The sequence below is a fragment of the Rhizobium sp. AQ_MP genome, assembly GCF_014237835.1.
GTDB lineage: Bacteria > Pseudomonadota > Alphaproteobacteria > Rhizobiales > Rhizobiaceae > Allorhizobium.
This window is the reverse complement of record NZ_JACJVI010000007.1, coordinates 1-56,292: the sequence shown is the minus strand read 5'-3', so window position 1 is coordinate 56,292 and position 56,292 is coordinate 1. Positions and strand designations below refer to the sequence as shown.

The following is a 56,292-nucleotide window of genomic DNA, read 5'->3' as shown; positions in this document are numbered from 1 at the left end:
CCCTTCTTTTTGAAGAAAGTCAGAGCATCTGTGTTCATTGCATGGGTCTGGAGGCGTGCGAGCGCAATGCCCTGGGCTTTCAGCTCGTCCTCTAGGGCCGCGAGCAACGCCGTGCCGAAACCCTGGCCCTCGAAATCGGGATCGATCCAGAAATCGGTAATCGTCTCATCCATGTCCTCGCGGGCGGCCCATCCGACAGGAACACCTGATTTCTCCACGACTGTGATGGTGATCCAGCCTTCCTCTGCAAAACGGGCGAACGCCTCTCTCGCATTTGCTGCCATATCCGCCGCTTCGCCCACGGAAGCCATGGCCTTTCGCCAGGCACGCATGCCGATCTCCGTCAGGATTTCCGCGTCGTCCTGGCGCGCCTTGCGGATCGTGACCATCCCCACCTCTTCGTTGAGGCAAGTAAAGCACCGGCGATGATTCTTGACCAGTGTGTGTGTTTCCGGTGCAATGGACGCAGCGCCCCGGACGGTGATATCACCTTGGGGTCAACAGGAGTTTTGATGTTCGGTTTGTCCGAGTCCCGATAAAGGCCCTGCCCGCGATCCCAGCGTGATCGACCGGCCAGGGCCAGAAAACGAAGCCCCGACGCCTTCAGGCGCCGGACCCGTTTTCATGCGCAGCAAGCTGCGCTTCTCCGGACATCAGACAATGGACATTTCACGCTCAGACCAGCGTATTCTTCACCTCATGGCCCAGGGCGGCTGGATCGAGATCCACCGCGACGACCGGCGCAAGATCGAGAAGGCCTTGTGTTTCTCCCGCGACGGCTGGCTCTATCCCGGCTTCGACATCGACCTCTTCCGGCGGCTGAAACGCCTGAAGGCGATCAGTTCAAGAGCGGGCAAACCCTACCGGATCACCGAACGGGGATTGCGGCTCGTTCGCGCGGAGCCGGACAACAGGTGAGCTTGAGGGCCGGCGCTTGCATGACACTACACGCGTAGTTACAATGCATCATGGGCTACGAGTGGGACGCCGCGAAGAATGCTGCCAACCAGATCAAGCACGGGATCTCTTTCGACGAAGCCCGTCTGATCTTCGAGGGCGACGTTCTGACCGGCGTCGACACCCGCCGCGATTATGGCGAGACCCGACAAGTCAGCATTGGCGCTATCCAGACGCTGATCGTCATCGTTGTGGTGCATACAGATCGGAACGGCGTCACGAGGATCATATCCGCTCGTCTGGCAAACCGAAGAGAAAGGCAGAAGTATCGTGACCATCTCCGCCGCCCGTCTTAAGGAACTGCAGAAGCGGCAGGACGCAGACATTGACTACTCCGATATTCCGGAACTCGATGATGCATTCTTCGAAACTGCTGAACTCGTCACCCCCTCAGCAAAGACGCAGATTACCGTCCGATTGGACAGTGACGTGCTGGATTGGTTCCGCGAGCAGGGAAAAGGATACCAGACTCGGATGAATGCGGTGCTCAAGGCCTATATGGAGAGCCAAAGGCGTCGCTCTCGCTAGAAAAGCTGCTGCATCTTTACCTTGTCGACCATCATTCCCATCGATGGGGAATGCTGCATGCCGCGCCAGACGATGGAAAAGCCAAGGTCCTTGTAGAGGCGGATCGCGCTTTCGTTTGCGGCATGCGTGTCGATTCTTGCGCGCTTGAGGCCTTCCGAGCGCATCTCGCGCAGCAGCCTTGAGATCAAAGCCGAGCCGATGCCAAGACCCTGATGGGCGGGACTGACCCACAGATCGGAGATGTAGTCGCGGGCGCCTTCGCGGGCGGTCCAGCCAACGATATCGCCGCCAAGTTCGCCGACCGTGATCAGACTGAACTTTTCCTGGGCAAAGCGGCGGAAGCTAAGGCGGATCTTGACCATCATGTCGACGCCAAAGGCATTGAGCACCGGATTGGCGGCCCAGGCATCGAAACCGACACGGCCGACGCTTTCTGCATCGGCCGCCGTCATGTCACGGATGATGAAGTCCCTTACCACCACTTGGCCGGCGTGAACTTGCCGGCAGCCTGTTCGATGACATGGGCGGTCTTGAAGAGGGTTTCTTCCTCGAAAGGCTTTCCGATGACCTGCAGGCCGAGCGGCAGCCCCTTGCTGTCGAGGCCGGCGGGAACGGAGATGCCCGGGAGGCCTGCCATGTTGAGCGTGATGGTGAAGACGTCCTGCAGGTACATCTTGACCGGATCGGCCGCCAGTTCCTTGTCGCCGATGGCGAAGGCAGAGGACGGCGTGATCGGGGCCAGGATCGCATCGACGCCAGCTTCGAAAGCCAGTTCGAAGTCGCGCTTGATCAGCGTGCGGACCTTCTGAGCCTTAAGGTAATAGGCGTCGTAGTAGCCGGCCGAGAGTACGTAGGTGCCAATCATGATGCGGCGCTGGACTTCCTTGCCGAAGCCGGCTGCACGGGTCTTCTCGTACATGTCGACTATGTCCTTGCCGTCGACGCGCAGGCCGTAACGGACGCCGTCATAGCGGGCAAGGTTGGACGAGGCTTCCGCCGGGGCGACGATGTAGTAGGCCGGAAGGGCGTATTTGGTGTGCGGCAGGGAGATATCGACGATCTCGGCACCGGCTTCTTTCAGCCAGGCGATGCCCTTCTGCCAGAGCGCGTCGATTTCCTCCGACATGCCCTCGACGCGGTATTCCTTGGGAATGCCGATCTTCATGCCCTTCACCGAGCCGCCGATCGCCTTTTCGTAATCCGGAACCGGGAGATCAACCGAGGTCGTGTCCTTCGGATCGACGCTTGCCATGGACTTCAAGAGGATTGCGGCATCGCGCACGTCGCGGGCGATGGGACCTGCCTGGTCAAGCGACGAGGCGAAGGCGACGATGCCCCAACGCGAGCAGCGGCCATAGGTCGGCTTGATGCCGACGGTGCCGGTGAAGGCAGCCGGCTGGCGGATCGAGCCGCCGGTGTCGGTGGCGGTGGCGCCAGCGCAGAGATGGGCGGCGACGGCGACGGCGGAACCACCCGACGAGCCGCCGGGCACGCGCTTCTCGTCGGAGCCGTTCGCCTTCCACGGGTTGACCGCCGGGCCGTAATAGGAACTCTCGTTCGACGAACCCATGGCGAATTCGTCCATGTTGAGCTTGCCGAGCATGACGGCGCCGGCATCCCAGAGGTTCTGGGTGACAGTCGACTCGTACTTGGGCTTGAAGCCGTCGAGGATGTGGCTGCAGGCCTGGGTGTGGACGTCGCGGGTGGCGAAGAGGTCCTTGACGCCGAGCGGAATGCCCTCGAGCACGCCAGCCTTGCCTTCCTGGATGCGGGTGTCGGAGGCTTTGGCCATGTCGCGGGCCACGTCCGGCGTCACGGCGACATAGGCGTTCAGCGCGCCATTCGCGCCCTCGATCGCGGAGAGATAGGCATCCGTCAGTTCGACGGCCTTGATCTCCTTGGCGGCGAGTTTCGCGCGGGCTTCGGCGATGGTGAGGCTGGTCAATTCGCTCATGGCAGGTTCACTTCAAACTGTCGGCGGGCCGGCTGGCCCTCAAGAAACGGGAGGCGTTCTCAGGTTGCAGAAGACGTCTTATTCGACAACCTTCGGCACCTGGAAGAAATTGCGATCGGTGGCGGGCGCATTGGCGACGATGTCGTCTGACTTGTTGCCGTCGGTGACAGCATCCTCGCGCTTCTTCATGGCCATCGGCGTAACCGATGTCATCGGCTCGACGCCCGTGACATCCACTTCATTCAGCTGCTCGACGAAACCGAGAATGCCATTCAATTCCCCGGTCATGCGTGCGGCATCCTCCTCGCTGACAGCGATGCGGGCAAGGCGGGCGACGCGCTTGACGGTGGCGAGGTCAACAGACATGGCATTCTCCGGATAAGCTGTTTTCTTCGCTATAATGGCCGTCAAGCGCCGAAGCAACGGGGTTTGTCAGACCTCGACGGCCGATCCGGCCTGGGCCGCAACGACACGGGTGCGCGTGCCATCCATGCCGGCGACGAACTTCTCCGGCGTCTGATCGATGATCGGGAACGAGCCGTAGTGGCAGGGGATTGCCGTCTTGAAGTCGAAGAAGCGCTGGCAAGCGAGTGCCGCGACCGCACCGCCCATGGTGAATCGGTCGCCGATCGGCACCAGACCGACATCCGGCTGGTGCAGTTCATTGATCAGCTTCATGTCCGAGAAGATGTCGGTGTCACCCATGTGAAGCACGGATGCCTCGTCATCGAAATGCAGCATCAGGCCGTTGGCGTTGCCGAGCGCGTGGGAGACGCCATCTTCCGTGACCTGTGCAGAAGAATGCAGCGCGTTGGTGAAGGTGACGGTGAAGCCTTCGAAATGGATGGTGCCGCCGGTATTGCCCATCTCAATCTTGTCGACGCCCTTTGTGCCGAGCCATGCCGCGAGATCGGCATTGGCCAGCACGGTCGCGCCGGTTTCCTTGGCAAGCTGAACCGTGTCGCCGACATGATCGCCATGACCGTGGGTGAGCAGGACATGCGTGATACCCTTGGTCATGTCCTTGCGATCGAGACCGGCAAAACCCGGATTGTGGGTCAAAAAGGGATCGATGAGGATCGATGCCTTCGCGGAGTCGAGACGGAATGCGGCATGTCCGAGCCAGGTGATTTTCATGGGGCTTGAGTCTCCGGGTTTTGAATATCATCGCAATATATGGCGTGCCCCTCCTGCGGCAACCGGCGAGCCGAGTTGCTTATGGGGCGGCACTGGTCTAAGCCGCCAGAATGACAGCCGTTGTGCTGAGGGCAAGAAGGGATCCGACCATGGCCGATGACGACTACGTGTATGACGAGGCGACCGGCGAATGGCGGCCCGCATCGGAGATGGCCGCGGCGGCCGCGGCAAAGCCTGTGGCGCGTGACGCGTCGGGAACAGAGCTTGCCGATGGCGACTCGGTTGTGCTGATCAAGGACCTCAAGGTCAAAGGGGCCGGCCAGACGCTCAAGCAAGGCACCGTGATCCGCTCCATCCGGCTGACCGATGATCCGGAGCACATCGATTGCAAGCATGATGCCATTAAGGGCCTCGTGCTCCGAACCGAATTCGTGCGCAAGCGCTGACCACCGGACCAGACGGATCATGGCGACATTGACGATCGAGGAACTGGCAGCACGGTTGAAGCCCGGCGAGGCAATTGCCGGGCTTGATCTCGGCACGAAGACGATCGGTCTATCGGCTTCGGATCTCGGCCGACGCTTCGCCACCCCTCGCCCGGTCATCAAACGGGTGAAGTTCACCCAGGATGCCGAAGTGCTGCTCGCCTTCGCGGCGAAGGAGAAAATCGTCGCCTTCGTGATCGGGCTACCGGTCAACATGGATGGATCGTCCGGACCGCGAGTCCAGGCGACGCGGGCTTTCGTGCGCTCGATGTCGGAGAAGACCGATATCCCCTTCGTCTATTGGGACGAGCGTCTTTCGACCGTCGCTGCCGAGCGGGCGCTGCTGGAAATGGACGTGTCACGCGCCAAACGCAGCGAGCGGATCGATTCCGCCGCTGCGAGCTTCATTCTTCAGGGCGCGCTGGACAGGCTCTCGGCGCTGGCCCGCGCTTCGGACAATTCCGCCGACTTTTCCTGACGCGCCACCCACCATGCCCTGATCTGCTTGCGACGGCGGAAGCCGATGATCGCAAACAGGATCAGGCTGTCGACGATGATGGCACGCAGCACCAGAGGCGGTATCGTCTCCGGCGGGATGCCAAGGATGTCTCCATAGACCTGGAAGACCAGATCATGGGCATCGCGCGTCAGCATGAAGATGCCGAAGCTCATGTCGTAATAGGACAGACCGTACCAGGCGCCCAGGATGGTGATGGGCAGCGCCCACAAGAGCAGAAGTGTCTTCATGCCGTTTCCGCCTTTTGATCGAACGGCAAGTCATTTGCCGATGGCCAGTTTTCCACCAGCCATTTGAGGGAAGCCATGACGGTCAGCACGGCCGCAGGGACGGCGATGTCGAGCGCCAGCCCCGAGAAAAATACCATCATCATGATGGTTGCCACCGGTCGTGCACCAAGCGCGTCCGTCACCACTTTGCCCTTCAACGTCTGTCCCGCAATAAAGTTGGACGGTTAAACGCCGCGGCGCAACGTAAACCCTTTGTTAAGGTTAACGACGCCTGTGGATGAGCCTTTTCAGGATCTTGCCGGAAAATGTCTCGGGGACGCGATTTCCCATTGAAAGCAGGGGGTCGGGGGTCTACCCCTCCCCTGCCCGTCATTCTGGACATGTCATGCTGATCATCTTCGAAAGCATCCTGCCGATTTTCCTGCTCGTGATTCTCGGCGTGGTGCTGAAAAGAACTCCGCTGATCCGGTCCGATTTCTGGGGCGGGCTCGAGCAATTCGGTTACTATGTGCTCTTCCCGGCGCTGCTGTTTCAGACGCTGTCGACGACGGATTTTCAAGCGATGGAGAGCGGCCGCATCGGTCTGGTGTCGCTCCTTGGCGTCTCGGTCATCACGGCGCTGATGATAGCGCTCTGGCCGCTTCTTGCCCGGCGAGGAATGAGTGGCGCAAGCTATACTTCCGTGTTCCAGACCTCGACACGCTGGAACGGCTTCATGGCTTTGGCCATCGCGGAGAAGCTGACGGGGCAAACGGGCCTTTCGGTCATTGCCATCATCATGGCGTCGATCATCGTCCCGCTGAACCTCATCAATGTCGGCATCATGGTCTGGTTCTCCGGTGAAAGCCGGGGGCTGAACACCTTCGTCTTCAAGATCATCACCAACCCGATCATCATCGGCGCCCTGCTCGGTGTTGCGGTCAATGTTGCCGGCGTTGCCGTCTACCAGCCCGTCATGACCGCCGTCGACCTGATCGCAAGCGCGTCGCTCGGTCTCGGTCTCGTCACAGTCGGAGCCGGGCTCAGGGTCGCGGACGCGCTGAAGCCACAGCCGAGCGTGCTTTTGACGGTCGCCATGAAGCTTCTTGTCTTTCCGCTGGTCGCCGTCGTGCTGGCGTCGGTCTTCGGCCTATCCGGCGAGATCGTCGTGATGATCGCACTGGGTGCTGCGGTGCCCACCGCGATGAATGGCTATGTGCTTGCCAAGCAAATGGGTGGTGATGCCGATCTCTATGCGGCCGCCGCCACTGTGCAGACGGTCGCCGCCTTCTTTACGATCCCAGTCGTGCTCTACCTCGCCGGTCAGGTGGCCGGCGGGTAAAGCAGATCGAGGACGTAGCGGGAATCGAAGCGCGCATCGAGCACGCCATAGGTATGGCGCCAGCCACCAGCCAAGCGTGATTCGAGGAAGGCATCGGCGATCTTGCCGGCGCCCAGCCGATAGAGTTCGGCCGCACCGGCGGCGAGCGCCAGTTGCTCGATCAGCAGACGTCCCGCGGCTTCATCCCGTTCGGCAAGCGCGGTTGCGGCGCGCAGGACTTCCACCGTCTTCTTGCCGGAGGGGCCAAGATCGCGCTCGAGGCCGGCAAACAGCGTTTCGAAGAGATCCTTGCCGCGGCTCAAGACACGCAGGACGTCGAGCGCCATGACATTGCCCGAGCCTTCCCAGATCGCGTTGACGGGGGCTTCGCGGTAGTGGCGGGCGATCGGGCGCTCCTCGACGTAGCCGTTGCCGCCAATGCATTCCATCGCTTCATAGATCAGCGACGGGGCGATCTTGCAGATCCAGTATTTGGCGACCGGGGTCATGACACGGGCATAGGCTGCGTCAACAGGGCTCTCGCGTGCCTTGTCGAAGCTGTCGGCGAGACGGAAGGCGAACGCGGTGGCGGCGGCAACGTCGAGCGCCATGTCGGCGAGCACGCGGGTCATCATCGGCTGGTCGATGAGGTTCTTGCCGAAGACCATGCGGCCACGCACGTGATGCACGGCCTCGGCCATGGAGGCACGCATCATGCCGGCGGATGAGAGCGCACAGTCGAGGCGCGTCAGCGTCACCATGTCGAGGATGGTGCGCACGCCATCGCCGGGCGTGCCGAGCAGGAAGCCGAAGGTTTCGGAAAACTCGACCTCGGAAGAGGCATTCGATCGGTTGCCGAGCTTGTCCTTGAGGCGCTGGAATTCCAGACCGTTGGCAGAGCCGTCTTCCAACAGACGGGGCACGAGGAAGCAACCCATGCCGTCCTTGGTCTGGGCGAGCATAACAAAGGCGTCGCTCATCGGCGCCGACATGAACCACTTGTGGCCAGAGAGACGGTAGATCCCCTCGCCTACCCGCTCTCCGCTCGTGGTGTTGGCGCGGACATCCGTGCCGCCCTGCTTCTCGGTCATGCCCATGCCGATGGTGACGGCGCTCTTCTGCATCGGCGGTTTGTTGCTGCTGTCGTATTTGCGCGACAGGATGCGCGGCGTCCATTCCTTCTGCACTGCCGGGGATGCTACGAGGGCCGCGACCGAGGCGCTCGTCATGGTGAGCGGGCAGAGGTGCCCCGATTCGAGCTGGGCGGTGAGGAAGAAGCGCACCGCGCGGGCCTTGTGCTCGTGGCCGCGGGCCTCCGGTGCATTTTCCCAGACGGAGGAATGCAGGCCAGACGCCATCGAGCGGCGCATCAGGGCGTGCCAGGCGGGATGGAACTCGACGACGTCGAGGCGTTCGCCACGCACGCCGTGGGTTCTCAGCTGCGGCGGGCTGGCATTGGCCATGCGCGCCAATTCCTGCGCTTCCGGCGAAGTGACGTATTTGCCGATGACATCGTATTCCTCGCGCAAGGGGCGCGACAGCGAGGAGGTCAGATCAACGAGCAGCGGATCGGCACGGTAGGCATTGATGCCGGACCAGGGCTTGGGCTGGTTTAGCGCTGCGAGTTTTTCTTCCGTCCGGTTCATCAATCTTGCCGATCTCGTGGGGTGACGCAGGTTGGACCGCCAACGCTTCGCCTTCATACTGTCCAATACGGTCGAAGCATCCAGGGCGCAAAATGCGCCGGTGTTCCCTACCTTCTCTTCGCTCCTATTACATGGGGACCGTGCGTCAATCCACCTAGCATGTGCTTGCCCGGTCCGATCCCACACTTTATAGACCGCGTGACATCTCAGGAGGACGTCCATGGTCTTCTTTCCCCATCGCCATCTCATCGGCATCAAGGGCCTTACCGAGCAGGACATCACGTTCCTTCTCGACAAGGCGGACGAAGCCGTCAAAATCAGCCGCCAGCGGGAGAAGAAGACTTCCACGCTAAGGGGCCTCACCCAGATCAACCTCTTCTTCGAAGCCTCGACGCGGACGCAGTCCTCGTTCGAGCTCGCGGGCAAACGCCTCGGTGCCGACGTGATGAACATGTCGGTCGGCAACTCGTCTGTCAAAAAGGGCGAAACGCTGATCGATACGGCCATGACGCTGAACGCCATGCGGCCGGACGTGCTGGTCGTGCGGCACTCCTCGGCCGGCGCTGCTGCCCTTCTTGCGCAGAAGGTTGCCTGCTCCGTGGTCAATGCGGGTGACGGACAGCATGAGCATCCGACCCAGGCGCTGCTCGATGCTCTGACCATCCGCCGCGCCAAGGGCAAGCTTTCGCGCATCATCGTTGCGATCTGCGGTGACGTGCTGCATTCGCGTGTGGCGCGCTCCAACATCCTGCTGCTCAACGCCATGGGTGCCCGCGTCCGCGTCGTCGCACCCGCGACGCTGCTGCCGGCCGGCATCGCCGACATGGGCTGCGAGGTCTTCCACGACATGAAGGAAGGCCTGAAGGATGCGGATGTCGTGATGATGCTCCGCCTGCAGCGCGAGCGCATGTCCGGCTCCTTCGTGCCGTCGGTGCGCGAATACTTCCACTTCTACGGCCTCGACTCCGAGAAGTTGAAGGCCGCCAAGGAGGATGCGCTCGTCATGCATCCTGGTCCGATGAACCGCGGCGTCGAGATCGCCTCCGAAGTCGCCGACGGTCCGCAGAGCGTGATCGAAAGCCAGGTCGAGATGGGGGTTGCCGTGCGTATGGCGGTCATGGAAGCCCTGCTTGTCTCGCAAAACCAGGGTCCGCGTTCGGAGGGAATGGGCGCATGAGAAAGCCTCTCGTTCTCAAGAATGTCCGGATCGTCGATCCCTCTCGCACGCTCGACCAAGTCGGTACCATCATCGTCGGGCATGACGGGTTGATCGTCGCATCCGGTGCCGATGCTCACAACCAGGGGGCGCCCGAGGGTGCAGAGGTCCGCGACTGCCGCGGACTGACGGCCGTTCCGGGTCTCGTCGACGCCCGCGTCTTCGTCGGCGAGCCGGGTTCGGAGCATCGCGAAACGATCGCTTCTGCTAGCCGTGCGGCAGCGGCCGGCGGGATCACCTCCTTCATCATGATGCCGGAGACGGATCCCGTCATCGACGACATCGCGCTCGTTGAATTCGTGAAGAAGACGGCTCGCGATACGGCCAGCGTCCACGTCTATCCGGCGGCGGCTCTGACCAAGGGCATGACCAGCGCCGAGATGACCGAGATGGGGCTGTTGCAGCAGGCCGGGGCGGTTGCCTTCACCAATGGCCGCTACGGGCTGAACGATACGCAGGTGCTGCGCCGTGCGATGACCTATGCCCGCGAGTTCGGCGCTGTCATCGCGCTCGAAACGCGCGAAAAATATCTGGCGGCCAATGGCGTCATGAACGAGGGGCTGCTCGCCAGCTGGCTCGGTCTGGGAGGCATCCCGCGCGAAACCGAACTCATTCCGCTCGAGCGCGACCTTAGGATCGCGGCGCTGACGCGGGCCAAATATCACGCCTCGCAGATCTCCGTGCCGGAATCCGTGGAGGCGATCGAGGTTGCACGCGAGCGCGGCGCCAAGGTCACCTGCGGCATATCGATCAATCACCTGAGCCTCAACGAAAACGACATCGGCGAGTACCGGACCTTCTTCAAGCTCTATCCGCCGCTGCGCTCGGAAGACGACCGCATGGCGATGGTCGATGCGCTGGCCAAGGGCAAGATCGACATCATCGTTTCCTCGCATGATCCGCAGGACGTCGACACCAAGCGCCTGCCCTTCGGCGAGGCTGCCGATGGGGCAATCGGGCTGGAGACCATGCTGTCGGCCGCCCTTCGCCTGCATCATGCTGGCCAGGTGCCGCTGATGCGGCTGATCGACGCCATGTCGACGCGGCCGGCGGAGATCTTCGGGCTCCCGGGCGGCTCGCTGAAGCCGGGTGCACCAGGCGATATCGCGCTCATCGATCTGGACGAGCCATGGCTCGTGTCGCGCGACAGTCTGCTCGCGCGCTCGAAGAACACGCCGTTTGAAGACGCCCGCTTCTCGGGACGCGCGGTTGCGACCTATGTCGCCGGCCAGTGCGTGCATATGCTTTAACGAACAGGGGACAGGGACACCCATGATCGATTTTTCCGCTCTCGGCTGGGGCAATCTCGCCATCGTTCTCGTGTTCGGCTATCTGCTCGGCTCCATTCCCTTCGGTCTCGTGCTGACCAAGATGGCAGGACTTGGCGACCTTCGCTCGATTGGATCGGGCAATATCGGCGCCACCAACGTCCTGCGCACCGGCAACAAGAAGCTCGCGGCAGCGACGCTGCTTCTCGACGCGCTCAAGGCGACGGCGGCGGCTCTCATCGCGCATGCGATCTTCGGCCACAATGCCGGCCTCTTCGGTGGATTCGCTGCGTTCATCGGTCACCTTTTCCCGGTCTGGCTTGGCTTCAAGGGCGGCAAGGGTGTCGCAACCTATATCGGCACGCTGCTGGGCGTTGCCCCCTTGATGGTGCTGGTTTTTGCCGTCGCCTGGCTCTCCGTCGCCTTCATCACGCGCTACTCTTCGTTGTCCGCGCTTGTCGCCACACTTGTCATACCGGTTGCATTGTGGATACTTGGGGTTGAAGAGGCGGCGCTCGTGACGGCCGTGATGACGGTCATCACCTACTGGCGCCACAAGCAGAACATCGAGCGTTTGATCGCGGGAACCGAGAGCAAGATCGGCAAAAAGGGCTAGAGGAGAGCCATGGGTCCAGGCAGCGCAAGACGTAAGGGGATTGCGCTGACGGACCGCCAGAGGATCGCCTGGCTGAGGCTCATCCGCAGCGACCATGTGGGGCCTGCCACCTTCCGGGACCTGATCAACCACTTCGGGTCGGCCGAGGCCGCACTCGAGGCACTCCCTGAACTCTCGCGTCGTGGCGGCTCGACCCGGGCCATCCGAGTTGCGACGATCGCCGATGCCGAGCGCGAGATCGAGACGGCCCAACGCTTCGGCGCCCGGTTCATCGGTATCGGCGAGCCCGACTATCCTCCGGCGCTTCGGCAGATCGACGCAGCCCCTCCCCTGATTGCCGCCAAGGGCGACCTCAGCGTCGCAAGCTTCCCGGCCGTCGGCATCGTTGGATCGCGCAACGCATCGATCAGCGGCGCGAAGTTTGCTGCGATGATGGCGCGGGACATTGGCGTTGCGGGTTACGCTATCGTGTCAGGGCTCGCCCGCGGGATCGATGCCGCCGCCCATCGAGCAAGTCTCGACAGCGGCACGATCGCCGCCATGGCCGGGGGGCTCGATCAGCCTTATCCTCCCGAAAACATCGACCTTCTGCATCAGATCTGCACCGGGCGGGGGCTGGCGATCTCGGAAATGCCCTTCGGCTGGGAACCCCGGGCGCGGGATTTTCCGAGACGCAACCGGTTGATCGCCGGCATAGCCCTCGGCGTTGTCGTGATCGAGGCGGCCGCCCGCTCCGGTTCGCTGATCACCGCGCGACTGGCAGGCGAGTTCGGCCGCCTCGTGTTTGCAGTTCCGGGCTCGCCGCTCGATCCGCGCTGCGAGGGAACAAACGGCTTGCTGAAAGACGGAGCGGCGGTCACGACGCGGGCGCAGGATGTGCTTCAGGCGCTTGCACCAATCTCCGAACTCGACCTCTTCTCGCAGACCGAGGCCGACGAACCCGGCGACGAAACGAGCGACAGGCCGCTGGCACCGCCGCCCAATGATGATGAGCGGTTGATCATCGTCCAGGCGCTCGGCCCCACCCCTGTCGAAATCGACGACATCATCCGGCACACGGGTCTGCCGGCGTCCTCCGTCTATCTCGTCTTGCTGGAACTGGATATTGCCGGTCGGCTAGAGCGGCATGCGGGCGGCTTTGTCTCGCTGAGCATGATGGATTGACAGGGCCCGACGGCCGGCCTGAACGTCGCCGGCCTCCACATAGGCCATCTCGATCAGGTAACACAGCATTTCGGCGCCCTCGTTTTCCGCAACCATCCGCAACTCGGCGAGCATCTGGCGGATATAGGCAATGTTCTCCATGGTGCGGCTTCCGCGACCGTTCATGTCGATTGTGTCTCGTCCCATCGCTCTTACCCGTGGTCACCGGAGGTCGCTACAACCAGACCTCGCCATGCGCTGGAAAATACAATAGACCATTTATCTAGGATTGCAATCTACCTAGGGTCTCCCTGCGGTTGTATTTGCTCCCTCGGCGGAAAATGGGCTTCGCCTCTTGACCGCAGGCGTTTCGCCCTCCATGTCGGAAAATCGTGTTCCGAAGACGGTGGTGCGGTACCGCTGATCGGATGCGTTGAAGGTACATCTATCCAATGAACGTCGTAGTCGTAGAATCCCCGGCCAAAGCCAAGACGATCAACAAGTATCTGGGTTCCGGATACAAGGTGCTCGCCTCGTTCGGCCATGTGCGCGATCTGCCAGCCAAGGACGGCTCCGTTCTCCCGGACCAGGATTTCGAGATGTTCTGGGAGGTGGATACCGCTTCGCAGAAGCGGATGAAGGACATTGCCGATGCGGTGAAGTCCTCCGATGGCCTGTTTCTCGCAACCGACCCGGATCGCGAAGGGGAAGCGATTTCCTGGCATGTGCTCGATCTCTTGAAGAAGAAACGCGTCATCGGCGACAAGCCGGTCAAGCGCGTCGTCTTCAACGCGATCACCAAAAAGGCCGTGCTCGATGCCATGGCGAATCCGCGTGATATCGACACACCCCTGGTCGATGCCTATCTCGCCCGCCGCGCGCTCGATTATCTCGTCGGCTTCAATCTTTCTCCGGTTCTCTGGCGCAAGCTGCCGGGCGCCCGTTCGGCCGGCCGCGTGCAGTCGGTTGCGCTGCGTCTCGTCTGCGACCGCGAAAACGAAATCGAACGTTTCGTTGCCGAGGAATACTGGAACATCTCCGCACTCCTGAAGACGCCGCGCGGCGACGAGTTCGAGGCGAAGCTCGTCTCGCATCTCGGCAAGCGCATCCAGCGCAATTCGGTCACCAATGGCGATCAGGCGGCGACCATCAAGGCACTGCTGGAAGGCGCGCGCTACGGCGTCGAAAGCGTCGAGGCAAAGCCCGTCAAGCGCAATCCCGGCCCGCCCTTCACCACGTCGACCCTGCAGCAGGCAGCCTCATCCAAGCTCGGCTTCTCGGCCTCGCGCACCATGCAGATCGCCCAGAAGCTCTACGAAGGCATCGATATCGGTGGCGAGACGGTCGGTCTGATCACCTATATGCGTACCGATGGTGTGCAGATGGCCCCCGAGGCGATCGATGCCGCGCGCGCCGCCGTGCTCGACCAGTTCGGCCCGCGTTACGTTCCGGAAAAGCCGCGCTTCTACTCCACCAAGGCGAAGAACGCCCAGGAAGCCCACGAAGCCATCCGCCCGACCGACTTCAACCGCTCACCGGACAAGCTGCGCCGCTTCCTCGACAGCGACCAGATGCGGCTCTACGACCTGATCTGGAAGCGCGGCATCGCGAGCCAGATGGCGTCCGCCGAGATCGAGCGCACGACTGTTGAAATCCTTGCCGACAACAATGGTGAAAAGGCCGGCCTGCGCGCCGTCGGTTCGGTCATCCGGTTCGATGGCTTCATCGCTGCCTATACCGACCAGCGCGAGGAAGGCGAAGCAGCCGAGGATGGTGACGACGAGGATGGTCGCCTGCCCGATATCAATGCGCGCGAGGCACTGGCCAAGCAGAAGGTCAGTGCCAGCCAGCATTTCACCGAGCCGCCGCCGCGCTATTCGGAAGCCTCGCTGATCAAGAAGATGGAAGAGCTCGGCATCGGCCGTCCGTCCACCTATGCGGCGACGCTGAAGACGCTGAGCGACCGCGAATATGTGATCACCGACAAGCGCAAGCTGGTGCCGCATTCCAAGGGACGGCTGGTCACGGCCTTCCTCGAGAACTTCTTCACCAAGTATGTCGAATACGATTTCACGGCCGATCTTGAAGAGAAGCTCGACAAGATCTCGGCGGGCGAGCTGAACTGGAAGGACGTTCTGCGCGACTTCTGGCAGGACTTCTTTGCCCAGATCGAGGACACCAAGGAGCTGCGCGTCACCAACGTGCTCGATGCGCTGAACGAGGCGCTGGCTCCGCTCGTCTTCCCGAAGCGCGAAGATGGATCGGATCCGCGTATCTGCCAGGTTTGCGGCACGGGCAACCTGTCGCTGAAGCTCGGCAAGTATGGCGCCTTCGTTGGCTGCTCGAACTACCCGGAATGCAATTACACGCGCCAGCTGACCAGTGACGGTGGCGCAGAAGCCGAGGCTGGCGGCAGCAACGAGCCACGTGCGCTCGGCAAGGATCCGGTGACGGAAGAAGAGATCACGCTGCGGTCCGGCCGGTTCGGCCCATATATCCAGCGCGGTGACGGCAAGGAGGCCAAGCGCTCGTCGCTGCCGAAGGGCTGGACACCGGCCTCGATCGACCTGGAAAAGGCTCTTTCCCTGCTCGCGCTGCCGCGCGATGTCGGTCCACATCCCGAGACGGGCAAGATGATTTCGGCCGGTCTCGGTCGCTACGGACCGTTCGTGCTGCATGACGGGACCTATGCCAACCTCGAAAGTATCGAAGACGTGCTGTCAATCGGCCTCAATCGTGCTGTAACAGTGCTCGCCGAAAAGCAGAGCAAGGGACCGGGCGCTCGTGGGCGCACGGCGGCTGCAGCGATCAAGGAACTGGGTGACCATCCGGATGGCGGCGCGATCACCGTGCGCGACGGCCGCTATGGCCCCTATGTCAACTGGGGCAAGGTCAATGCGACCCTGCCGAAGGGCAAGGACCCGCAGGACATCACCGTCGAAGAAGCCCTGGTGCTGATCGCCGAGCGTGCGGCCAAGGACGGCGGTGGCAAGGCCAAGGCGAAGAAGGCTCCGGCCAAGGCTGCCAAGGCAAAGTCGGATGACGGTGCCGCCGAAAAGCCGAAGAAGGCTGCGGCCAAGCCGAAGGCGGTAGCCGCCAAGAAGGCACCTGCGAAAACCGCCGCGAAGGCAAAGACAACAAAGAAGAGTGCGACTTGAGCAAGAGATTCCGCGACACCTCCGATATCCCCGGCTCCGGCAACCGCAAGAGCCGGCGTGCGGAAGGCGCGGCCAAGGTGAAAGCTAGCAATCCCGCCGCGTTGATCCATGGCGAAGTTCCGCCGCGCGACGTGCTCATGCAGTTCATCACCGACAATCCCGACCGCGCCTCCAAGCGCGAGATCGCCAAGGCCTTCGGCCTGAAGGGCGAGCAGCGGGTGGCACTCAAGCAGGCGCTGAAGGATCTGGAAGATGACGGCCTGGTGCAGAAGAGCCGCAAGTCGCTGACGCGGCCCGGCGCGCTGCCGCCGGTCACCGTGCTCGACATCACCACCCGCGACAAGGATGGCGAACTGATCGGCCGCCCGGCCGAATGGCCCGAGGAAGCCGGTGCGGCACCGGCCGTGCTGATCCGCCAGTCGAGTTCCGACCGCTCCAAGGGCAAGACGCCGGTCGGCGGGCTGGGCGACCGGGTGCTGGCGAAGATCTTCGCCAACAAGGATCGCTCCGGCCCGACCTATACGGCACGGGTGATCAAGATCCTCGACCGCCATGTCGGCTCGGTCATGGGTGTGGTGCGGCTGATGTCCGATGGTGGCGCCCGCCTGATGCCGATCGATCGTCGCGGCGAGGAAATGCAGATCGATGCGACAGATCTCGGAGAGGCCAAGGATGGCGATCTGGTCGAAGTCGAAGTCGGTCGGGCCGCCCGTTTCGGTCTGACGCGGGCGAAGGTGCTCAATGTCGTCGGATCGGTCGCCTCGGAAAAGGCGATCTCGATGATCGCGATCCATGCGCATGGCATTCCGCATATCTTCCCGCAGTCGGTGATTTCGGAAGCGGAGGCGGTCAAGCCCGCCTCGATGTCGCATCGCGAGGACTGGCGCGACCTGCCGCTGATCACCATCGATCCACATGACGCCAAGGACCATGACGACGCCGTCTATGCCGAACTCGACCCCTCGCCCGACAATCCGGGTGGCGTCATCGTGACGGTCGCCATCGCCGACGTATCCTATTATGTCAGGCCGAAATCGGCGCTCGACCGCGAGGCGCTCAAGCGCGGCAATTCCGTCTACTTCCCTGATCGCGTCGTCCCCATGCTGCCCGAGCGGATTTCCAACGATCTCTGCTCGCTGCGCGAAGGTGTCGATCGTCCGGCGCTGGCCGTGCGCATGGTCTTCTCACACGAGGGGCGCAAGGCGAGCCACACCTTCCATCGCATCATGATAAAAAGTGCGGCCAAACTGTCTTACCAGCAGGCGCAGGCGGCGATCGACGGCAAGCCCGACGAAAAGACCGGACCGCTGCTGGAGCCGATCCTTAAACCCCTGTGGCATGCCTATGGCGTGATGAAGCGCGGGCGTGACCGTCGCCAGCCGCTCGAGCTCGACATGCCCGAGCGCAAGATCATCCTCAAGGAAGACGGCACGGTCGATCGCGTGCATGTGCCGGAACGCCTCGATGCGCACAAGCTGATCGAGGAGATGATGATCCAGGCGAACGTTTCGGCCGCCGAGACGCTGGAAAAGAAGCGCCAGCCGCTGATCTACCGCATCCACGATGCGCCGTCGCTTGCCAAGCAGGAGGTGCTGCGCGAGTTCCTCGGCACGCTCGGCATGTCGCTGGTCAAGGGCGGCAACATGCGGTCGAACTCGTTCAACGGGATTCTCGCCAAGGCGCAAGACACGCCGCACCAGACCATGGTCAACGAGATGGTGCTGCGCAGCCAGAGCCAGGCGATCTACAGTCCCGACAATATCGGCCATTTCGGCCTCAACCTGATGAAGTACGCGCATTTCACCTCGCCGATCCGGCGTTATGCCGACCTGATCGTGCATCGGGCGCTGGTCGGCTCGCTGGGCTTGGGCGAAGGCGGGATTACGCCGGACGAGGAAGCGAGCCTGGAAGATATCTCGGCGGAGATCTCGACCTTCGAGCGCCGCGCCATGGCGGCCGAGCGCGACACGATCAACCGGCTGATCGCGCATCATCTTGCCGGTCGCATTGGCGACGAATTCGACGGCCAGGTTTCCGGTGTGACCAAGTCGGGTCTGTTCATCAGCCTGCCGCAATTTGGCGCAGATGGCTTTATCCCGGTTTCCACGCTGGGCCGCGACTACTATATCTACGACGAAGCGCATCAGGCCCTGACGGGTGAGAAGTCCGGGCTTGGATACCAGCTCGGCGATACCGTCGAGGTTCGTCTCGTGGAAGCCGTGCCGCTTGCCGGCGCGCTTCGCTTCGAGATGCTGAGTGAGGGACGCAAGATGCCCGTTGCGACGCGTTCCTTCCACAAGGCGGGACGGCGGAACGGGCGAAAGCAGCCCGGCACACGACCACCGCGCTCGCGACGTTGACACTTTCGCCCCGGAGGCAGGACATGAGCGGCAATCAGACCCAGGCAACGATCCAATATGGCGGGAGCCAAAAGACCGACCGGCCGCTAGGTCGCTCGATCAAGCGTGGCATGCTGAACCAGTGCCCGTCCTGCGGCTCGGGCAAGCTTTTCCGCAGCTACCTCAAGGTGGTGGACAAGTGCGCGGCATGCGGTGAGGATTATCACCATCACCGCGCCGACGACCTTCCGGCCTATCTGGTGATCCTCATTCTCGGGCATGTGCTGGTGGGCGGTTTCATGGCGACCGATCTTGTCTTCGTGTTGCCGGCCTGGGTCCATTTTCTGATCTGGGCACCGATCGGGGTCGTGACCTCCCTACTGTGCCTTCAGCCCATCAAGGGCGGTGTTGTCGGACTGCAATGGGCGCTGCGAATGCACGGCTTCGGGGGGCACGATGACGAGCCGGAGGCATTCCGGGACAGCAGGGATTAAGTCATCCATCCGTCACGCAGCTGTGGCGGTTTCTCGTTAAAGGTCCAAAAAAGGCGCCAGCTTGATTCGCATCGGAAAATCAGAAGCGCTTGACAGGCGCGCCGTTTCCAGTCTGAACATGCCGCGCCGATCGACTACGCCCGGGAGCTGGTAAGCGCCAATGCCATCACAGATTTCGACACGCGCGCGTCTGCGGGCAGACCGCAGGCAGGGACGTGAATTGAACGACCGGGTGTCCGATGTCTGAAGCCAATGGCGGCCTGAACGGTCATCGCGAAGAAATCCACTGGCCTTCGCTGATTGCGGCCATTTCGGCCATTTCCGCTGTCGGCATCGCAATCGGCCTTGGCCTGCCGCTGCTCAGCATCATTCTGGAAAAGCGCGGCATCTCCTCTACCCTGATCGGGCTCAATTCGGCGATGGCCGGGATTGCCGCCATGGCCGCGGCACCCGTGACAACCAAACTCGCCCACCGGTTCGGCGTTGTGCCGACCATGCTGTGGGCCGTGGTCCTGTCCGCCATCAGCGCCATCGGCTTTTACTATGCCGAACAGTTCTGGATGTGGTTTCCGCTACGCATCGTCTTCCACGGCGCGACGACCACCCTCTTCATCCTCTCGGAGTTCTGGATCAACGCCGCAGCGCCATCGCGCAAGCGCGGGCTCGTGATGGGCATCTATGCCACCATGCTTGCCGTCGGCTTCGCCTGCGGCCCCCTGCTCTTCTCGGTGCTCGGCAGCGAGGGGCTTTTGCCCTTTGCCGTCGGTGCGGTCGCGATCCTCGCTGCTGCGATTCCGATCTACGTCGCGCGCAATGAGAGCCCGGTGCTGAATGAAAAACCGGAGATGCATTTCTTCCGTTACATCTTCCTGGTGCCAACAGCGACCGTTGCGGTTTTTGTCTTCGGCGCGGTGGAAGCGGGCGGTCTCTCTCTCTTCCCGATCTACGCAACCCGCAGCGGCTTCACCGAGACGCAGGCAGCGCTTCTGCTGACCGTCATGGGCATCGGCAACATGGTGTTCCAGATCCCGCTAGGGCTGATCTCCGACCGAATGCGCGACCGGCGCCTGCTACTCTCGATCCTTGCCATCGTCGGCCTCGCCGGGTCGCTGACATTGCCCTGGCTATCCGGCCACTGGCAGCTGATGGCGGTCGTACTGCTGTTCTGGGGCGGCTGCGTCTCCGGGCTCTACACCGTCGGCTTGAGCCATCTCGGCTCGCGACTCACCGGGGCCGATCTCGCCGCAGCCAATGCCGCCTTCATCTTCTGCTATGCAGTTGGGACGGTCGCCGGCCCACAAGCGATCGGTGCTGCGATCGATCTCACCGGTAATGACGGTTTTGCCTGGGCAATTGCGGGCTTCTTCGCCCTCTATGTCGTGCTTTCCCTGGGGCGCCTGCTTTTTAACCCGAAACGCACTTGACTTTTCAGGCGCGATTTGTAGTTTCGCGCCAGATTTGCCGTGGGCCTCGTTCGGTCGTCCACGGCTTCGTTTATTAGAGGCAGGACGACCATGGCCAAGGCTACAACCATCAAGATCAAGCTTCTGTCGACGGCTGACACGGGTTTCTTCTACGTGACCACGAAGAACAGCCGCACGATGACGGAAAAGATGACGAAGACCAAGTACGACCCGGTTGCTAAGAAGCACGTCGAGTTCAAGGAAACCAAGATCAAGTAAGACTTGATCGAGGGCTTCTCAAAAAGGCGTGCCGCTTCCTGCGGCGCGCCTTTTTCTTTTGGCATTCTTCGTTCCCGGCAACGGCCCTCGCCCTGCCCCGGCTTCATCTCGCGCAGAACGCAAAACACCGGCTCCCTCGCGGAAACCGGTGTCTTTACAATAGGGGGTCGGTCGGCATGCAACACGGCACGAGGAACCGTTTTTGACGTTGCATACCAACCGACCGACCCCACGACCCAGGAGATGCGGCGGACCTGAGCATCATGGGGTATCTTCGATCTCCACTTGAGATCTTGTCTGGTGGCTGCAAGTTCTCTCATGTAGAGACAAAAATCAACAGATTATTAACGCTGTGCCCGATCATCGTCACAATATGGTTAAATCAGGCACCGAAGAACTTGCGATACAGTCGGAATAGTCAGTTCTACACACATTGAAACTTGAACAGACTGGCAATGCATTCGAGTTCATCTCAAGTTTAGCCGCGCCTGCGGACGAGGAGTGCCTCGGCGGAGTCAGATGAACCGCCAAAAGCGGAACCGAATATTCATTTAACGACAAACCTCGTTAAGCACATTCGTTCCGAATGCAGTTGCTGCAGAGACAATCTATTCCGAGGATGAAAGATAAGCCGTTTTGTAACTGCTCAAAAAGTTAGCAAGAACTCAAATGCCGCGCTTAAGAAGAGCGCATTAGAAAGCTGTGAAAATCTTTCCGGACGTCGGTCGATCACCAAGCTTGCCGAAGTGCCCATCGGCGCGAGCGCGGTCAGGCAGCGGCAGCGACCACACGATTGCGGCCGGAATTCTTAGCCTCGTAGAGCGCTCGGTCGGCCTGTTTGAGGAGCTGTTCCGGCGTCTCTATGCCCGGCCCGAGCGTCGCAATTCCCATGGACGCCGTCAGCATCAAAGGCGTCTCTCCAGACCGAAGCTGGAAAGGTCGCGCCTCGATCATGCCGCGCAGCCGCTCGGCAACCGTTGCGGCCACGTCCGCGGCCGTGTCGGGCATGACGACCACGAATTCCTCGCCGCCAAACCGGCAGGCGAGATCAGCGCCACGGACGGTCGAGCGGATCCGTCCGGCAAATTCCTTCAGCACTTCGTCGCCGGCGTCATGACCGTAGACATCGTTGACCTGCTTGAAACGGTCGATATCGGTAATGCAGATCGTCAGCGGTCGGCCCCGAACCTTGGCGCGGGCAAACAGCGTGCGCAGATGCGTGTCCAGGTAACGGCGATTGTGCAGCCCGGTGAGGCCATCTGTGACGGCCAGTTCGATTGTCTGACGGACGCTGTTGCGCAGGCGGTCATTGTAGCGCTTGCGACGGACCTGGGTGAGCGTGCGGGCAATCAGTTCATTCGGATCCAGCGGACGCACGATATAATCGTTTACCCCGAGATCGAGCGCTCGGATGATCATCTGCTCGTCGCCCTGCTCCGTGATCAGGAGGATCGGAATAAAGCGGGTGCGCTCCAGTGAGCGGATCTGCGAGCAGAGGCGCAACGGGTCATAGTCTTCGAGGTTGCTGTTGACGATAACGAGGTCGAGCGGGTTCTCCGCAGCCTCAAAAACCGCTGCCTGCGGATCGGACATCGCAAAGACTTCAGCGATCGGCTTCAGCGACTTGATGATGCGCTCCTGGGAGGCGCCACGGCTGTCAACCAGAAGAACCTGAGCCTGGTCCTCAAGACGCCCGTCCTGAAGCCGCAACATGTCGTCGAGACCGGCCTTTCGCGTCGTGTCATGGCGGATGCGCAATTCGTCCGTCAGCGTCTTCAGACGCACCAGACTTTTGACCCGGGAGATCAACTGGAGATCATTGACCGGCTTGGTCAGGAAATCATCGGCACCGGCCTGCAGACCTCGCACACGGTCGGACGGCTGGTCGAGCGCAGTGACCATGACGACGGGGATATGTGCCGTGCGCGGATTGGACTTCAGCCGTTCGCAGACTTCGAAACCGTCCATCTCCGGCATCATGATGTCGAGAAGGATGACATCGACCTGGGTGCGATCGCAGATGTCGAGGGCGTCACGGCCATTGCTCGCCGTCAGGACGTCGAAATACTCCGCCATGAGCCGCGCTTCGAGCAGCTTCACATTGGCGGGTATATCATCAACGACCAGGATACGCGCAGTCATAACCGTTAATCCTCACGCATCTCCGAGATAGGTCTTGATCGTCTCGATGAATTTCGGCACCGAAATCGGCTTGGAGACATAGGCTTCACAACCACCCTGGCGTATGCGCTCCTCATCTCCCTTCATGGCGAAGGCTGTCACGGCGATCACCGGAATGACATGCAGCTCCGGGTCGTCCTTCAGCCACTTGGTGACCTCAAGGCCCGAAACTTCCGGAAGCTGGATGTCCATTAGAATCAGATCGGGATGGTGGCGGCGCGCGAGATCCATGGCTTCCATGCCGTTGCGAGTCTGCACCGTCTCATAGCCGGATGCCTCGATCAGATCGCGGAAGAGCTTCATATTCAGCTCGTTGTCTTCGACAATCATCACCTTTTTTGGCATTCACCCGGTCCCTTGTCCCGCGCCTGAGGGCTTCCGGGGCATGGAATCCCGGCACGAGTTGCTTCTTCCGTCATGGAGCATGCTAGTGCTATTTGGTTTCGAAATCGGTAATTTGCCAGAGCAACAGGAAAAGACTTTATGAAAAACAGAGATATACCGGCCGATGCCGAGGCGACGGCCGTCGCCGTGCTCGGTTGGCTGGCCAATGAACCGGAGATGCTGTCGCGGTTTCTGGCGCTCTCCGGTGTTCAGCCACAGCAATTGCGCCAGGCGGTGAACGACCCGGCCTTCCTCGCGGGCATGCTGGAATTTCTGATGCAACACGAACCGACGCTGATGGCTTTCTGCAGCGCCACCGATACCAAGCCGGAAACCGTGGTGGAGGCCTATCACCGTTATGCCGGGCCCAGCTTCGATTCGGCAGACGTCTGATGCTGACTGACGTCGACCATATCCAGCTTGCCGACCGCCCCCTGATCGTCTGCGACGTCGATGATGTTGTGCTGCAGTTTGCGACACCGTTCGAAGCCTTTCTCCAGACCCGCGGCCATCGGCTCCTCCCACGGTCCTTCAAGCTCACCGGAAACATTGTCAACGGGGCCGACGAAAGCGTGCTGGAGGCACCGGTCGTCAAGGCACTCATCCACGATTTCTTCGACGAGCAGGAGCGCTGGCAGACACCCTTTGCCGACGCCGTCGACAGCCTGCATGCTCTGGGCAGGACTGCGGATCTGGTTTTCCTGACCGCGATGCCGCCGCAGCATGCAGAGGTAAGGCGCCGGCTGCTCGACCAGCTGACGCTCAGCTACCCGATGATCGCAACGGAAGAGGCGAAGGGACCCATGGTGGCAGCGTTGCACGACAGGAGGCCCCTGCCCGTCGCCTTCGTCGATGACATGGTGCACAATCTCCACTCGGTCGGCGACCACGTCCCGGACTGCCTCCTCGTCTATCTGCCGCCAGCGCATGAGATCTTCCGCTTCGCGCCCGATCCGCATGAGACGGTGCGGAAAGCCGAGGATTGGCCACGGGCGTCGGCGCTCATCCAGGCGCATTTCCACCGCTGACATGGCAGCGGCGGCGAGCCTGCGGCGATGGCCCTTGCCTCGCCATGCGATGCGGCCTATGGTACAGATGTTCAACCTTTGTTCCGGACATGACGCGCACTGCCCCTGTTCATCCCGGCTTCTGTCGAGACTGCCTGACCGGGCAGATCGAGGGTGCACGCCGCTGCCGTTCCTGTGGCAGCCCGCGGCTCGTCTATCATCCGGAACTCTACGACCTGCCCATCGCACATATCGATTGCGACGCCTTCTATGCCTCCGTCGAGAAGCGCGACAATCCGGAGCTGATCGACAAACCCGTGATCATCGGTGGTGGCAAACGTGGTGTGGTCTCGACCGCCTGCTATGTGGCCCGCATTCATGGCGTTCGCTCGGCCATGCCCATGTTCAAGGCGCTGGAGGCCTGCCCGCAGGCCGTGGTGATCAGGCCGGACATGGAGAAGTATGCGCGCGTTGGTCGTGAGGTCCGGGCGATGATGGAGGAGCTGACGCCGCTCGTTCAACCGATCTCCATCGACGAGGCCTTTCTCGACCTCAGGGGCACAGAACGCCTGCATCACGATCCGCCGGCCCGGGTGCTGGCCCGCCTTGCTCGACGCATCGAGCAGGAGATCGGAATCACCGTTTCGGTCGGGCTTTCCTATTGCAAGTTCCTCGCCAAGGTCGCGTCAGACCTGCAGAAGCCGCGGGGCTTTTCGGTCATCGGCGAGGCCGAAGCGCTCGCCTTTCTCGCCGACAAGCCGGTGACAATGATCTGGGGTGTCGGCAAGGCCTTTGCGGCGACGCTGCAGGCAGACGGGATCCGCACCATCGGCCAGCTGCAGATCATGGACGAGACCGAGCTGATGCGTCGCTATGGCTCCATGGGACAGCGGCTGTCACGGCTCGCACGGGGCATCGACGATCGGACCGTGCATCCGAATGATCCCGCCAAAAGCGTCTCGGCCGAGACGACCTTCTTCGACGACATCCACAAGCTTGACGAGCTTGTTGTCCATCTGAGGGCGCTATCGGAAAAGGTGGCGTGGCGGTTGAAGCGGCACCAGATTGCCGGTCAGACCGTGGTGCTGAAGCTGAAAACGGCAGACTTCAAGCTCCGGACACGCAACCGGCGGCTCGACGACCCGACACAGCTCGCCGACCGGATCTTCCGCACGGGCATGTCGCTGCTCGAAAAGGAGACTGATGGCACGAAGTTTCGCCTGATCGGCATCGGTGTCAGCGACCTTCAGGATCCTGCACTTGCCGATCCGCCAGATCTCGTCGATGCCCAGGCATCGCGCCGCGCGGCTGCCGAAGCGGCGATGGACAAGTTGCGAGACAAGTTCGGCAAGGGGACCGTCCAGACAGGTTATACATTTCCCGCGAAGAGATAACGCGGCGAAGCGGATATCCACGAACGCAGCATCAGCTTCCTTCATCGCTGGGCCGCCCCTCCCCGCGACTGGCCTGGAGATTATGGCCGCCGCCCACGTTGTTGTTCCGCAGTCTCATGATTCTGAAACCCGTAGTGCTTCCCGGGGACAGGCAATCACGAACCCGTGAAAAGCAAAGCATCGATTTTTCCGCAAAACTTTTCTTAAACTTCGCAGGATAGAATGCGAGCGTGTTTTGTTTCGCGTTCCAAGTGGTCGACCATGTTCCAGCGTATCGCGCTTGCCTTCAGCCTCTCCCTCTTGGCCAGTACCGCGCTAGGCGCTGATGGGCCGCTTCAGATCTATGTTTCTAAAGCGGAGCAGTCGCTGACCGTCTATGACGGCGACCAGGTGATCGCGACCTCCAAGGTATCAACCGGGAAACCCGGCCACACGACACCTTCTGGCATCTTCTCCATCCTCGAAAAGCGGAAATACCACGAGTCGAACCTCTACTCGAACGCGCCGATGCCCTTCATGCAACGGCTGACCTGGTCCGGGATCGCCCTGCATGAAGGCAAGGTTCCAAACCATCCGGCCTCGCATGGCTGCGTCCGATTGCCGAACGGATTTGCCAAAACGCTGTTTTCGATGACCGAGCGCGGCGCGCATGTGATCATCACCGATGCCCCCGTCGCCCCGAGACCGGTCAGTCACGCCAAGCTCTTTACGCCGCGCCTGCCGGTCGACGACGGCGGTCTCTTGTCCGATGTCGAGCTGCGGCCGGGGCGTCTGGAAACGGGGTTGAAACCGGTGGAGGTGGCGATGAACGCGGTAACACCACGCACCGGTGCCGAAACGAAACTGACAATCGAGGAACCGCCGCCGCTGCGTATCCTGATCACGCGGCGCACGCAGCGGGACATGGCCTTCGACGTGCAACGGCTGCTGAACCAACTCGGCTTCGACGCCGGCATTCCCGATGGCCTGCTCGGTAGCCGGACGATATCGGCGATCCGGGAATTCAAGGAAAAGAACACCATCGAAAAGGACGGCGAGATCCTGTCCAAACCCTTCCTTGCGGCACTCTATGCGCAAGCCGGCGAAGATCACCCGCCGATGGGGCAGTTGATGATCCGCCAGAAATTCGCGCCGCTCTTCTCCGCTCCCATCGACATCGAGGAGCCGGAAAAGGCACTCGGCACGCATTTCATCGAGGCATCCGACGTCGACCGCTTCAAACGCACGGCAGACTGGCATGGCGTGACGCTGGAGGATCACCTGACGTCCTCGACGCAAACACGTCTCGGGATCACCATCCCGGCAGACGATCCGGCACTTTTCACGGCCGAGGCCGCCCTCTCCCGCATCGTCATCCCCGATGACCTCAGGGCGCGGATCGAGACGATGCTGAGCGACGGATCCTCGATCACGATTTCCGATACAGGCATCGGCCCCGAAACCGGCGACGGAACCGACTTCATTACCGTGACGCGGGCGAAGCCGCGGGCGTGAGTACGTCTCAGTGCAGCTGGCGATCGAGCTGCCAGACCCTGTCTCGTAGTTTGTCGGATCGCGAAATCGCGCGGTTAAGCCCTTCCGTTCCCAACCGTTCAACCAGCGTTCCGGAAGTGTGCTGCAGATCCACACCAAGTCCTGCTCGCCCGTCCAAGCTTGAGAAACCCAGCGCTGCGAGAATCGTCGGGAACAAGTCGATACTGCTGGCCGGCTTATCAACGACCCCGCGATGGCCGCCACCCAAGACCATGAACATGTTGCGCCGAACGGAAGCGTTCAGATCGGCATAAACCTCATTTCTCATTGAGAGATGGTCACTCTGCACAATCAAGATGGTGTTCTGGAGCAGTCCGCTGTTTTCAAGCCGATCAACAAAACGTTTGACCAGCCAATTCGTGCAGGCAAATGCCTTCAGCGTACTGCTGGGCTGCTGAGCCACCAGTGGAAGGGTCTCGCAAGACGGGGACACGAAGCCCGTCGGCGCGTGCCCGCCCACCGTGGTCAGCGTGAGACTGAATGGTGCCTGGTCCTCACTCAACTCTTCAGCCAGTTCGTATGCCACCTGCAGCATATCCTCATCGTGCAGACCCCAATAGTTAGACCGACCGGGAAAGCGGTGATGCAGCTCGTCGTATCCGAGCAGACGGTCATATCCGTGACCGGCGGCAAAGGCATGTGTCCCCGCAAAATCGAGGCTTGCGCCCTTTAGAAATACGTTGGTGTAGCCATGTCGATCCAAGATGTCACCCAAGCATTCGGCACCAGGAAGGACTTCATCAACCAGATCAAACGAATTGCGGTTGATGATGCCAAGGGGCATGAGCGGAACACCGCAGGTCGATGCAACTTGCCCTGCAAGCGTCCACCCTGTCAGGTTGACCTGTTCGATGTTCGTCGCGATCCATCCCCTCGTCGCCAGTTCTTTCAAAGGGCCAGCCACAGTTCCGAAGCGCTTTTCGTCCCAAAGGGTCAGTTCTGCACTCTCAACGAAAATGTGGACCAGGTTCTTCGTTGGACCGGCTGGCACCACTGAGGCGCGTGGATCCACGAAGTAGTTGCTCAAGTCATCTGGTGTCGAGGCAGCAGATGCAAGCGTTCCGGCGGCGAAGAGCCAGCTGAGAGGGTTCAAGGCGAGTAGCGCTGCAGGAAGACAACGGTTCAGAAGAGCCATCCCCCGAGACTTACCGGCGAGCTGCCACCAACTAATCATAACCAAGAAGAACGGAATAAGCGCAATCAAGGATTGCCTGATCGCCTGCCCCTGAACGGCGGCAGAACCGACATCGTAATTCAAATGAAACAGAATCGCATCGATATCGACCGCGCCGAATAGCGAATACAAGACATGCCATGCGGCGAACAGGAGCGTCGCGGCATAGGTCAAAACAAGTCTTACATCCTTGGCTCCAGGTCTAATTTTCAGAAACACATAAAGAAAGAGCAGGATGCAGGAAAATAGTAAAGCACGCTCCGAAGGCATAAGCGTTATGCTTGTGTCAACAATTGACAAGACTGCCCAAGCAAAAACGGCGGCCCATACAATTGAACCGGCTGCCCCTCCCTTGAAGGCTTTTTGCGTCTGCAACCATATCACCATACAGCCACCTCCAGTTTAGAGGTTCAATCAGTAGCTGCAATCAGGTTTCAATTCATCTAACGTAACAACTAGAATTCGAACGATCGGGAACGCAGACCGGTCAAACCAGCTCGACGTCGAGCACGCCAGGCGTCGATCGCATGGCGGCGGCGATTTCCGGTGAGATGCGGAAACGCTCGGTCAGTTCCACCTCGATCTCGCGCTGACCCTCATCCTTGATCACGATAAAGGACACGAGGCCGTCGCCCCTTGCGTTCAGATGGGCGGCGACGGCGCGCAGCGGTCCTGAATCGCGGACGAAGACGCGCATTGCCTTCTGCATGCGGATCGACTGCTCCTCCAGCGACTGAGCCGTCTGGATGCGCAGGCCGATGCCTTCCGGGCGTTCTTCGGCCTGGACAGTCAGTACCAGGGATTTGCCGGCCTCAAGCAGGTCGCGATACTGGTTCAGCCCTTCCGAAAAGAGGACGGCTTCGTATTGGCCCGAGGCGTCCGAGAAGGTGACGATGCCCATCTTGTTGCCGGTGCGGGTCTTGCGTTCCTGACGCGAGATGACGGTGCCCGCAAGACGGCCGACCGTGGCGCCCTGTTTGACGGCAACGGAGAAGTCAGCGAAGTTCTGCACACGTAGCTTGTCTAGGAGCTGGCGATAGGCATCGAGCGGGTGGGCCGAGAGATAGAAGCCGAGCACCTGGAACTCGCGCATCAGCTTTTCCGAGGAAAGCCAGGGCGTATAGGGCGCAAAGGCGATGCGCTCGGGGCCGCTTGCGCCACCGGAACCGAACATGTCGGACTGGCCGCTGACGGCGTTTTCCTGGGCGCGCTGGGCATAACCCATGATGCGATCGATGCTGCCGACGAGTTCGGCGCGGTCGCGGCCGAAGCAGTCGAAGGCGCCCGCGGCGATCAGGCTTTCGAAGACGCGGCGGTTGATCTGCTTGGGATCAATCCTGAGGCAGAAATCCTCGATGCTGTCGAAAGGCTTGTCGCCTCTAACCTCGACGATGTGATCAACCGCGCCTTCTCCGACGCCCTTGATGGCGGCAAGCGCGTAATAGATGCGGTTCGGGCCGGTCTGGAAATGGCGATAGGAGGTCTGGACAGAAGGGGGCACGACCTCGATGCCGAGGCGACCGGCATCCTGGCGGAAGTCGACCAGTTTTTCGGTGTTCGACATGTCGAGCGTCATCGAGGCGGCGAGGAACTCGACCGGATAATGCGCCTTCATATAGGCCGTCTGGTACGAAACGATGGCATAGGCCGCCGCGTGGCTCTTGTTGAAGCCGTAATTGGCGAACTTGGCGAGCAGTTCGAAGATGTTTTCGGCCTGGGGCTTCGACACGCCATTCTTCATCGCGCCGTCGACGAAACGGGCGGACTGCTTGTCCATTTCCTCCTTGATCTTCTTACCCATGGCGCGACGCAGAAGGTCGGCTTCACCGAGCGAATAACCCGAGAGCACCTGAGCGATCTGCATGACCTGCTCCTGGTAGACGATAACGCCCTGGGTCTCCTTCAAAAGGTAGTCGATCTTCGGATGGATCGAGGCGACTTCCTCTTCGCCGTGCTTGCGAGCGTTGTAGACCGGGATGTTTTCCATCGGGCCCGGTCGATAAAGTGCCACCAGGGCAATGATGTCCTCGATGCAGTCTGGCCGCATGCCGATGAGGGCCTTGCGCATGCCGGCACTTTCCACCTGGAAGACACCGACGGTCTCGCCGCGCGACAGCATTTCATAGGTCTTGGCGTCATCGAGCGGGATCGCTGCGAGGTCGACCTTGATGCCGCGCTGTTCCTCGACGAAATCGACCGCCGTCTTCAGCACGGTCAGCGTCTTCAGGCCGAGAAAGTCGAACTTCACCAGACCGGCCTGCTCGACCCATTTCATGTTGAACTGGGTGACCGGCATGTCGGAGCGCGGATCGCGATACATCGGCACCAGCTTCGACAGCGGGCGGTCACCGATGACGATACCGGCGGCGTGGGTCGAGGCGTGGCGGTAGAGGCCTTCGATCTTCTGGGCGATTTCGAGAAGCCGCGCGACGACGGGCTCCTCCTCGGCCGCCTCGCGCAGCTTCGGCTCCTCCTCGATCGCCTTGTAGAGCGGTGTCGGATTGGCCGGGTTGTTGGGCACCAGCTTGCAGATCTTGTCGACCTGGCCATAGGGCATTTCGAGCACGCGCCCGACGTCGCGAAGGGCGGCGCGCGCCTGCAGCGATCCGAAGGTGATGATCTGGCCCACCTGCTCGCGGCCGTATTTGCGCTGCACGTAGCGGATGACCTCTTCGCGGCGCTCCTGGCAGAAGTCGATGTCGAAGTCGGGCATCGAGACGCGTTCCGGATTGAGAAAGCGCTCGAACAGCAGCGAGAAGCGCAGCGGGTCGACATCGGTAATGGTCAGCGCATAGGCGACGAGCGAACCCGCACCGGAACCACGACCAGGGCCGACGGGGATGTCATGCTGCTTGGCCCATTTGATGAAGTCCGAAACGATCAGGAAGTAGCCGGGGAACTTCATGCGCTCGATGACAGAGAGCTCGAATTCCAACCGTTCGCGATAGTCCTTTTCTTCGTAACCCGGCGCCATGCCCAGCGCTGCAAGGCGCTGGTCGAGCCCCTCCTCCGCCTGGCGGCGCAGTTCAAGGGCCTCTTCGCGTTCGGCCTCTTCCGGATCGTCGCTGCCGCCGGTGAAGCGCGGCAGAATGGGTTTGCGGGTGTCGAGGATGAAGGAGCAGCGACGGGCGATCTCGACGGAGTTTTCGAGTGCTTCGGGCAGATCTGCAAACAGCTTCATCATGTCCGCCCGGCTCTTCAGGTAATGATCCGGGGTCAGGCGGAAGCGGTCGTCATTGGAAACGATGGCGTTATGGGCAACGGCCATGAGGGCGTCATGGGCGTCGTAATCATCCTTGGCCGGGAAGAAGGCCTCGTTGGTCGCGACCAGCGGGATGTCATGCTCATAGGCGAGCTGCACCATGCGCCGCTCATGGGTGCGATCATAGTCGCCATGGCGCTGCAATTCGACATAAAGCCTGTCACCGAACAGATCCTTCAGGGCGAGCAGACGGCTTTCGGCCTGGGCGCGATGGCCATCCTTCAGCAGCCTGTCGACCGGGCCACCCGAGGCTCCCGTCAGCAAGATCATGCCTTCGGCGCCGCTTTCCCGGAACCAGGACAGCTTCACATGCACGGGCTGGCCGGCATCGCCGCCGAGATAGGCGCGACTGACGAGATCGACCAGTCGCTCATAACCATCGGCATCCGAGGCCAGGACGACGACCGACGGCAGGTCCGGCATATGGCCATTGCCGCCGCGCTTTTCGCCGGCGCCATCCTCCATGTCGATCGACAGCTGGCAGCCGATGATCGGCTGAATGCCGTCGCCCAACGCCTTCTGCGAGAATTCGAGCGCGACGAAGAGATTGTTGGTGTCGGTGATGGCGATCGCCGGCTGGTTGTCGGCGACCGCCTTACCAAGGATCTTCTTCAGCGGCAGCGCGCCTTCGAGAAGCGAATAGGCGGAATGCACCCGAAGGTGCACGAAACCCGGGCCATCACCCGTTCCACCGGACGCCTGCCCACCGACGCTGTCCTCGCCCATACCGCTTCATTCCTCATTGTCTGAATCGGTCGGGATTTTCGGTCTTTGCGCTTGCGAAGTCCAGAAGGAAGTCGGGCGGCAAAGCCTTCCTCACCAGCTTTGCCGCCCGCAATTTTCAGAGAGCCATCATCAAAAGGGCCATGCTGGATACGAACACGGCCATCGAGGCAAATGCAGCAACGTCACGAAGTATTTCAGTCATGCGCGTCTCCTGTCTCTTTATGTTTTTATTTTGTTCTCTTCCTGTTCCATTGTCAACCCAAAAAAACCTGTGATCTCGGTGGAACAAATTTGACCGAGGCTCAACAGGTTCGATGATGAGAGAGAGGGATCAGGAGAACAGGAGATCAGACCTCGAGTTCGACGACCTTGCCGTCCACCAGGGTCACGCAGCGGTCCATGCGCCGGGCGATCTCGTGGTTGTGGGTGGCGATCATCGCCGAGAGGCCGGACTGTCGGACCAGGGCTTCGAGCGCGGAGAAGACGTAACTTGCCGTCTCGGGGTCGAGATTGCCGGTGGGCTCGTCGGCCAAAAGCACCAGGGGCGCATTGGCGACCGCACGGGCGATCGCCACGCGCTGCTGCTCGCCGCCGGAAAGTTCGGCCGGACGGTGGTCAGCACGATGGCCGACGCGCATGTAATCGAGGAGCTGCTTGGCACGCTCGGCCGCCTCGGTCTTGGAAAGCCCGGCGATCAGCTGCGGCATCATCACGTTTTCCAGCGCGGAGAATTCCGGCAGGAGGTGATGGAACTGATAGACGAAGCCGATCGACTTGCGACGGATTGCGGTGCGCTGCTCGTCGGCGAGTTCCTGGCAGGCAATGCCGCCCACCGTCACTTCGCCGCCGTCGGGGTGCTCGAGCAGACCGGCGACATGCAGAAGCGTTGACTTGCCAGTTCCAGACGGCGCGACCAGCGCGACCGTTTCGCCGCTGCGGAGGGTGAAGTCGGCGCCCTTCAGGATGGATAGCACGGTCTCGCCCTGGCCGTAGTGGCGATCGATGCCGGTAAGCGAGAGAACCACGTCTTTTGCCATTATCTCGGCATCCTCATTCGTAACGCAGGGCCTGGACAGGATCCAAGCGCGAGGCCCGCCAGGCCGGGAAGATGGTGGCCATGAAGGACAGGCTGAGCGCCATGACGACCACCGAGATCGTCTCGCTCATGTTCATGTCGGCCGGCAGCTGGCTCAGGAAATAAAGCTCGGGGTCGAACAGCACGGTACCGGAGACCCAGGAGAAAAACTGGCGAATGCTCTCGATGTTGAGACAGACGATCACGCCGAGGAAGACGCCGGCGAGCGTGCCCGCCGTGCCGATCGCAGCGCCCGTCATGAAGAAGATGCGCATGATGGCGCCCGAGGTCGCCCCCATCGTGCGCAGGATGGCAATGTCGCTTGCCTTGTCCTTCACCAGCATGATGAGGCCCGAGATGATGTTGAGCGCCGCGACGAGCACGATGAGCGTCAGGATCATGAACATCACGTTGCGCTCGACCTGGAGCGCCGAGAAGAAGGTCTGGTTGCGCTGGCGCCAGTCGGTGAGGAAGATCTGACGGCCGGCGGCCTCCTCGATCTTCGGGCGAAGCTCGTCGACGGCGTCGGGATCGGAGATAAACAGCTCGATCGACTGAACGATGCCCTCGACATTGAAGTAAAGCTGCGCCTCTTCGAGGGGCATATAGATGATCGAGGCGTCATATTCCGACATGCCGATCTCGAAAATGCCCGAGACGGGATAGGATTTTACGCGCGGATTGACCCCGAGCGGCGTGATGTCGCCCTCCGGGGAGACGAGCGTGATGGTGTCACCGGCCGACAGCCCAAGCTGAGCCGCCATGCGCGAGCCAATCAGCACTCCCTGTCCGGCGGCGAAGCCGACCATATCGCCCGACCGGATGTTGGACGACACGACCGACAGCTTGCTCAGATCGTCCGGCCGAATGCCGCGGACGAGTGCGCCGGATCCGGCACCTTCCCGGCCCGACGCCAGCGTCTGGCCCTCCACGAGGGGCAGTGCCATGGTCACGCCGGGCACGGCCGCGAAGCGTTCGGCAAGCCCTGCATAATCGCTCAAGGGCTGGTCAACCGCCTGCACGACCATGTGGCCGTTGATGCCGAGGATGCGCGAGACAAGCTCCGTCCGGAAGCCGTTCATGACGGCCATGACGATGATCAGCGTCGCGACGCCGAGCATGATGCCGATGAAGGAAAAACCGGCAATCACGGAAATGAAGGCTTCCTTGCGCCGGGCCCGGAGGTAGCGCCAGGCCACCATCCGCTCAAATCCGGAAAAGGCACGCGCGGATGCGGCCTTGCCCGTGTCCACCGTCTCGTTGCCAGCGGCCGTCGTCGCCATGGTCTCTCCTTGCCTCGGGTTCGCTCAAGGCTCACCCAGTCTCGGTTCGGCTGAGGCTCTCTCGCCTCAGGCCGTCAGCTTGTTGATCGCCGCTTCGATCGTCAGCGTCTCGCGGGCCCCGGTCTTGCGGTCCTTGAGCTCGACTTCACCGGCGGCGACGGCACGAGGACCGGCAATGACCTGAACGGGAACACCGATCAGATCGGCGGTCGCGAACTTCGTGCCGGCGCGGTCGTCGGTGTCGTCGTAGAGGACGTCCTTGCCGGCATTCTGCAGGGCGGTGTAGAGGCGGTCACAGGTCGTGTCGCAGCCCTCATCGCCCGGCTTCATGTTGATCACCACGGCATCGAAGGGCGCGACCGAGGCCGGCCAGATGATTCCGTTCTCGTCATGCGAGGCTTCGATGATGGCGGGAACAAGGCGCGTCGGGCCGATGCCATAGGAGCCCATGTGGACAAGATGTTCCTTGCCGTCCGGACCCTGCACCTTGGCGCCCATCGGCTCGGAATACTTGGTGCCGAAATAGAAGATATGGCCGACCTCGATGCCGCGTGCGGACAGGCGATCGCCCTCGGAGATCGCGCCGAAGGCAGCTTCGTCGTGCATCTCGGAGGTTGCGGCATAAACCGAGGTCCACTTGTCGAAGATCGACTGCAGCCCCTCGACGCTGTCGAAATCGGTGTCGACGGCTGGAATGTCGAAATCGACAAAGCTCTTGTGGCAGAAGACTTCCGATTCACCGGTGTCGGCCAGGATGATGAATTCGTGGCTGTGGTTGCCGCCGATCGGGCCGGTATCGGCACGCATCGGGATGGCGCGCAGCCCGAGGCGGTCAAAGGTGCGCAGGTAAGCCACGAACATCTTGTTGTAGGAATGGATCGCGTCGGCCTGGGTCAGGTCGAAGGAATAGGCATCCTTCATCAGGAATTCGCGCGAGCGCATGGTGCCGAAGCGCGGACGGATCTCGTCACGGAACTTCAGCTGGATGTGGTAGAGGTTGAGCGGCAGGCTCTTGTAGGACTTGACCGACGAGCGGAAGATGTCGGTGATCATCTCCTCATTGGTCGGACCATAGAGCATGGGGCGGTCCTGCCGGTCGCGGATGCGCAGCATTTCCTTGCCGTAATCCTCATAACGACCGCTTTCCTGCCAGAGCTCGGCGGACTGCAGCGTCGGCATCGACAACTCAATCGCGCCAGCGCGGTTCTGCTCTTCGCGGATGATGGCGTTGACCTTGTCGAGAACACGCTTGCCGAGCGGCAGCCAGGAATAGATCCCCTGGCTCTGCTGGCGGATCATGCCCGTCCGCAGCATCAGGCGGTGGGAGACGATCTCGGCTTCCTTGGGGTTTTCCTTCAGGATCGGCATGAAGTAGCGCGACAGACGCATAACGAATTCCAGATGGTTGTCGATGCCGCCCCAGCAGGCGGAATCAGCGATTGAAACGGGATGTCAGGAAGCGTTCATAGCCGGTTGGTCTACAGAAGAAAACCCGCAAGCGCCGATCACCGCCCTCGCCCACAGATGCTCTATGAACCAGCCTCTCAAAGAGAGCCTCGGCGCGCATATTGCGCGCGAAAGCCCTGCAGATCCGGCCATTCGATGACCCTTATGCGACAAAAACAGGGCCCGAAATTTTTTTTGGTGACTGTTACAAATCTGCATGATTCAGGGGTGACAACGATCACTGTTTGGGCTAGGTTCAGCCCATAAAACAGGCAGGGAGTTCAAATCTTTGCCACACTCGCGGTCAAGTCTTGGGAGGATCAGATCTAGGCGCGCTCGTTCGCAGCCCCTTAAGTGGTGAAGGATCACGCGAAGCTTCGAACAAGGTCTTTTGACCTTGTTTTTTTTTGCCTTCTCTACAGGTGGCGGCTCGGTCAGGCCCTCGGCTCGAGCCCCGGCATGATGATCGGCAGGTCCTTGAAGCCGATGCCGAAATAGGTGCCAGCAACATACCAGGCGCCATAGATCAGACCGGATACCACCGTCGTCGTCAGGAAGATGCGCAGCGCCCGGAAGCGCGCGGGGGCGCTTGCCACGGTGCCCGGCACGACGTTCTGATCCTCGTCCTGCGTGCGCAGACCGATCGGCAGTACGGCAAACAGCGTGAGCCACCAGATTACAAAGTAGACTGCCAGTCCCGACAGGATTGCCATAGTGTCTCGCTCCAGACTAACGCTGCAGGCCACGCCTGCGCTGCCAGTCCCCTATAGTCGCTGACGGAGATCAGCACAAAGACAAAAGCGTCGCAGGGCGCAACGGCTCCTGATCAAGATCGCTTCATCGGCATGTGAGACTGCGTCAGACCTGTTCGAGCTCGATCAGCGTGCCGTAGAAATCCTTTGGATGCAGGAAAAGAACCGGCTTGCCGTGGGCACCGATCTTCGGTTCGCCACTGCCCAGAACGCGCGCACCGGAGGCCGATAGCTGATCACGGGCAGCCAGGATATCGGCGACTTCGTAACATATGTGGTGCATGCCGCCCGAGGGGTTCTTCTCGAGAAATGCGGCAATCGGCGAAGCCTCGCCGAGCGGCTCCAGGAGTTCCACCTTGGTGTTGTCAAGTTCCACGAAGACGACAGTCACGCCATGTTCGGGCAAGGCCTGCGCCTGGGAAACCTTGGCCCCCAGCGTATCGCGGTAGCTTGCCGTTGCGGCAGCAAGGTCAGGGACGGCGATGGCGATATGGTTGACGCGACCGAGCATGGCTCTCCTCCAGACTTCACGGACAAAGATTAGGTCAACCCTGCCCGCGCCGTCCCTCAGACTTTGGTCAGGAAGACCGTAACAACGGGCTTCTTGCCCCAGGCTTCGTTGGCTGTGGAGCGAACGGCCCGGCGGACTGCCTCGCGCACGGTCTCCAGGTCCTTGCGGCGGCTGCGCGGGATGCTTTCGACCGCGCCCAGCACCGCGTCATACAGCGTGTCCTCCATCGACTCACCCTCGTCGTCGAATTCCGGCAGGCCGAAGGGCACGACATCGGGGTCACCAAGGAAGTCGTAGCGGCTGTCGAGAATCACGCTGACGGCGACATGGCCGACATAGGCGAGCTTCTTACGGTCCGCGATACCCATTTCCTCAAGGTCACCCACCAGCTTGCCGTCCTTGTAGACGCGGCCGAAGGGGGCCTGATCGATGACTTCCGCCGGGCCCGGGGCAATCCGGAGAATATCACCATTGCGGACATGGGGCACGGTCGGGATGCCGGCCTGCAGCGCGAGCTCCTTCTGGGCAACCAGATGAGCCGCTTCGCCATGCACCGGGACCAGCATCTGCGGGCGAACCCACTCATACATCTTCAGGAGTTCGTTGCGGCGCGGATGGCCGGACACATGGACCAGGGCCTCGCTGTCGGTGATGATGTGCACGCCCTGCTCGATCAGACCATTCTTGATCTCGAGGATGGCCTTTTCGTTGCCGGGGATGGCGCGCGAAGAGAAGACGACCGTATCGCCGGAGGTCAGCGCGACATTGCGCATCTCGTCGCGCGAGAGCTTGGCAAGGGCGGCACGCGGCTCGCCCTGGGATCCGGTGAGGATGACCACGATCTTGTCGCGCGGGATGAAGCCATATTCGTCTTCGGCGATGAAAGGCTTGATGCCCTGCATGATGCCGATGTCGTCAGCGACCGCCGTGACGCGCTTCAGTGAGCTGCCGAGCAGCAGGACTTCGCGACCGGCGGCTTCGGCGGCCTGGGCGATTGAGCGGATACGGCCGACATTCGATGAGAAGGTGGTGATGGCGACACGGCCTTCCGCCGCCTCGATGATTTTCTGCAGGCCCCTGGAGACTTCCTCTTCCGAGGGCGAGACGCCGTCCCGTACCGCATTCGTGCTGTCGCAGAGGAGCGCCAGAACGCCTTCGTCGCCGACGGCGCGGAAACGGGCTTCGTCGGTCAGCGGGCCGAGCGAAGGATTATGGTCGATCTTCCAGTCGCCCGTGTGCACGACGTTGCCGAGCGGCGTGCGGATGACCAGCGACATGGGCTCGGGGATCGAGTGGTTGACGCCGATCGCTTCGATCTCGAAGGGACCGACATTGATCCGGTCGCCCTGCTTAAAAGGCGTGATCGGGATCTCGGCGCGCGAACCCTCGTAATCGCGCTTGGCTTCGAGCATGCCGGCGGTGAAGCGCGAGGCATAGACCGGCACATTCAGGCCCGGCCAGAGATCGTTCAGCGCGCCGTAGTGATCCTCATGGGCATGCGTGATGATGATGCCCTTGAGGTTTTTCTTTTGCGATTTGATGAAGCGGATATCGGGCAGGACCAGATCAACGCCCGGCAGATCGGGGCCAGCGAAGGTCACGCCGCAGTCGACCATGATCCACTGGCGATTGGACGGCGGGCCATAGCCGTACAAAGCGAGGTTCATGCCGATTTCACCCACGCCGCCCAGCGGCAGGAAAACCAGTTCGTCGTTCTTGGCCATTCTTCTTCCCGATCCAGTCTACCCGAAAAACACATCCCCAGCGGAGACCGACATCATTCCGTCGGCACCGCGGTCGAGCAACAAAACTCCCTTATCATCGATTCCGGAAAAGATACCGGAAATCGAGCGATCCGGGAGGTTCACGGTGATTTTCTCACCAATGCCGCAGGCGACGCCGCGCCAGCGGTGGACAATCTCGGCAATCCCCCTGCCCTCATCCCAGATGGAGAGTATCTCGGCCATCTCGGCGAAGAGATGAGCGAAGAATTCCGCAGGCGACGTCGCTGCGCCCTCATCGGCCAGAGACGTGACAGGATAGAGGGCGAGGTCCGGGCGATGCGTGATATTAATGCCGATACCGATCGCCAGCGCCATGTGTCCATCGGCAAGGCGTTCGGCCTCCAGCAAAATGCCAGAGGTCTTCTTGCGGCCGATCAAGACGTCGTTCGGCCACTTGATCTCCACCGGCTCACTGCCTGGCGGCATGACCGACTGGACCGCCGCGTGGACCGCGAGCGCCACGGCCAGTGGCAGGGAGCCGAGTTGTTCGGGTGGTGCAGGGTCGATGAGCAGCAGGGTGGAATAGAGATTGCCTCGTTCCGAAACCCAGGGTCTGCCCCGACGCCCACGCCCACCCGTCTGGCGCTCGGCTGTCAGCCACAGAAAACCGGAATCGCCCGCGCGAGCGCGGGCGAATGCTTCCGTATTGGTGGACGAAACTTCGTCTAGGGCTTCGTGCCGGAAATCATCAAGCGAGATCCGGCGCGGTCTACCAAGGCTGCTCAATTAAACAACGTCTTCGCAGCTGCTTCGGCAGCAGTCCCAAGCGGGCCGCCGAAGAGGACATAACCGACCACGAAGAGGCCGGAGAGACCGAAGACGAGACGAAGCTCGATCGACGTCCGGGCGAACTCGCCCTTTGCTTCATCGAACCACATGACCTTGATGATGCGCAGGTAGTAATAGGCACCGATAACCGAGGCGAGCACACCGATGATCGCCAGCGCATAAAGCTTGGCTTCGATCGCGGCCACGAAGACGAAGTACTTGGCGAAGAAGCCTGCGAGCGGCGGGATGCCGGCGAGCGAGAACATCAACGCGGTCAGCACGAAGGCCATGAAGGGGCGCGTTGTCGACAGGCCGGCGAGATCGTCGATGTTCTCGACATTGCCGCCTTCCTTCTGGCGCATGGCCATGATGCAGGCGAAGGTGCCGAGCGTCATGACCAGATAGATCATCATGTAGAGCAGGACGCCGGCGACGCCGGTGTCATTGCCGGCGGCCAGCCCGACCAGCGCGTAACCCATATGACCGATCGAGGAATAGGCCATCAGTCGCTTGATGTTCTTCTGACCAATCGCAGCGACCGAACCGAGTACCATCGACGCAATCGCGATGAAGACGACGATCTGCTGCCACTCGGCAAAGATCGGCAGGAAGGCTTCGATGACGATACGGACGAAGATCGCCATGGCGCCGATTTTCGGGGCCGCCGCCAGGAAGGCGGTAACCGGGGTTGGCGCACCTTCGTAAACGTCCGGCGTCCACATGTGGAACGGCACGGCAGAGATCTTGAATGCCAGACCTGCGAGGACGAAGACGAGGCCGAAGATCAGGCCGAGCGAGGGTTCGCCCTGCGAGAGAACGGCGGCGATTTCGTCAAAGCCGGTGTTGCCGGTGAAGCCGTAGACCAGCGACATGCCGTAGAGCAGCATGCCCGACGACAAGGCGCCGAGGACGAAGTACTTCAGGCCGGCTTCTGTCGAACGCAGGCTGTCGCGATTGATGGCGGCAACGACGTAGAGCGCGAGCGACTGCAGTTCGAGCGCCATATAGAGCGTGATCAGGTCGTTGGCCGAGATCATCAGCATGACGCCGAGGGTCGCGAGCACCAGCAGGACCGGGAATTCGAACTTGTCGAGGTGGTCGTAGCGGGCGTGACCAACGGCCATGATCATCGCCGTCACCGAGCCGATGAGTGCGAGGATCTTCATGAACTTGGCGTAGCCGTCCGCGAGGTAGGCGCCATTGAAGGCCTCTCCCTCCGCGCCGGAGAAGATGAGCCAGGCACCGGAGAAGATCAGAAGTGCGATCGCAAGGCCCGTGACGACACTGTTCGACCGATCGCCCGAAAACACGCCGATCATGAGCAGCACCATGGCGCCCACCGCCAGGATCAGTTCCGGCGTGACCAGGTGCAGGCTAGCAATGAGAGTTTCAACGGTCATGTCCAAAGGATCCTGTCGTCAGTTCGCAACCAGCGCCAGAGACTGGGCTGCTTGCAAGGCTGCGGAGTAGTTGTTCACCAGATTGTCGACGGAAGCGGCGGTCGCATCGAGGATGGGAGCCGGATAGACGCCGAAGAAGATGGTGAGTGCGATCAGCGGGTAGAGAACCAGCTTTTCGCGAGCGGAAAGGTCGAGCATTGCCTTCAGGCTTTCCTTCTCCAGCGCGCCGAAGACCACCCGGCGATAAAGCCAGAGCGCGTAGGCGGCCGAGAGGATGACGCCGGTGGCGGCAAAGAGCGCGACCCAGGTGTTGACGCGGAAGACGCCGATGAGGGTCAGGAATTCGCCGATGAAGCCCGAGGTGCCCGGCAGGCCGACATTCGCCATAGTGAAGACCATGAAGGCCAAGGCGTATTTCGGCATGTTGTTGACCAGACCACCATAGGCCGCGATCTCGCGGGTATGGAGACGGTCATAGATGACGCCGACACAGAGGAAGAGCGCGCCAGACACGAAGCCGTGGCTGATCATCTGGAAGATCGCACCCTGCACGCCCTGCTGGTTGGCGGCGAAGATACCCATGGTCACGTAACCCATGTGGGCGACGGAGGAATAGGCGATCAGCTTCTTGATGTCTTCCTGCATCATCGCGACCAGCGAGGTGTAGATGATGGCAATCACCGACAGCGCGAAAACGAAAGGTGCGAAGAAGTCGGAAGCGAGCGGGAACATCGGCAGCGAGAAGCGCAGGAAGCCGTAGCCGCCGAGCTTCAGGAGGATGCCCGCCAGGATGACCGAGCCTGCGGTCGGGGCCTGAACGTGCGCGTCCGGCAGCCAAGTATGAACAGGCCACATCGGCATCTTCACCGCGAAGGAAGCGAAGAAGGCGAGCCAGAGCCAGGTCTGCATCTGCGGCGGGAAGTCGTGCTGCAGGAGAGCAGCAATGTCGGTCGTGCCGGCATCCCAGTACATCGCCATGATGGCAAGCAGCATCAGCACCGAGCCGAGCAGCGTATACAGGAAGAACTTGTACGACGCGTAGACGCGATCCTTGCCACCCCAGACGCCGATGATGATGAACATCGGGATCAGGCCGGCCTCGAAGAAGACGTAGAAGAGCACGATGTCGAGCGACACGAAGACGCCGATCATCAAGGTCTCGAGGACCAGGAACGCGATCATGTACTCCTTCAGGCGCTTCTCGACCGAGGTCCAGCTCGCGAGAATGCAGAAGGGCATCAGCAGCGTCGTCAGGATGACGAACAGCATCGAGATGCCGTCGACGCCGACATGGTAGGAAATGCCGGTCCCGAGCCAGGAGTGCTTCTCCACCATCTGGAAGCCGGTATTCGAATTGTCGAAGTTGATCCAGATGAAGAGCGACACGACGAAGGTGAAGACCGTCGTCAGCAGCGAGACGTTCAGGATGTTGCGGCGGCCGAGGGAGGTGTCACCACGGGTCAGCAGCAGCAGAGCCACGCCGACCAGAGGAAGGAAGGTGACCGTCGAGAGAATGGGCCAATCGGTCATCAGAGGGAGCTCCCGAGCATCATCCAGGTAACGAGGGCCGCAATGCCGATCAGCATCGCGAAGGCATAGTGGTAGAGGTAGCCGGACTGCAGGCGGACAACCTTCTGGGTCAGACCGCCGACGGCCGAAGCAACACCGTTCGGGCCATAGGCGTCGATGGTGGCAACGTCACCCTTCTTCCAGAGGAAGCGGCCGAGCGCCTTGGCGGAACGAACGAAGAGGAAGTCGTAGAGTTCGTCGAAGTACCACTTGTTGAGCAGGAACTGGTAGAGCAGCCACTGCTGTTCGGCGAGCTTCTTCGGGGCCGACGGGTTCTTGATATACATGTACCAGGCCGTGACGAAGCCGAGCGCCATAGCGACGAAGGGGCTCCATTTCACCCACTTCGGCACTTCATGATACTCTTCGAGGATGGTGTTGGTCGGCAGCGTGAAGAGAGCGCCCTTCCAGAACTCGGCATAGTGATGGCCGAAGAAGTAGTCGTGGAAGATGAAGCCGGCGACGACGGCGCCGATGCCGAGCAGCAAGAGCGGCAGCAGCATGACCATCGGCGATTCATGGACGTGATGCATGACGTCTGCGGAAGCGCGCGGCTTGCCGAAGAAGGTCATGAACGCCAGGCGCCACGAGTAGAAGCTGGTGAACAGCGCTGCAATGACCAGCAGGGTGAAGGCGAAACCGCCGACAGCCGAGTGCGAGGCAAAGGCAGACTCGATGATCGCATCCTTCGAGAAGAAGCCTGCGAAGCCGATGACCGTGCCGGGGATACCGACGCCGGTGAGCGCCAGCGTGCCGATCGTCATCGCCCAGAAGGTGTAGGGGATGTGCTTGCGCAGGCCACCCATGTAACGCATGTCCTGCTCGCCATCGACGGCATGGATGACGGAGCCGGCGCCCAAGAACAGCAGCGCCTTGAAGAAGGCGTGCGTGAAGAGGTGGAAGACGGCTGCGCCATAGGCGCCAACGCCAAGTGCCACGAACATGTAGCCGAGCTGCGAGCAGGTCGAATAGGCGATGACGCGCTTGATGTCGTTCTGCACGAGGCCGACGGTCGCAGCGAAGAAGGCCGTGATCGCGCCGACGATGGTGACGACGGTGAGAGCATCCGGCGAGAGTTCGAAGACCGGCGACATGCGGGCAACGAGGAAGACGCCGGCGGTGACCATGGTCGCGGCATGAATGAGGGCCGAAACCGGGGTCGGGCCTTCCATGGCGTCCGGCAGCCAGGTGTGCAGCAGGAACTGCGCCGACTTACCCATCGCGCCCATGAAGAGCAGCAGGCAGGCGCCGGTCAGCGCATGGCTGCGGTCGAGCTGCAGACCAAAGAGGTTCAGGACGACTTCCGGCGCCGCATTCGGATCGGCCGGCAGATAGGACTGGGCCGAGGCGAAGATGGTTTCGAAGTTGATCGAACCAAACATCACGAAGATGGCGGAAATGCCGAGAATGAAGCCGAAGTCACCGACGCGGTTGACGATGAAGGCCTTCATGGCAGCGGCAGACGCAGAGGGCTTCTTGAACCAGAAGCCGATCAGCAGATAGGACGCCAGACCCACGCCTTCCCAGCCGAAGAACATCTGCAGCAGGTTGTCCGACGTGATGAGCATCAGCATCGCGAAAGTGAAGAGCGAGAGATAGGCAAAGAAGCGCGGCCGATGCGGGTCGTGATGCATGTAGCCGATTGAGTAGAGGTGCACGAGGCACGACACCGAGTTGACGACCACGAACATGACCGCCGTCAGCGTGTCGACGCGGAAGGCCCATTCGACATCGATGCCGCCGGACTGGATCCAGCGCAGGACCGGAACCTTGATGACCTCGTGGGCCTCATGGCTCATGGCGACGTTGAAGAACACGATCCAGGAGAGCACCGCGACGATGATCATCAGACCGGTGGTGATGTATTCCGAAGCCTTGGCACCGATCTGACGGCCGAAGAGGCCGGCGATCAGGAAGCCGATCAGGGGAAGAAAGACGATAGCCTTGTAGATCATGACCCGATCAGCCCTTCATCATGTTGACGTCTTCGACGGCGATGGAGCCGCGATTACGGTAGAAGACCACCAGGATCGCGAGACCGATAGCCGCTTCAGCGGCAGCAACCGTCAGGATAAACAGCGCGAAGACCTGGCCGACGAGGTCGCCGAGGAAGGTCGAAAAGGCCACCATGTTGATGTTGACGGCGAGCAGGATGAGTTCGACCGACATCAGGATGACGATGACGTTCTTGCGGTTCAGGAAGATACCGAAGACGCCGAGGGTGAAGAGGATGGCACTCACCGTGAGGTAGTGGGAAAGACCGATTTCCATTTTTCTGTTCCTTGACCTCGTACTCGGCTCAGACGCCCTGGCCCGGCTTGACCTTGACCACCTTGACGGCCGTCTCGGGCGTGCGGGCGACCTGGGCGGAGATGTCCTGGCGCTTGATATTGGTGCGATGGCGCAGCGTCAGCACGATCGCGCCGATCATGGCAACGAAAAGCACCAGGCCGGCAATCTGGAAGAAGAAGACGTAATCCGTGTAAAGCACGTCACCCAGCGCCTGGGTGTTCTGGCGCTCGGCGATTGCCGGGATCGGCTGGGTAATGGCCAGCTTCGCCTCCGGGCTGATGGCGCTGCCGCCGATGACGACCACGAGTTCGACGGCGACGATGAGGCCAATCAGGGCGCCGATCGGCGCATACTTGGCCGCACCTGCCCGAAGCTCGGTAAAGTCGATGTCGAGCATCATGACGACGAAGAGGAAGAGAACCGCCACCGCGCCGACATAGACGACCAGCAGGATCATCGCCAGGAATTCAGCGCCCGTGAGGAGCAGAAGACCCGCTGCGTTGATGAAGGTCAGAATGAGGAACAGGACCGAATGGACCGGGTTCCGAGCCGATATCACCATGAAGGCCGAAGCCACCGCGACAAAGGCGAAGAGATAGAAAAAGAGAGCCTGAAGACCCATGTTGGTGCCTTTTCATCTTCCCCCGGACGAGGGCCCTGCCCCGCCGCCCGATTAGGCGTGTCCGATATCCCCATCGGCACGCCCGTTACAAATTTCATCATGTGCCCCGGCGAAGCCCCGCGCTCCGCCTGAGGCGATTGACCCCTGAGGGATCAGCGGTAGGGAGCGTCCATCGCGATGTTGCGCGCGATTTCACGTTCCCAGCGGTCGCCGTTGTCGAGCAGGCGTGCCTTGTCGAAATAGAGTTCTTCGCGGGTCTCGGTGGCGAACTCGAAGTTCGGACCCTCGACGATCGCGTCGACCGGGCAGGCTTCCTGGCAGAAACCGCAATAAATGCACTTCACCATGTCGATGTCGTAACGCACCGTGCGGCGGGTGCCGTCATTGCGGCGCGGACCGGCCTCGATGGTGATGGCCTGGGCAGGACAGATCGCCTCGCAGAGCTTGCAGGCGATGCAGCGCTCTTCGCCGTTCGGATAGCGGCGCAGCGCATGCTCGCCACGGAAGCGTGGTGAAACCGGGCCCTTTTCGAACGGATAGTTGATCGTCGCCTTCTGCTTGAAGAAGTAGCGCATCGACAGGAAGAATGCGCCGACGAACTCCTTCAGGAAGAGCGAATTGATAGCCTGTGCTATTGCCATCTTATTCTCCAATGCAGCCGAGGTTCAGGTCGGGCGTCATTACGCCCAACCCATCAGCTTGAGCACGAATGCAGTGATGATGACCATGGCGAGCGAGATCGGAAGGAAGACCTTCCAGCCGAGACGCATCAGCTGGTCATAACGGTAGCGCGGTACGAAGGCCTTCACCATGGCGAACATGAAGAAGACGAGCGTGGCCTTCAGCACGAACCAGATGATGCCGGGGACCCAGTTCAGGTACCAGACGTCGACCGGCGGCAGCCAGCCCCCGAGGAACAGAATCGTGGTCAGCGAGCACATCAGCACGATGGCCGCATATTCGCCGAGCATGAACATCATGTACGGGGTCGAGCCATATTCGACCATGAAGCCGGCCACGAGTTCGGATTCGGCTTCCGGAAGGTCGAAGGGCGGGCGGTTGGTTTCCGCCAATGCCGAGATGAAGAAGATCACGAACATCGGGAAGAGCGCCAGCCAGTGCCAGTCGAGGAAGGAGGCCGGAAGACCCATCATCGTGCCGAGACCGGTGTTCTGGGCAAGCACGATGTCGGTGAGGTTCAGCGAGCCGACGCAGAGCAGGACGGTGACGATCACGAAGCCCATGGAGACTTCGTAGGACACCATCTGGGCTGCGGAGCGGAGCGCGCCGAGGAAGGGGTACTTCGAGTTCGATGCCCAGCCACCCATGATGATGCCGTAGACTTCGAGCGAGGAGACCGCGAAGACGAAGAGGATGCCGACATTAATGTTGGCGATCACCCATCCGGCATTGACCGGAATGACGGCCCAGGTCGCAAGCGCCAGTGTCACGGCGACGAGCGGTGCGAGCAGGAAGACGCCCTTGTTGGCGCCGGCCGGAATGATCGGCTCCTTGAAGACGAACTTCAAAAGGTCGGCAAAGGACTGGAAGAGACCCCAGGGGCCAACCACGTTCGGGCCACGGCGCAACTGGACGGCTGCCCAGATCTTGCGGTCAGCGAGAAGGATGTAGGCGATGAACACCAGAAGGCAGACGAGCAGAAGCAGGGACTGCCCGACGATGATGGCCGCCGGCCACACATAGGTGGAAACGAAATTATCCATGGTCCCCTGCCCTTACTCTGCCGCAGCCTTGAAGTTGTTGCGGGCCAATGCCGAGCACTCGGCCATGACGGCCGAAGCACGCGCGATCGGGTTCGTCAAATAGAAGTCTTTGACCGGCGACGCAAACAGAGACTTGGCCATCTTCCCGGGTTTTTTCGCCAGTGCAGCAATATCGGCCGAAGAGCCCGGCGCGATCTCGTCGATCTCGGCGAAATGCGGGTAGGCTTCATAGAGCTTGGCACGCAGCTCCGACAGCGAATCAAACGGCAGCTTCTTGCCGAGCACGTCGGAAAGTGCACGCAGGATTGCCCAGTCTTCGCGGGCCTCGCCCGGGGCGAAGCCGGCACGGTTGCCCATCTGGACGCGGCCTTCGGTGTTGACCCAGGTGCCAGATTTTTCAGTGTAGGTCGCGCCCGGCAGGATGACGTCGGCATGGTGTGCGCCGTTGTCGCCATGGCTGCCGATATAAACCACGCACTTGGCGGTCTTGGCGGAGAAGTCGAGTTCGTCGGCGCCGAGCAGGAAGACGACGTCGAGCGAGGAGAGCATCTGACCGGCGGCAACAGCGCCTTCGCCCGGTACGAAGCCCAGGTCGAGCGCACCGACGCGGGCGGCTGCGGTGTGCAGGATGGCGAAACCGTTCCACTCGTCCGTGAGGGCGCCAACATCGGCTGCGAGCTTGGCGGCGTTTGCAAGAACCGCCTTGCCCTCTGCACCGATCAAAGCGCCCTGACCGATGATAACAAGCGGGTTCTTCGCGGCCTTCAGCGTTTCAGCGAAGCTGTTCTTGCCGGAGACGAGGTCTGCCAGCGTTTCGGTGCCAGCACCGAGATACTCATAGGGGTAACGCAGTTCGCCGCCTTCGCCGATCACGCCGATCGGCAGGCCGCCACGGCGCCAGCGCTTGCGGATACGAGCGTTGAGAACCGCAGCCTCGTAGCGCGGGTTGGCGCCGACGATCAGGATTGCGTCAGCGGCTTCAATGCCTTCGATGCCGGCGTTGAAGAGATAGGTCGAGCGACCGAGCGACGGATCAAGTGCCGTCCCATCCTGGCGACAGTCGGTATTTGCGGACCCCAGTGCGTTGACGAGCGACTTCAGCGCGAAGATTTCTTCGACCGAAGCGAGGTCACCGGCGACAGCACCGATCTTGTCGGCAGAGGTCGCAGCGACGGCCGACTTGATCGCTGCAAAGGCCTCGCCCCAGGAGGCCGGCTGCAGACGACCGTCCTTCCTGACGTAAGGGCGGTCGAGACGCTGGGTCTTCAGGCCATCCCAGACGAAACGGCTCTTGTCGGAGATCCACTCTTCGTTGATCTGCTCGTTGACGCGCGGCATGATGCGCATGACTTCGCGGCCGCGGGTATCGACGCGGATCGCAGAGCCGAGCGCGTCCATGACATCGATCGATTCGGTCTTGTTCAGTTCCCACGGACGCGCCGTGAAGGCGAAGGGCTTGGATGTCAGCGCACCGACCGGGCAGAGGTCAACGACATTGCCCTGGAGCTCTGACGTCATCGCCTGCTCAAGATAGGTGGTGATCTCGGCATCTTCGCCACGGCCGATCAGGCCGAGTTCGGCGATGCCGGCGACTTCGGTGGTGAAGCGGACGCAGCGCGTGCAGTGAATGCAGCGGTTCATCACGGTCTTGACCAGCGGTCCGATATACTTGTCTTCGACGGCGCGCTTGTTCTCGGTGTAGCGCGAGCTATCGATACCAAAAGCCATGGCCTGGTCCTGCAGATCGCATTCGCCGCCCTGGTCGCAGATCGGGCAATCCAGCGGGTGGTTGATCAGCAGGAATTCCATCACGCCTTCGCGGGCCTTCTTGACCATCGGCGTGTTGGTGAAGACTTCCGGCAGTTCGCCATTCGGGCCGCCACGGATGTCGCGCACGCCCATGGCGCAGGACGCTGCCGGCTTCGGCGGGCCACCCTTCACCTCGACAAGGCACATGCGGCAATTGCCGGCGACCGACAGCCGCTCATGGAAACAAAACCGCGGAACCTCGGCGCCAGCTTCCTCACACGCCTGCAACAGCGTGAAATGATCCGGAACCTCGACCTCTTTGCCGTCGATCTTCAGCTTAGCCATATTCGCCTTCCTGCCTCACGCTTCCGCGCATCCTGCCGTGGCATTCCTGCCGCGACTGACAGCCCTCGTCCGCACCGGATGAACGCTGCCGGTTTTATCCCTCAAGCCCGGCGCATCGCCCCCGCGCGGCCGGACCGTAGTCTCACTTTCCTGACCGAGCCTTGCCACCCGCCAACCGGCGCGCCTGGCCTGCCCAGTCGTCTCGCAGCACGCGGCCGTCGAGACCCAATTCCGTGTCCAGCGCAATCAGCGCCGTCTCTTCCATCTCAGCCAGATCCTGGAAGCGGGTAATCCCCCTGCCCTTCAGGACCTGTTCGACCTTCGGCCCGATGCCATCGATCCTCTTCAGATCGTCGGCCTTGCCGGAAGCCTTTTTCGGCTTCGGTGCCGGAGCAGCAACCTCGACCTTGGGTTCAAGCTTCGCCTTCCCCTTTGGTGCCGCCGCCGGTTTTTCCACCGTCTTGGCCTTCGGTGCCGGTTTCGGCTTTACAGCCTTGGCGACCGCCGGTTTTGCCCGGGTTGCAGCCTTGGCCTTGACCTGCGGCGCCGCCGGCTTTTCCGACTTGACCTTCGCCGGGGCCGGCTCGGGTTTAACCTTCACGACCGGCGCCTCGGCCTTGACCTCGCGTTCGGCTGCCGGCTTGGCCTCCGCCGCCTTTCGCTCTTCTTCCAGCTGCCGGGCAATCTGGCCGGTCACTTCCATGGCGCCCTGGATGGAGCCGAGGAAGAGCTTGCCCATCTGCGCCGCCATGCCGAAGCCGAACGCGGTGGCGGCGGCCATGGCGGCCGCCGGGTTGGTCATCAGGTCTTCGAGGCCTTCGGGGGCGCGAGCGTCGGATGCCGGTTCGTCCGGCCCCTTCTTCCCGCCCTTGTCCGAAGAGCCTGTCATCCCCGTCGTTCCTTACTCTGCCGCTTCCATGACCACCCCGTGGGCGATCGCGTTGCGGGTGTACTGGTCGATGCGCTTTTCCATTTCAGGACGGAAATGCTTGATCAGGCCCTGGATCGGCCAGGCGGCAGCATCACCGAGTGCACAGATCGTGTGGCCTTCGACCTGCTTCGTCACCTGGAAGAGCATGTCGATTTCACGCTTCTGGGCATTGCCCTTCACCATGCGTTCCATGACGCGCATCATCCAGCCCGTGCCTTCACGGCACGGCGTGCACTGGCCGCAGCTCTCGTGCTTGTAGAAGGCCGAGAGGCGCCAGATCGCCTTCACGATATCGGTCGACTTGTCCATGACGATGACGGCGGCGGTGCCGAGGCCGGAGCCCAGCTCGCGCAGACCGTCATAGTCCATGATCGCGTCCTTCATCTGGGCGCCCGGCACGCAAGGCACCGAGGAACCGCCCGGGATGACGGCAAGCAGGTTGTCCCAGCCGCCGCGGATGCCGCCACAGTGCTTTTCGATCAGCTCTTGGAAGGTGATCGACATGGCTTCTTCGACCGTGCACGGCTTGTTGACGTGGCCGGAGATCGAGAACAGCTTGGTGCCGGCATTGTTCGGGCGGCCGAAGCTTGCATACCAGGACGCGCCACGACGCAGGATGGTCGGGGCAACGGCGATCGACTCGACGTTGTTGACCGTGGTCGGGCAGCCATAGAGACCCATGTTGGCCGGGAACGGCGGCTTCAGACGGGGCTGGCCCTTCTTGCCTTCGAGGCTTTCGAGAAGTGCGGTTTCTTCGCCGCAGATATAGGCGCCGGCGCCGTGATGTACGACGATGTCGATGTCGTAGCCGAGCTTGTTGTTCTTGCCGAGGAGACCGTAGTCATAGCACTCGTCGATCGCGGCCTGCAGGGCTTCGCGTTCGCGCATAAACTCGCCACGGACATAGATGAAGGCATGATGCGCGCCCATGGCGAAGGACGCGATAACGCAGCCTTCGATCAGGGTGTGCGGATCATGGCGCATGATCTCGCGGTCCTTGCAGGTGCCGGGTTCCGACTCATCCGCATTGACCACGAGGTAATGCGGACGGCCGTCGCTCTCCTTCGGCATGAAGGACCACTTGAGACCGGTGGGGAAGCCTGCGCCGCCGCGACCGCGAAGACCGGAGGCCTTCATCTCGTTGATGATCCAGTCCCGGCCCTTTTCGAGGATTTGCTTGGTGCCGTCCCAGTGGCCTCGCGCCATGGCGCCCTTCAGGGACTTGTCCTTGAGGCCGTAGATATTGGTAAAGATGCGATCCTGATCTCTCAACATAACCTAACCTCTCAGCGCGGCTTCTTGCCGAAGACCTTGATGTATTCCGCTTCGCCACCCTTGGCGAGCGCCTTGGCCTGCTTGACCCAGTCGTCCCGCTCGATGCGGCCGGAGAACTTGAGATAGGTATCGACCCACTCGCGTTCTGCCTTCTTCCACTTGGCGATCTGATCGAACTTGTAGATGCCAAGTCCATTCAGCGTCGCCTCGATCTTCGGACCAACGCCGGAGATCATCTTCAGATCGTCAGGCGTTTCCGGGCGTTCGATGCCGGCCGGACGGTTCTTTTCGTCCATGACCGGAGCAGCGGCGGGCGCTGCTGCCGGCGTCTTTTCGACCGGGCGTGCCGTATCGGCATTGTCGCCCTTCTGCTTGACGTTTTGGGCGGCTGCCTTCTTGGCAGTGGCCGGCGTCTTGAGCGACTTGTCGGTTTCCGGGGCATCGGTCACCGGCTTTGCGGCATTTGCCGGCGGGACCGAGGCTTCGGCAACCTTTTCGGATGCGGGCGCGTCGCTGAAGCGGATCGGCTGAATGTCGTCGGTCAGCGTGGTCGGGCCGCCGACAGGTGCCGAGAAGATGCGATCCACCTGGGGACCTGGCTTGATGTCGGAGCCACGGCCTGCTGCGAAACGGTCGATGATGTGCTCAAGCTGCGTTGCCGTGAGGTCTTCATAGGCGTCCTTGAAGATCATCACCATCGGCGCATTGACGCAGGCGCCCTGACATTCAACCTCTTCCCAGGACAGCGTACCGTCGGCATTGCGCTCGAAGGGCTCCGGATGGATCTTCGACTTGCAGACGTGGATGAGATCTTCCGCGCCGCGCAGCATGCAGGGGGTCGTGCCGCAGACCTGGATATGGGCGCGGGTACCGACCGGCTTCAGCTGAAACTGGGTGTAGAAGGTCGCGACTTCCAGGACGCGGATATAGGGCATGTCGAGCTTTTCAGCGACATACTCGATCGCAGCCTTGGTCACCCAGCCTTCCTGCTCCTGCGCGCGCATCAGGAGCGGGATGACAGCCGATTGCTGGCGGCCCGCCGGGTATTTGCGGATGGTGGCCTCAGCCCATGCGGTGTTTTCCGCATTGAAGGAAAAGCCTGCCGGCTGGAATTGCTCTTCGGCTAGTCGACGAACGGACATTCTTCCTCACGCCTTGTCTCAGTTTATGGCGCCACACCGCGTATTCGTCACATTGGCGAATTCGCAGGCATAGGCCGAATTGTCTTTCTGAAGGAATACGAAAAGCTTCGAGCCGGTCCAGCTGGAGCTCTTGATCTCGTATCCATCCTGGATCAGCTGGGCCATCGACACCGTTGTCCTCGACGATACGGCGCTTTCTTCCTGGGCCACCGCCTGGGTGGCTCCGAGACAGATCAGCATTGCCGCGAGGATCTTCAGCATCAGCGGTCAACTTCTCCGAACACGATGTCGAGCGAGCCGAGGATCGCCGAGACGTCGGCCAGCTGGTGGCCGCGGCACAGGAAATCCATGGCCTGCAGATGTGCATAACCCGGGGCGCGGATCTTGCAGCGGTACGGCTTGTTGGTGCCGTCCGACACGAGGAAGACGCCAAACTCGCCCTTGGGGGCTTCGACAGCGGCGTAAACCTCACCGGCCGGCACGTGATAGCCTTCGGTGTAAAGCTTGAAGTGGTGGATCAGGCCTTCCATAGAGCGCTTCATCTCGCCACGCTTCGGCGGAACGACCTTGCCGTCCAGCGACGACACCGGACCGGTCTTGGCATCGCCCAGCAGACGGTTGACGCACTGCTTCATGATCTTCACCGACTCGCGCATTTCGAACATGCGGATCAGGTAACGGTCGTAGCAGTCGCCGTTCTTGCCGACCATGATGTCGAAGTCGAGATCGGCATAGCACTCGTACGGCTGCGACTTGCGCAGATCCCAGGCAGCGCCGGAGCCGCGGACCATGACGCCGGAGAAGCCCCAGGCCCAGCAATCATCAAGGCTCACAACCCCGATATCGACGTTACGCTGCTTGAAAATGCGGTTGCCGGTGAGCAGTTCGTCGATGTCGTCGAGCTTTTCCGGGAACTGATCGCACCACTTGCCGATATCCTCGACCAGCTGATGCGGCAGGTCCTGGTGAACGCCACCGGGACGGAAGTAGGCGGCATGCATGCGGGCGCCGGAGGCGCGCTCATAGAACACCATCAGCTTTTCGCGCTCTTCGAAGCCCCAGAGCGGCGGCGTCAGCGCACCGACGTCCATGGCCTGGGTCGTGACGTTCAGGAGGTGCGAAAGGATACGGCCGATTTCCGAGTAGAGAACGCGGATCAGCTGGCCACGGATCGGGATCTGGATGTCGAGAAGCTTCTCGACGGCCAGCGAATAGGCATGCTCCTGGTTCATCGGCGCGACATAGTCGAGACGATCGAAATAGGGCAGCGCCTGCAGATAGGTCTTGGTCTCGATCAGCTTTTCGGTGCCGCGATGCAGCAGGCCGATATGCGGATCGACGCGCTCGACGATTTCGCCGTCCAGCTCGAGCACCAGGCGAAGAACGCCGTGCGCAGCCGGATGCTGCGGGCCGAAGTTGATGTTGAAGTTGCGGACGTTATGCTCGGTCATGGTCCCTGCCCTTCCGCTCACTTGGCTGCTTTTTCATCGCCGGGCAGCACGTAGTCCGTGCCTTCCCAAGGCGAGAGGAAGTCGAAATTGCGGAATTCCTGCTTGAGCTCGACCGGCTCGTACACGACGCGCTTGGCCGAGTCGTCGTAGCGAACTTCGACGAAGCCGGTCGTCGGGAAGTCCTTGCGCAGCGGATGGCCCTCGAAACCGTAATCGGTGAGGATGCGGCGCAGGTCCGGATGGTCCGTAAACAGGATTCCGTACATGTCCCAGGCTTCCCGCTCAAACCAGTCGGCGCCGGGGAACACCGGGCAGGCCGACGGAACCGGCTTGAATTCACCGGTCGAGACCTTGATGCGGATGCGCAGGTTCTGGCGCGGCGACAGGAGGTGGTAGACCACGTCGAAGCGGTCTTCGCGCTTCGGATAGTCCACGCCGCAGATGTCGATCAGGTTGACGAAGCCGCACTGGACGTCGTCGCGCAGGAAGGTCAACAGCGGGAGCAGGTTTTCCGACTTCGCCGTCAGGGTCAGTTCGCCAAAGCGGATCTCGCTCGAGGCGATCAATGCACCGCGCACCTCTGCGAGATAGGAAGCGAGCTCGTTCAGGGCTTCACTCATGTTATCAGTCCCTTCGCCTTACCGCTCGATCGTGCCCGTGCGCCGGATCTTCTTCTGCAGGAGCATCACGCCATACAGCAGAGCTTCTGCCGTGGGGGGACAGCCCGGCACGTAGATATCGACCGGCACGACGCGATCGCAGCCGCGCACGACGGAATAGGAATAATGGTAGTAGCCGCCGCCATTGGCGCAGGAGCCCATCGAGATGACGTAACGCGGCTCCGGCATCTGGTCATAGACCTTGCGGAGCGCGGGGGCCATCTTGTTGGTCAGCGTGCCAGCAACGATCATCACGTCAGACTGGCGCGGGCTGGCACGCGGCGCGAAACCAAAGCGCTCGGCATCGTAACGCGGCATCGACAGCTGCATCATTTCGACCGCGCAGCAGGCGAGACCAAAGGTCATCCACATCAGCGAGCCGGTACGGGCCCAGTTGATGAGCTCGTCAGTGGAGGTGACGAGGAAGCCCTTGTCAGCCAATTCGTTGTTGATTTCGCCGAAGAAGGCGTCGTCGCTGCCGATCGGCTTGCCGGTGTTGGGATCGATGATGCCCTTGGCCTGTGGCGCCACCAGCGTGGTGTTGGACTGGATCACTCCCATTCGAGCGCCCCCTTCTTCCATTCATAGATAAAGCCGACGGTGAGAACACCGAGGAAAACCATCATCGACCAGAAGCCGAACCAGCCGATCTCGCCGAAAGACACTGCCCAGGGGAACAGGAAGGCGACTTCGAGGTCGAAGATAATGAAAAGGATCGACACCAGATAGAAGCGGATATCGAACTTCATGCGCGCATCATCGAAGGCGTTGAAGCCGCACTCGTAGGCCGACAGCTTTTCCGAATCGGGCGCCTTGTAGGCCACGGCAAAGGGCGCCACGAGGAGCGCGATACCGATGATCAAGGATATGCCGATAAAGATGGCGATCGGAAGGTAAGAACTGAGCAGATCAGTCATCATATCACCCTGCTTGTCTCGCATGCCTGACGGCATCTAGGGCGGAGGCGACAAGCCGTAAAGAGAGTTGCAACGCGCCGTGGTTAGCGCAGGCAGCCACCTAGCGCAAGTCCAACCAAAGCCTTTTCACCCGATACCCGCAGCCACCTTACCAGCGGGTAAAATGCATGTCTCGCGCAATCGCGCGTGCAGTGCAAAAACCCTGAGGCACAACAGCCCTATCGCAGGCCGCACACATCACAGAAACATTTGAGAACGGAAGTGGC

General features: G+C 61.4%; 55 protein-coding genes (1 of these 55 only partly in view). 19 read left to right on the top strand and 36 right to left on the bottom strand.

Going from position 1 to position 56,292, the window contains the following annotated elements; all coding sequences use genetic code 11:
* Positions 1–389 carry the 5' portion of a GNAT family N-acetyltransferase gene (locus H6M51_RS12300; RefSeq protein ID WP_185810142.1) on the bottom strand. Its footprint begins 121 nt before the window's first position, so 389 of the gene's 510 nt are visible here — the first part of the coding sequence; it begins with the start codon at positions 387–389; its stop codon lies off the left edge, out of view.
* Between the two features lie 271 nt (positions 390–660).
* Between H6M51_RS12300 and H6M51_RS12295 the strand changes: the two genes are divergently transcribed.
* From H6M51_RS12295 to H6M51_RS12285, 3 genes are read left to right on the top strand one after another with little or no spacing between them, the layout of a single operon-like run.
* Positions 661–918 (top strand): YjhX family toxin, encoded by a 258-nt coding sequence (locus H6M51_RS12295; protein ID WP_185810204.1) that lies wholly within the window; start codon positions 661–663, stop codon positions 916–918.
* A gap of 50 nt (positions 919–968) precedes the next feature.
* The gene (locus H6M51_RS12290) at positions 969–1,253 is read left to right on the top strand and encodes a BrnT family toxin (RefSeq protein WP_185810141.1); all 285 of its coding nucleotides are present in this window, start codon (positions 969–971) and stop codon (positions 1,251–1,253) included.
* The gene (locus tag H6M51_RS12285; protein ID WP_185810140.1) at positions 1,228–1,485 is read left to right on the top strand and encodes a BrnA antitoxin family protein; all 258 of its coding nucleotides are present in this window, start codon (positions 1,228–1,230) and stop codon (positions 1,483–1,485) included. The genes H6M51_RS12290 and H6M51_RS12285 overlap by 26 nt, the downstream gene beginning before the upstream one ends.
* Here the strand turns inward: H6M51_RS12285 and H6M51_RS12280 are convergent.
* From H6M51_RS12280 to H6M51_RS12265, 4 genes are all read right to left on the bottom strand, one after another.
* On the bottom strand, positions 1,482–1,964 hold the full coding sequence (locus tag H6M51_RS12280) for a GNAT family N-acetyltransferase (protein ID WP_348644471.1): 483 nt from the start codon (positions 1,962–1,964) through the stop codon (positions 1,482–1,484). The genes H6M51_RS12285 and H6M51_RS12280 overlap by 4 nt on opposite strands.
* On the bottom strand, positions 1,958–3,439 hold the full coding sequence (gatA, locus tag H6M51_RS12275; RefSeq protein ID WP_185810139.1) for an Asp-tRNA(Asn)/Glu-tRNA(Gln) amidotransferase subunit GatA: 1,482 nt from the start codon (positions 3,437–3,439) through the stop codon (positions 1,958–1,960). Before gatA ends, H6M51_RS12280 begins: the two co-directional genes overlap by 7 nt.
* Before the next feature lie 78 nt (positions 3,440–3,517).
* Positions 3,518–3,805: an Asp-tRNA(Asn)/Glu-tRNA(Gln) amidotransferase subunit GatC gene (gatC, locus tag H6M51_RS12270; protein WP_185810138.1), complete on the bottom strand. Its 288-nt coding sequence runs from the start codon at positions 3,803–3,805 to the stop codon at positions 3,518–3,520.
* Between the two features lie 66 nt (positions 3,806–3,871).
* Positions 3,872–4,576, bottom strand: coding sequence for a metal-dependent hydrolase (locus H6M51_RS12265; protein ID WP_185810137.1), 705 nt, complete (start codon positions 4,574–4,576; stop codon positions 3,872–3,874).
* Positions 4,577–4,725: 149 nt separating this feature from the next.
* Here H6M51_RS12265 and H6M51_RS12260 point away from each other — a divergent pair, with 149 nt between their 5' ends.
* Positions 4,726–5,022, top strand: coding sequence for an alkylphosphonate utilization protein (locus tag H6M51_RS12260; protein ID WP_136542555.1), 297 nt, complete (start codon positions 4,726–4,728; stop codon positions 5,020–5,022).
* 19 nt (positions 5,023–5,041) lie between these two features.
* Positions 5,042–5,539, top strand: coding sequence for a Holliday junction resolvase RuvX (gene ruvX / locus H6M51_RS12255; protein WP_185810136.1), 498 nt, complete (start codon positions 5,042–5,044; stop codon positions 5,537–5,539).
* Here the strand turns inward: ruvX and H6M51_RS12250 are convergent.
* Both H6M51_RS12250 and H6M51_RS12245 read right to left on the bottom strand, forming a co-directional pair.
* Entirely contained in the window at positions 5,473–5,808 is a 336-nt protein-coding gene (locus H6M51_RS12250) for a DUF6105 family protein (protein ID WP_185810135.1), read from the bottom strand. The genes ruvX and H6M51_RS12250 overlap by 67 nt on opposite strands.
* The gene (locus H6M51_RS12245) at positions 5,805–5,963 is read right to left on the bottom strand and encodes a hypothetical protein (RefSeq protein WP_246780508.1); all 159 of its coding nucleotides are present in this window, start codon (positions 5,961–5,963) and stop codon (positions 5,805–5,807) included. The genes H6M51_RS12250 and H6M51_RS12245 overlap by 4 nt, the downstream gene beginning before the upstream one ends.
* A 230-nt stretch (positions 5,964–6,193) precedes the next feature.
* On the opposite strand from H6M51_RS12245, the gene H6M51_RS12240 reads away from it, so the two are divergent.
* The gene (locus H6M51_RS12240) at positions 6,194–7,129 is read left to right on the top strand and encodes an AEC family transporter (RefSeq protein WP_185810134.1); all 936 of its coding nucleotides are present in this window, start codon (positions 6,194–6,196) and stop codon (positions 7,127–7,129) included.
* On the opposite strand, the gene H6M51_RS12235 is transcribed toward H6M51_RS12240, so the two are convergent.
* Positions 7,111–8,754, bottom strand: a complete 1,644-nt coding sequence (locus H6M51_RS12235) for an acyl-CoA dehydrogenase family protein (protein ID WP_185810133.1) — start codon at positions 8,752–8,754, stop codon at positions 7,111–7,113. The genes H6M51_RS12240 and H6M51_RS12235 overlap by 19 nt on opposite strands.
* A 220-nt stretch (positions 8,755–8,974) precedes the next feature.
* Here H6M51_RS12235 and H6M51_RS12230 point away from each other — a divergent pair, with 220 nt between their 5' ends.
* From H6M51_RS12230 to dprA, 4 genes are read left to right on the top strand one after another with little or no spacing between them, the layout of a single operon-like run.
* Complete coding sequence (locus H6M51_RS12230; RefSeq protein ID WP_185810132.1) at positions 8,975–9,931, top strand: aspartate carbamoyltransferase catalytic subunit; 957 nt, start codon at positions 8,975–8,977, stop codon at positions 9,929–9,931.
* A complete protein-coding gene (locus tag H6M51_RS12225; protein WP_185810131.1) occupies positions 9,928–11,220 on the top strand; it encodes a dihydroorotase in 1,293 nt (430 codons plus the stop codon). The genes H6M51_RS12230 and H6M51_RS12225 overlap by 4 nt, the downstream gene beginning before the upstream one ends.
* A 22-nt stretch (positions 11,221–11,242) precedes the next feature.
* Complete coding sequence (plsY, locus tag H6M51_RS12220; RefSeq protein ID WP_185810130.1) at positions 11,243–11,854, top strand: glycerol-3-phosphate 1-O-acyltransferase PlsY; 612 nt, start codon at positions 11,243–11,245, stop codon at positions 11,852–11,854.
* Positions 11,855–11,863: 9 nt separating this feature from the next.
* Positions 11,864–13,018 (top strand): DNA-processing protein DprA, encoded by a 1,155-nt coding sequence (gene dprA / locus H6M51_RS12215; protein ID WP_185810129.1) that lies wholly within the window; start codon positions 11,864–11,866, stop codon positions 13,016–13,018.
* Here the strand turns inward: dprA and H6M51_RS12210 are convergent.
* The gene (locus H6M51_RS12210; protein ID WP_185810128.1) at positions 12,971–13,204 is read right to left on the bottom strand and encodes a hypothetical protein; all 234 of its coding nucleotides are present in this window, start codon (positions 13,202–13,204) and stop codon (positions 12,971–12,973) included. The two genes, dprA and H6M51_RS12210, sit on opposite strands and share 48 nt — an antisense overlap.
* A 245-nt stretch (positions 13,205–13,449) precedes the next feature.
* Here H6M51_RS12210 and topA point away from each other — a divergent pair, with 245 nt between their 5' ends.
* The 5 genes from topA (at position 13,450) to rpmG (ending at position 20,670) form a co-directional block, all read left to right on the top strand.
* Positions 13,450–16,155: a type I DNA topoisomerase gene (gene topA / locus H6M51_RS12205; protein ID WP_185810127.1), complete on the top strand. Its 2,706-nt coding sequence runs from the start codon at positions 13,450–13,452 to the stop codon at positions 16,153–16,155.
* Positions 16,156–16,292: 137 nt separating this feature from the next.
* Positions 16,293–18,515: a ribonuclease R gene (rnr, locus tag H6M51_RS12200; RefSeq protein WP_246780506.1), complete on the top strand. Its 2,223-nt coding sequence runs from the start codon at positions 16,293–16,295 to the stop codon at positions 18,513–18,515.
* A 23-nt stretch (positions 18,516–18,538) separates the two neighbouring features.
* Positions 18,539–18,988: a DUF983 domain-containing protein gene (locus H6M51_RS12195; RefSeq protein WP_185810125.1), complete on the top strand. Its 450-nt coding sequence runs from the start codon at positions 18,539–18,541 to the stop codon at positions 18,986–18,988.
* A gap of 239 nt (positions 18,989–19,227) precedes the next feature.
* Entirely contained in the window at positions 19,228–20,412 is a 1,185-nt protein-coding gene (locus H6M51_RS12190) for an MFS transporter (protein WP_185810124.1), read from the top strand.
* A gap of 90 nt (positions 20,413–20,502) precedes the next feature.
* Positions 20,503–20,670 carry a 50S ribosomal protein L33 gene (gene rpmG / locus H6M51_RS12185; protein ID WP_006727600.1) on the top strand — a complete coding sequence of 56 codons (168 nt, stop codon included), beginning with the start codon at positions 20,503–20,505 and terminating at the stop codon, positions 20,668–20,670.
* Positions 20,671–21,438: 768 nt separating this feature from the next.
* Here the strand turns inward: rpmG and H6M51_RS12180 are convergent.
* Positions 21,439–22,812 (bottom strand): PleD family two-component system response regulator, encoded by a 1,374-nt coding sequence (locus H6M51_RS12180; protein WP_185810123.1) that lies wholly within the window; start codon positions 22,810–22,812, stop codon positions 21,439–21,441.
* Positions 22,813–22,824: 12 nt separating this feature from the next.
* Positions 22,825–23,196, bottom strand: a complete 372-nt coding sequence (locus H6M51_RS12175) for a response regulator (protein WP_102019694.1) — start codon at positions 23,194–23,196, stop codon at positions 22,825–22,827.
* A 138-nt stretch (positions 23,197–23,334) separates the two neighbouring features.
* On the opposite strand from H6M51_RS12175, the gene H6M51_RS12170 reads away from it, so the two are divergent.
* The 4 genes from H6M51_RS12170 (at position 23,335) to H6M51_RS12155 (ending at position 27,130) form a co-directional block, all read left to right on the top strand.
* The gene (locus tag H6M51_RS12170) at positions 23,335–23,628 is read left to right on the top strand and encodes a DUF3572 domain-containing protein (protein ID WP_185810122.1); all 294 of its coding nucleotides are present in this window, start codon (positions 23,335–23,337) and stop codon (positions 23,626–23,628) included.
* Positions 23,628–24,263, top strand: coding sequence for a hypothetical protein (locus tag H6M51_RS12165; RefSeq protein WP_185810121.1), 636 nt, complete (start codon positions 23,628–23,630; stop codon positions 24,261–24,263). The genes H6M51_RS12170 and H6M51_RS12165 overlap by 1 nt, the downstream gene beginning before the upstream one ends.
* Positions 24,264–24,352: 89 nt before the next feature.
* Complete coding sequence (locus tag H6M51_RS12160; RefSeq protein ID WP_185810120.1) at positions 24,353–25,636, top strand: DNA polymerase IV; 1,284 nt, start codon at positions 24,353–24,355, stop codon at positions 25,634–25,636.
* A 261-nt stretch (positions 25,637–25,897) separates the two neighbouring features.
* Complete coding sequence (locus H6M51_RS12155) at positions 25,898–27,130, top strand: L,D-transpeptidase family protein (RefSeq protein WP_185810119.1); 1,233 nt, start codon at positions 25,898–25,900, stop codon at positions 27,128–27,130.
* 7 nt (positions 27,131–27,137) lie between these two features.
* Here the strand turns inward: H6M51_RS12155 and H6M51_RS12150 are convergent, their stop codons facing one another.
* The 25 genes from H6M51_RS12150 to H6M51_RS12030 all read right to left on the bottom strand — a co-directional run bounded on the left by H6M51_RS12150 (position 27,138) and on the right by H6M51_RS12030 (position 56,026).
* Complete coding sequence (locus H6M51_RS12150) at positions 27,138–28,730, bottom strand: sulfatase-like hydrolase/transferase (protein ID WP_185810118.1); 1,593 nt, start codon at positions 28,728–28,730, stop codon at positions 27,138–27,140.
* A 100-nt stretch (positions 28,731–28,830) separates the two neighbouring features.
* Positions 28,831–32,331, bottom strand: a complete 3,501-nt coding sequence (dnaE, locus tag H6M51_RS12145) for a DNA polymerase III subunit alpha (RefSeq protein ID WP_185810117.1) — start codon at positions 32,329–32,331, stop codon at positions 28,831–28,833.
* A 347-nt stretch (positions 32,332–32,678) separates the two neighbouring features.
* A complete protein-coding gene (locus H6M51_RS12140; RefSeq protein ID WP_185810116.1) occupies positions 32,679–33,368 on the bottom strand; it encodes an ABC transporter ATP-binding protein in 690 nt (229 codons plus the stop codon).
* A 13-nt stretch (positions 33,369–33,381) separates the two neighbouring features.
* Positions 33,382–34,689, bottom strand: coding sequence for a lipoprotein-releasing ABC transporter permease subunit (locus tag H6M51_RS12135; RefSeq protein WP_185810115.1), 1,308 nt, complete (start codon positions 34,687–34,689; stop codon positions 33,382–33,384).
* A gap of 66 nt (positions 34,690–34,755) precedes the next feature.
* The gene (gene proS / locus H6M51_RS12130) at positions 34,756–36,078 is read right to left on the bottom strand and encodes a proline--tRNA ligase (RefSeq protein WP_185810114.1); all 1,323 of its coding nucleotides are present in this window, start codon (positions 36,076–36,078) and stop codon (positions 34,756–34,758) included.
* A 491-nt stretch (positions 36,079–36,569) separates the two neighbouring features.
* Positions 36,570–36,848, bottom strand: a complete 279-nt coding sequence (locus H6M51_RS12125; protein ID WP_185810113.1) for a DUF1467 family protein — start codon at positions 36,846–36,848, stop codon at positions 36,570–36,572.
* 145 nt (positions 36,849–36,993) lie between these two features.
* Positions 36,994–37,398: a methylmalonyl-CoA epimerase gene (mce, locus tag H6M51_RS12120; protein WP_185810112.1), complete on the bottom strand. Its 405-nt coding sequence runs from the start codon at positions 37,396–37,398 to the stop codon at positions 36,994–36,996.
* A gap of 56 nt (positions 37,399–37,454) precedes the next feature.
* A complete protein-coding gene (locus H6M51_RS12115; RefSeq protein WP_185810111.1) occupies positions 37,455–39,122 on the bottom strand; it encodes a ribonuclease J in 1,668 nt (555 codons plus the stop codon).
* Between the two features lie 18 nt (positions 39,123–39,140).
* Complete coding sequence (locus H6M51_RS12110) at positions 39,141–39,908, bottom strand: biotin--[acetyl-CoA-carboxylase] ligase (protein WP_185810110.1); 768 nt, start codon at positions 39,906–39,908, stop codon at positions 39,141–39,143.
* Positions 39,905–41,350: an NADH-quinone oxidoreductase subunit NuoN gene (nuoN, locus tag H6M51_RS12105; protein WP_185810109.1), complete on the bottom strand. Its 1,446-nt coding sequence runs from the start codon at positions 41,348–41,350 to the stop codon at positions 39,905–39,907. The genes H6M51_RS12110 and nuoN overlap by 4 nt, the downstream gene beginning before the upstream one ends.
* Before the next feature lie 18 nt (positions 41,351–41,368).
* Positions 41,369–42,880 carry an NADH-quinone oxidoreductase subunit M gene (locus tag H6M51_RS12100; RefSeq protein ID WP_185810108.1) on the bottom strand — a complete coding sequence of 504 codons (1,512 nt, stop codon included), beginning with the start codon at positions 42,878–42,880 and terminating at the stop codon, positions 41,369–41,371.
* The gene (gene nuoL / locus H6M51_RS12095; protein WP_185810107.1) at positions 42,880–44,874 is read right to left on the bottom strand and encodes an NADH-quinone oxidoreductase subunit L; all 1,995 of its coding nucleotides are present in this window, start codon (positions 44,872–44,874) and stop codon (positions 42,880–42,882) included. Before nuoL ends, H6M51_RS12100 begins: the two co-directional genes overlap by 1 nt.
* 7 nt (positions 44,875–44,881) lie before the next feature.
* A complete protein-coding gene (gene nuoK / locus H6M51_RS12090; protein WP_006727580.1) occupies positions 44,882–45,190 on the bottom strand; it encodes an NADH-quinone oxidoreductase subunit NuoK in 309 nt (102 codons plus the stop codon).
* Between the two features lie 28 nt (positions 45,191–45,218).
* Positions 45,219–45,833, bottom strand: coding sequence for an NADH-quinone oxidoreductase subunit J (locus H6M51_RS12085; RefSeq protein WP_185810106.1), 615 nt, complete (start codon positions 45,831–45,833; stop codon positions 45,219–45,221).
* A 152-nt stretch (positions 45,834–45,985) separates the two neighbouring features.
* The gene (gene nuoI, locus H6M51_RS12080) at positions 45,986–46,474 is read right to left on the bottom strand and encodes an NADH-quinone oxidoreductase subunit NuoI (protein ID WP_054159036.1); all 489 of its coding nucleotides are present in this window, start codon (positions 46,472–46,474) and stop codon (positions 45,986–45,988) included.
* Between the two features lie 39 nt (positions 46,475–46,513).
* Entirely contained in the window at positions 46,514–47,557 is a 1,044-nt protein-coding gene (gene nuoH / locus H6M51_RS12075; protein WP_185810105.1) for an NADH-quinone oxidoreductase subunit NuoH, read from the bottom strand.
* A 12-nt stretch (positions 47,558–47,569) separates the two neighbouring features.
* The gene (nuoG, locus tag H6M51_RS12070; protein ID WP_185810104.1) at positions 47,570–49,651 is read right to left on the bottom strand and encodes an NADH-quinone oxidoreductase subunit NuoG; all 2,082 of its coding nucleotides are present in this window, start codon (positions 49,649–49,651) and stop codon (positions 47,570–47,572) included.
* A gap of 142 nt (positions 49,652–49,793) precedes the next feature.
* Entirely contained in the window at positions 49,794–50,540 is a 747-nt protein-coding gene (locus H6M51_RS12065) for a 5' DNA nuclease (protein WP_185810103.1), read from the bottom strand.
* A gap of 12 nt (positions 50,541–50,552) precedes the next feature.
* Positions 50,553–51,857: an NADH-quinone oxidoreductase subunit NuoF gene (nuoF, locus tag H6M51_RS12060; RefSeq protein WP_185810102.1), complete on the bottom strand. Its 1,305-nt coding sequence runs from the start codon at positions 51,855–51,857 to the stop codon at positions 50,553–50,555.
* Positions 51,858–51,868: 11 nt separating this feature from the next.
* Positions 51,869–52,999: an NADH-quinone oxidoreductase subunit E gene (locus tag H6M51_RS12055; RefSeq protein ID WP_185810101.1), complete on the bottom strand. Its 1,131-nt coding sequence runs from the start codon at positions 52,997–52,999 to the stop codon at positions 51,869–51,871.
* Between the two features lie 18 nt (positions 53,000–53,017).
* Positions 53,018–53,260 carry a hypothetical protein gene (locus H6M51_RS12050; protein WP_185810100.1) on the bottom strand — a complete coding sequence of 81 codons (243 nt, stop codon included), beginning with the start codon at positions 53,258–53,260 and terminating at the stop codon, positions 53,018–53,020.
* A complete protein-coding gene (locus H6M51_RS12045; RefSeq protein ID WP_185810099.1) occupies positions 53,260–54,450 on the bottom strand; it encodes an NADH-quinone oxidoreductase subunit D in 1,191 nt (396 codons plus the stop codon). The genes H6M51_RS12050 and H6M51_RS12045 overlap by 1 nt, the downstream gene beginning before the upstream one ends.
* A gap of 17 nt (positions 54,451–54,467) precedes the next feature.
* Positions 54,468–55,070: an NADH-quinone oxidoreductase subunit C gene (locus tag H6M51_RS12040; RefSeq protein WP_185810098.1), complete on the bottom strand. Its 603-nt coding sequence runs from the start codon at positions 55,068–55,070 to the stop codon at positions 54,468–54,470.
* A gap of 18 nt (positions 55,071–55,088) precedes the next feature.
* The gene (locus H6M51_RS12035) at positions 55,089–55,670 is read right to left on the bottom strand and encodes an NADH-quinone oxidoreductase subunit B family protein (protein ID WP_113459393.1); all 582 of its coding nucleotides are present in this window, start codon (positions 55,668–55,670) and stop codon (positions 55,089–55,091) included.
* Positions 55,661–56,026, bottom strand: coding sequence for an NADH-quinone oxidoreductase subunit A (locus H6M51_RS12030; protein WP_069043838.1), 366 nt, complete (start codon positions 56,024–56,026; stop codon positions 55,661–55,663). The genes H6M51_RS12035 and H6M51_RS12030 overlap by 10 nt, the downstream gene beginning before the upstream one ends.
* Positions 56,027–56,292: the final 266 nt, after the last annotated feature.

Excerpts from the sequence above, each read along its gene's own strand:
- H6M51_RS12295 (WP_185810204.1), top strand. The coding sequence starts at position 661 with ATGGACATTTCACGCTCAGACCAGCGTATTCTTCACCTCATGGCCCAG.
- H6M51_RS12290 (WP_185810141.1), top strand. The coding sequence starts at position 969 with ATGGGCTACGAGTGGGACGCCGCGAAGAATGCTGCCAACCAGATCAAG.
- gatA (WP_185810139.1), bottom strand. The coding sequence starts at position 3,439 with ATGAGCGAATTGACCAGCCTCACCATCGCCGAAGCCCGCGCGAAACTC.
- gatC (WP_185810138.1), bottom strand. The coding sequence starts at position 3,805 with ATGTCTGTTGACCTCGCCACCGTCAAGCGCGTCGCCCGCCTTGCCCGC.
- H6M51_RS12265 (WP_185810137.1), bottom strand. The coding sequence starts at position 4,576 with ATGAAAATCACCTGGCTCGGACATGCCGCATTCCGTCTCGACTCCGCG.
- H6M51_RS12260 (WP_136542555.1), top strand. The coding sequence starts at position 4,726 with ATGGCCGATGACGACTACGTGTATGACGAGGCGACCGGCGAATGGCGG.
- ruvX (WP_185810136.1), top strand. The coding sequence starts at position 5,042 with ATGGCGACATTGACGATCGAGGAACTGGCAGCACGGTTGAAGCCCGGC.
- H6M51_RS12250 (WP_185810135.1), bottom strand. The coding sequence starts at position 5,808 with ATGAAGACACTTCTGCTCTTGTGGGCGCTGCCCATCACCATCCTGGGC.
- H6M51_RS12240 (WP_185810134.1), top strand. The coding sequence starts at position 6,194 with ATGCTGATCATCTTCGAAAGCATCCTGCCGATTTTCCTGCTCGTGATT.
- H6M51_RS12235 (WP_185810133.1), bottom strand. The coding sequence starts at position 8,754 with ATGAACCGGACGGAAGAAAAACTCGCAGCGCTAAACCAGCCCAAGCCC.
- H6M51_RS12230 (WP_185810132.1), top strand. The coding sequence starts at position 8,975 with ATGGTCTTCTTTCCCCATCGCCATCTCATCGGCATCAAGGGCCTTACC.
- H6M51_RS12225 (WP_185810131.1), top strand. The coding sequence starts at position 9,928 with ATGAGAAAGCCTCTCGTTCTCAAGAATGTCCGGATCGTCGATCCCTCT.
- plsY (WP_185810130.1), top strand. The coding sequence starts at position 11,243 with ATGATCGATTTTTCCGCTCTCGGCTGGGGCAATCTCGCCATCGTTCTC.
- dprA (WP_185810129.1), top strand. The coding sequence starts at position 11,864 with ATGGGTCCAGGCAGCGCAAGACGTAAGGGGATTGCGCTGACGGACCGC.
- H6M51_RS12210 (WP_185810128.1), bottom strand. The coding sequence starts at position 13,204 with ATGGGACGAGACACAATCGACATGAACGGTCGCGGAAGCCGCACCATG.
- topA (WP_185810127.1), top strand. The coding sequence starts at position 13,450 with ATGAACGTCGTAGTCGTAGAATCCCCGGCCAAAGCCAAGACGATCAAC.
- rnr (WP_246780506.1), top strand. The coding sequence starts at position 16,293 with ATGCAGTTCATCACCGACAATCCCGACCGCGCCTCCAAGCGCGAGATC.
- H6M51_RS12195 (WP_185810125.1), top strand. The coding sequence starts at position 18,539 with ATGAGCGGCAATCAGACCCAGGCAACGATCCAATATGGCGGGAGCCAA.
- H6M51_RS12190 (WP_185810124.1), top strand. The coding sequence starts at position 19,228 with ATGTCTGAAGCCAATGGCGGCCTGAACGGTCATCGCGAAGAAATCCAC.
- rpmG (WP_006727600.1), top strand. The coding sequence starts at position 20,503 with ATGGCCAAGGCTACAACCATCAAGATCAAGCTTCTGTCGACGGCTGAC.
- H6M51_RS12180 (WP_185810123.1), bottom strand. The coding sequence starts at position 22,812 with ATGACTGCGCGTATCCTGGTCGTTGATGATATACCCGCCAATGTGAAG.
- H6M51_RS12175 (WP_102019694.1), bottom strand. The coding sequence starts at position 23,196 with ATGCCAAAAAAGGTGATGATTGTCGAAGACAACGAGCTGAATATGAAG.
- H6M51_RS12170 (WP_185810122.1), top strand. The coding sequence starts at position 23,335 with ATGAAAAACAGAGATATACCGGCCGATGCCGAGGCGACGGCCGTCGCC.
- H6M51_RS12165 (WP_185810121.1), top strand. The coding sequence starts at position 23,628 with ATGCTGACTGACGTCGACCATATCCAGCTTGCCGACCGCCCCCTGATC.
- H6M51_RS12160 (WP_185810120.1), top strand. The coding sequence starts at position 24,353 with ATGACGCGCACTGCCCCTGTTCATCCCGGCTTCTGTCGAGACTGCCTG.
- H6M51_RS12155 (WP_185810119.1), top strand. The coding sequence starts at position 25,898 with ATGTTCCAGCGTATCGCGCTTGCCTTCAGCCTCTCCCTCTTGGCCAGT.
- H6M51_RS12150 (WP_185810118.1), bottom strand. The coding sequence starts at position 28,730 with ATGGTGATATGGTTGCAGACGCAAAAAGCCTTCAAGGGAGGGGCAGCC.
- dnaE (WP_185810117.1), bottom strand. The coding sequence starts at position 32,331 with ATGGGCGAGGACAGCGTCGGTGGGCAGGCGTCCGGTGGAACGGGTGAT.
- H6M51_RS12140 (WP_185810116.1), bottom strand. The coding sequence starts at position 33,368 with ATGGCAAAAGACGTGGTTCTCTCGCTTACCGGCATCGATCGCCACTAC.
- H6M51_RS12135 (WP_185810115.1), bottom strand. The coding sequence starts at position 34,689 with ATGGCGACGACGGCCGCTGGCAACGAGACGGTGGACACGGGCAAGGCC.
- proS (WP_185810114.1), bottom strand. The coding sequence starts at position 36,078 with ATGCGTCTGTCGCGCTACTTCATGCCGATCCTGAAGGAAAACCCCAAG.
- H6M51_RS12125 (WP_185810113.1), bottom strand. The coding sequence starts at position 36,848 with ATGGCAATCCTGTCGGGACTGGCAGTCTACTTTGTAATCTGGTGGCTC.
- mce (WP_185810112.1), bottom strand. The coding sequence starts at position 37,398 with ATGCTCGGTCGCGTCAACCATATCGCCATCGCCGTCCCTGACCTTGCT.
- H6M51_RS12115 (WP_185810111.1), bottom strand. The coding sequence starts at position 39,122 with ATGGCCAAGAACGACGAACTGGTTTTCCTGCCGCTGGGCGGCGTGGGT.
- nuoN (WP_185810109.1), bottom strand. The coding sequence starts at position 41,350 with ATGACCGTTGAAACTCTCATTGCTAGCCTGCACCTGGTCACGCCGGAA.
- H6M51_RS12100 (WP_185810108.1), bottom strand. The coding sequence starts at position 42,880 with ATGACCGATTGGCCCATTCTCTCGACGGTCACCTTCCTTCCTCTGGTC.
- nuoL (WP_185810107.1), bottom strand. The coding sequence starts at position 44,874 with ATGATCTACAAGGCTATCGTCTTTCTTCCCCTGATCGGCTTCCTGATC.
- nuoK (WP_006727580.1), bottom strand. The coding sequence starts at position 45,190 with ATGGAAATCGGTCTTTCCCACTACCTCACGGTGAGTGCCATCCTCTTC.
- H6M51_RS12085 (WP_185810106.1), bottom strand. The coding sequence starts at position 45,833 with ATGGGTCTTCAGGCTCTCTTTTTCTATCTCTTCGCCTTTGTCGCGGTG.
- nuoI (WP_054159036.1), bottom strand. The coding sequence starts at position 46,474 with ATGGCAATAGCACAGGCTATCAATTCGCTCTTCCTGAAGGAGTTCGTC.
- nuoH (WP_185810105.1), bottom strand. The coding sequence starts at position 47,557 with ATGGATAATTTCGTTTCCACCTATGTGTGGCCGGCGGCCATCATCGTC.
- nuoG (WP_185810104.1), bottom strand. The coding sequence starts at position 49,651 with ATGGCTAAGCTGAAGATCGACGGCAAAGAGGTCGAGGTTCCGGATCAT.
- H6M51_RS12065 (WP_185810103.1), bottom strand. The coding sequence starts at position 50,540 with ATGACAGGCTCTTCGGACAAGGGCGGGAAGAAGGGGCCGGACGAACCG.
- nuoF (WP_185810102.1), bottom strand. The coding sequence starts at position 51,857 with ATGTTGAGAGATCAGGATCGCATCTTTACCAATATCTACGGCCTCAAG.
- H6M51_RS12055 (WP_185810101.1), bottom strand. The coding sequence starts at position 52,999 with ATGTCCGTTCGTCGACTAGCCGAAGAGCAATTCCAGCCGGCAGGCTTT.
- H6M51_RS12050 (WP_185810100.1), bottom strand. The coding sequence starts at position 53,260 with ATGCTGAAGATCCTCGCGGCAATGCTGATCTGTCTCGGAGCCACCCAG.
- H6M51_RS12045 (WP_185810099.1), bottom strand. The coding sequence starts at position 54,450 with ATGACCGAGCATAACGTCCGCAACTTCAACATCAACTTCGGCCCGCAG.
- H6M51_RS12040 (WP_185810098.1), bottom strand. The coding sequence starts at position 55,070 with ATGAGTGAAGCCCTGAACGAGCTCGCTTCCTATCTCGCAGAGGTGCGC.
- H6M51_RS12035 (WP_113459393.1), bottom strand. The coding sequence starts at position 55,670 with ATGGGAGTGATCCAGTCCAACACCACGCTGGTGGCGCCACAGGCCAAG.
- H6M51_RS12030 (WP_069043838.1), bottom strand. The coding sequence starts at position 56,026 with ATGACTGATCTGCTCAGTTCTTACCTTCCGATCGCCATCTTTATCGGC.